A 57,345-nucleotide genomic window follows, 5' to 3' on the forward strand; every position below is an offset into this window, starting at 1 on the left:
CTCAGATGCAGAAGCAACGGTAACGCCGTCCGCGGTCGCTAGTGCGCCTATCCGCACGGTTCCGCCCGCCACAGCTTTGACGACCCCGGCCTGAGAGACCGTTGCGATGGACGGATCACTTGTGGAGTAGGACAGCTCGTCGACGGTACCCGGAGTGCCGACCCAGTTGTACCGCGGGCTGAGGGTCGCGGTCTCGCCAACCTTCATCGATGCCGGGGCACCGCTGAGACTGACTGCGTCAATGCGTGACACGAGCGTCCCTGGGCGCTCGAAACTGACGTCATAGTCGTAGAGCTGGATCTCGTAGAGCGTGCTACTGGTCACGTTCGCCCCATCGCCGTGGACGGTGATGCGAACGTATCGAGCCGCTGCATCAGGTGACAGCACGACGACCTGGTCGCCGGAGTCCCCTTTGTACTCGCCCGCGTATCGCTCGGTCCACGTTGCTTTGTCATTGGACGTCGCGAGCTCGAAGACCGTCTTCTTGGCACTGTTAGCTTTCCACGAGAGAACCGCCGACTGCACCGTTCGTGGCTCACCGAGATCCCAACGAGCGTATGCGCTCTTCGCGTTCACGCTCCAAAAGGTCGTTGGATTGCCATCGAATGTGGCCGATCCCCAACCCGACGTGACGACGGGCGCCGACACCCCGATGATCGGGATCTTCGCTCTCTCAATAGCGACGATGTAGACGCTCGGTGACTTGCTCGTCTCGGTGACCGTGATGCGAGCCTCCCCAGGGATCGCGTTCGCCTGCTGGATGGAGACCTGCCCTGTCGCGCTCGACGCGGTGACGACTGGGACCGGGCCGGATGCCGCCGATTGAACGGTGTACGAAGCCTGGTCAGGCCGGAACCCTGGCACGGGCGCGCCATTGACCGCTATCCCGCTGACGCGGCTGGACTGATCGGACGCTGACCAGTCATCGAGCGCCGAGAGCTCGACCAATCCAGGCGCGGACTCGATCGTCATGCCATGCAGAAGCGGCGTGAGCTGGACGGCCAGGGTCGTCGATCCGTCGGTGCTACCGAGGACCGCAAGCTTGCGCACTTTATCGTTCGATTCCTGATCAGGATGCGGAGAGGTGGGCAGAGGTGCCGCGTCCATGTCCGAGAAGACCGCTTCGCCGGGAGTAACAAGGCGTGCGAGGAGACGTTCGCCGCTCTGGAAGAGAACGGCGGATCTCCCGTCGGCAGCGATAGAGATCGAAGCGCCAGTGTTCATCGACCACAGATAGTCCACGCTTCCTGGCGCGCTGATCTCGTCCTGAATGAGTAATTGCCTCCGATTGTCGAACAAACGCACGCCGCGGTGCCAGGAAGTGACTGATTCGGGATACGCGCTGGAGAGGTCCGCGATGGAGAACGATTGATCGAGGTTGCTCCCCTGGCGGAGCAGCGTCGTCGTGTTGGACTTCGACCCGCTGTCGGGGTTGAAGGGGTCGATGGCAAGGGTATTGTGGCCCTCTGCGCGAGTGCGGTAATAAGACCATCGATTCCCGGCACGATCATCGTCGAGAAAGTCGTAGGTTCCGTCATCCATTCCGAGGTCGATTCCCCACTCCTGCCCGAGAGCCTGAAAGTTGAAATCTCCTGCATCAAGATGCTGGTGGCTCTCGGCCGGCTTCGCCCCGAACCGGAAAGCAGCGTACGACGCACGGCCGTCGGTCCGGGATGCCGACATGGTCGCTACTCCGGCGCCCGAGAACGTGTTGTCGAGAGGTGGTGCGCTGTCTTCGCCCCCGGATGCCGCGAGCGTAGGATCGCGCCAGATCAGCTGGTACGGAGCGAACGCATCCGACTTCACGTCGGCCGCAAGGCGGACCAGCGAGGGCTCCTGCAGTGCTGCTCCCAGACCGGCGTAGGCGGCAGCCGGCTGGTACCTGGTCGAGCTGTCCGCGAAGCCGTAGTAGTTGCCGCTCGGTCCGGTAAGAGCTCGCATGAATTGATCGGTCCGCTGGAAGCCCACGCCGTCCGCCACACCGTAGTCCTGGTTCGTCGATGTCCGGAGCGAGAGGATGTAGGCGGAGACGTACCGAGTGGCATAATCCCAGTAAGTCGGGCCTTCAGCGAACCCTCCGTCGTCCTCGTACAGGGCCATTCCGACTTCGATGCTGTCACGGCTCTCCGCGAGCACACGCGCCGGCGCGATCGAGGGGCTCTCTTTTGCTACTGCAAGGGCGCCCATGGCCATCCCGGAGTTCACGACAATATTGATGTTCGTCGCTTGTCGGGCCCAGTTCCCGTTGTTCGAGTAGGGCGTCGTCTTGGATGAAGTCGAGTCGTAAACTCGAATGGCGGGCTCCAGGCCCTTCTCGATGATCGCGGTTCTGATCTTCTCCCGCTCAGCGTTGTCCCAATGCGAGTATCCCCAGTCGTAGGCAATAGCCATTGCGTGCGTCATCTCGGCCGTATCGAGGAAATGCTGCGGATTCCAGTCTGGAAACCCTGCTGCGGCGTCGACGTCCTTCCAGAGCCGATCGATGTAACGGGCGTCACCGCTGACCTCCCAGGCGATCAGTAGGCTGTAGCTCCGGTCGAGAAGGAGACGACTCGTTTCGAGCATTGTGCCGCCATCGACCGCGTCATAGCTGAGCACAGGTTCGGTGAGAGCAGAGTCAGCAGTCTTCAAGACGGTTGTGTAGAGAGATTTCGAAGTCGGATCAGCGTCAATCTGAGAGGGGAGCTGAGCAAAGGTCGACGCAGTTTCCATCAATCTCGGATGGGAGGACACGACGTCCGCCTCGGACGGTCCGTCCGCCGCATGAGCGGGGGGAGCGACGATGGTCGACACTGCAAGGAGGGTAGCCACGCCTATTGCGGTGAATGCGGTCCGAGAGAATCGGATCATCCTGATCTCCTGCACTCGTTGTTTTCGCACAATCTCGGCGACCAGAGGCCCCGCGGGGCAATAGTGCGCCGATTCCTCTCAGGGATTGGGGTTACGCCGAAAGCTCCGCTTCCACGGCACGCGAATGGGGGTCACCGACGTCACTCTTTTCGGGGGTTCTTCGATCGGCGGACATGTGTGGGCTGAGAGTGCTCGGGAGAGAGGCACTAGTCCATGCCCGGGTCGAAGCCGCGCGGGGGTGGAGAAACCACCGGTCAGATGTCGCAGTGGTTGGCGTTCGTCCTCGCCGTCAGTCAGTGCATCAGCCCCGTGGAGATGGGGGGCGGGTGTGTTTCGCCGTCGTAAACGATGCGCCGCGAGGATGCACGCCGCGAACTCGCGTCCGGCCGACCTGTTAGATTCCCTCGTGCAGGCGGACCAGTTGAGGGCCGGGGCATCGGGCGCTTCGGGGCAGCGGCCCGGGATCGTGTCGGGGCCATCGCGGCGGGGGGAGTGCCGGTGCAGGGCGCTGGTCGTAGCCCGCCCCCACCCCTGTTCCCCACGGAGTGAACGAACACCCCAGATCAACGTCGCGGTCGGACGATAGGCAGCGTCGAGAAAATGGAGCCATGTTGAGTACCGCCCTGACAGCTTTTCCGATGCACGGCCAGCACAAGCTCACGAAAGAGGGGTATCGGACAAGAGATGGACACCTGATCGAGTGGTTCGGTCGGCTGCTCGTCGACCGGGGACAAGTCGAAGTCGTCTCACGACCGGAGCCTCACTTACTGTCTGTCTCTCGTCGGGGAGCCGGCGGGCACATCGCTGCCAACACGAGCCCGTTGGACCTGCGAACGTGGCGCATCCCGAACCCGAGGAACCGGCAACGGTGGTGGGTCGACTCTCTCAAGGCCTACAAGTTCGACTTCCGCGGCCCCGCGGTGCCCGTCGTCACCTGGAACCCTTTCCTCGCGTCATCCCGTGCCTGGCCCGCGATCTCAGCCGCGAAGGTTCCGGTCGCCTTCGACCTTCTAGATGACTGGACGATCCACTATGCCTTCGCAGGTATCTCCAGCGAGGTCGATCGCGCGTATCGATCCCTCTTCGACCAGGCGACGGTCGTGACGGCGAATGCGGAGGGAACCGTCGAGCTCGCACATCGCTATGGACGGACAGACGTCGTTCTGCTGCCCAACGGCTGTGACCCGGAGCGCTTCGACACCACGGCGACGGCGTCTGGGCCGCTCACTGTTGGTTACGTCGGCAAGATCGGGAAGCGTCTCGACCTCGGACTTATCGTCGCTGCCGCCGAAGCGCTGCCTTCAGTTGCCTTCGTCTTCGCCGGTCCGGTTCTCGATGCCGAGTACCGGCGTCCACTGGAGGCGCTCCCCAACGTCCGGATGCTTGGCGACGTTTTCTACAACGATGTCCCCGCTCTCCTCAAGACCTTCGACGTCGGCTGGGTTCCGCATCGCGTCGGCGACGGCGAAGTAGGCGGTGACGTGATCAAGACCTACGAGTACAGGGCGGCCGGTTTACCTGTGTTGACTACGCCGGTCGCGGGCGCGAACAGTCGAGGTCTGGATGCGGTGCACGTCATCGACTCTCCTGGGCATGTCGAGTGGTTGCGGGAAGCGCTCGCGAACGGACCCCGCGTTCCTCGGGTAGTGAGCGACCTGCCGCAAGATGTGCGCTGGTCGGGCAAGGCTGCTCGCCTCCTGAAGATGCTCGGCACGGAGGTGAGCACCCTGTGACCGGTGCCCCGAGAGTCCTGCTGCTCGCGCTGCCGCTGATGGCACGCAGCGGCGTGTATCGGTCCACGCACGACCTCGTGCGGGCTGCGCGGGCCGCGGGGCTGCCCTGGTCGGCTGTCGTAGGCGTCAGGCCAACGGCGTCGGGAGAGCCCATCGAGACCGAGGGTGTACGCGAGGTTGCTGTAGCGGCGCACGGCCGTCGGGTCGTCGATGAGATCGAGCAAGTCATCCGGGATGCGGGCGAGGTTAGTGAGGCCGATCTGATCGTCTCGATGATCTCTCAGACGGACATCGCCCTTGCCCGGAGGAAAAGCACTCTCGGTCAGCCCTGGGTGGCTTGGGTGCGCGGAATTCCATGGCCTGACAAGGGTGAGCAGTCGTTTGCCCGGCGCCTTCTGCTCCGAGTCCTGGAGACTCGTGCTCTGCGAGCAGCTGACGAGGTGTGGGCCACTACACCCGTCTTGGCGCAACAGTTCGCCTCAGCGGCGGAGGCGAAGATCGTTCCGGCGGGGATCGCATCGACGGAGAGGATCTCTCACGGCGAGAACGGTCACTCGCCGCTCGTATGGGCTGGGCGGATCGACGTAGACAAGAGGCCGCAGCTTTTTCTTCAGATCGTTGAGTTGCTGCAGACCCGAGCACGCGTCTTCGGAGAAGGACCATTGCTCCGATCGATTGAGGCCGACGCGCCAGACGGAGTCGAATGGCGAGGGTGGGTCGAAGGCGGCAGACTCTGGACCGATGCCTCGCTCTTCGTGGGCACGTCTGCCCGGGAGGCGTTTGGCAGGAGCGCAGTCGAGGCGGCGTGCGCCGGCCTCCCTGTTGTCATCTCATCCGCGTACGGTGCAGCGCCCCTTCTGTTCACCGACCCTGCTCTTAAGGCGGCGTGCGTCATCGACTCCGACGAACCGGGGGTGTGGGCAGCAGCCATCCGGAGGCTGCTGACCGATGTCAGCCTTCGATCGGCCGTATCCGAACACGTCCATCGCAACGCGATGTCTCTCACTATTGAGCGATCTGTTCTCCGGGCGGCTGAAGAAGCAGCGGGAATTCTCGCCGGTAGAGAGGATCGCGCGTGAAGAAGCCTTCGATGCTCGCAGACATCAGGGGAAGGGTCGGCCGCCGAGGCGGAAAGGCCTGGCGTGCCGTTTCTGGCGCATTGACCACCGCGACGCTCTCCCTCCGAGGCGCCAAGACGTCTTGCCCTCTCACCGACCCGTCGAACAACGTCGTCGTCTCTCTCACCTCATACGGCGACCGGCTTCGTTCGGTCAACCTCACGATCGAGTCGATCGGGCGTGGTTCGACCCGCCCCGGTCGTCTCATCCTCTGGACCGACCCGGGCGTCGATGTCGAGTCGCTCCCGTGGCGACTCCTACGCCTTCGACGCAGGGGCCTTGAGGTGCTTCCAAGCCCGGCGAACTTCGGGCCTCATACGAAGTACTACCCGTACGCTCTGACTTTCGCGGGCTCCGCGGCGCCTCTCGTGACTGCTGATGACGACAGCTTGTACCCGCGACGGTGGCTGAGAGGACTCATGATCGCGGCGAGGGAGTCGCCTGAAGGTATCGTGTGCTATCGCGCGCACCGCGTCGCGTTCGACGAAGGCGGGGGATTGGCTCCTTACAACACCTGGACGTCGGTCCGGTCGACCTCTCCATCTCTTCTCCACTTCGCCACCGGCGTTTCGGGTGTCTGGTATCCGCCGGACTTCGTCGTCGAGTTGGCGCGCCGCGGCGACGAGTTCCTGAAGCGAAGCCCGCGAGCGGACGACGTCTGGCTTCATTACGTCGCGGTGACGAGCGGTAGGACCATCCGACAGGTGGGCCTTCGCCCGAAGAAGTTCCCAGAGGCGGCGAGGACGCAGAAGCAAGCGCTTCACCGCAGCAACACGGCCCTGAGTCAGAACGACCTACAGATCGAAGCGACCTACACTGCCGACGTGGTCGCACGCCTTGAGAAGGTAGGACGAGAGTCATGATCGTCCTGCTCTCAGTCCTCGGCGTGTGCGGGCTTTTCGTGCTTGTCTTCCACCGGCGTCCCGCGGTCTGGATCACTATGGGGATCGTGGCGGCAGTCGCGTTCCCGCTGGTTGCGACTCGGTCTTGGTTCGAGTCCGCTGGACCGCTCGGCGAGATCCACCCGGCCACCTGGGTCTTCGCCTTCGGATTCGTCTCGACCTTTTTGGCACCGCCTAGCCGGGAGCGTCTGACGAAGGGTCGGTGGGTAGCCGTTGCCGCCTTCGTGGTCTGGGCGGCCGTCGTCGCGATCGCGGTCTTCCAGCGGTCCGGCACCGACAGCGCGTTCACGTTCGCGCTGCTGTACGTCCTGCCCGGGACGGCTCTTCTCGCAATCGGCGCTATCGTAGCGCGGAACAACCCAGATCGGATCATGAAGGTTATCCCGGTGGTTGTCGCGCTGGGAGTGGCCGAAGCCGCACTCGGCGTCGCTCAATACGCGTCGGGTTCTGCAATCTTCTTCAGTTCTTACTACTCGACTAATTCCTGGTGGGAAACGGATTTGAATCGGGCAGTCGGCACTCTCGACAGTCCGCTCGACCTCGCTGCACTGCTCACCATGACAATGCCGCTCGCCAACTACCTGAAGAACCCGGCGATCAAGTACTCTTCGCTGCTCGTCCTCACGCTCGGGGTTTTCGTCACCGGTTCGCGTACGGGAATTGTCATGGTCGTGGTCATCGTGGTCTGGCTTCTGCTCTTCAACAGCTCGAACGCATTCATTGGTCTCATCTTGTCTCTCTGCACGGTTCTTGTAGCAGTTCTGTTCTTGAGTTCCTCTCTCTCGAGCTTGCTCCTGGATCGCTTCGGTGCTCGAGGAGCGGTGTCGACGGACGCGAGATCGAGCGCCCTCGACGTCGGTCTCGGGCTCATTCCTCGAAACCCCTTCGATGGTCGAGGTATCGGGTTCGCCTATACATTCAGCTCTTCGGAGCTGCGTTCCAGTTTTGAGAACGGCTACCTAGCGACAGCCATCGACCTCGGTCTGATCGCGGCTCTGTCATTGATCCTCATTCAGGTGTGGGCGACCTTCACCACCCGCTCTCGCGGGCTCCTGGCGCGTGCTCCGGGCCTGATCGCCCTAACGTGGGGATTTTCGTACAGCTCGTTCGTCAGTTCGAGCACATTCGGCTTACTGGCGTGGTCCTTCATCGCCATCTCATCGCTCGCGGCGTTCAGGCCGAGTAGTGCGCAGGCCCCATCGGAGCTCCCTGCGGTGCTGGAGAGCCCGCAGCGGGTCGGTCGCGTGAACGGGAGGAGCTATGGCGGCCGGTGACCGTGGCCGCTCGATGTCCTCCGGCGTTCTGATCAACTTCGTCGGGAATGCTGTCGGACCCCTCGCCGGCTTGGCGAGCGCTCCGATCCTCGCCCATTCGCTGGGGGTCGATGGTCGCGGAACGGTTGCCGGTGCAACAGCCCCCTTCCTGCTGATTACGACGATCGCAACCTTTGGGCTACCCGAGGCCATCACATTCTTCGTGGCGCGCTCACCAGGGGCCGTAGAAACGGTGCGGCGTAGGGGTGCCTTCCTCGTGTTCCTAGCCGGGCTCGTCGCTACGGTCGTCTCGCTGAGTGTCGCGCCGCTGCTTGCCGGCGACTCGCCGATCTTGTTGTCATTGATCCTGTTGACGTCTGCAGCGGTCGTCCCCACTGTGCTCGTAGCTGCGCTTCGCGGCGGCGCAGCTGGTGAGGGCCGGTGGAAGTTAGTCGCCCTCGAGCGAGCCGTGGGCCCGATCGTTCGCCTGATCGCGATCGGTTTCCTGGCAATCGTGGGCAGTCTGGATATCACCAGCGCGACGATCGCGATCGCCTTCTCCCCCATTCTTGGCGGCCTTGCATATGTCCGATGGCGAAGGGGCGGGGAGAGGCCCACAGGCGGTGCGGACGAAGCTCCGCGGCTCCGTCATCTCTTCGATTACGGGTACAGGGTCTGGTTTGGCTCGATCGCAGGGGTGTTGCTCATGCGGATCGATCAGGTCGCCATGGTCCCGCTGAGCTCAACCTTCGAGCTGGGCCTCTATGTCGTGGCGGTGACCATCGGAGAACTACCGTTGGTCGTCAATACCGCTGTCCGCGAAGTGGTCTTCGCGTCGGATGCCCGGTCGTCCGAGGACAAGCGGTTGACCAGAGCAGCGCGCATGTCGTTCATTGTCTGCGGCGCGATCGCCGTGGCGCTGGGCGCGACCTGTCCTTGGTGGCTCCCGCTTGCCTTCGGGGAAGGCTTCGAGCCCGCGCTACCGACCGTCCTCGTGCTCCTCCTGGCGGTCGCGCTCGGTATTCCGGGATCGGTTGCCGGTGCCGGCCTGAGCTCACGCGGCTCGCCCCACCTGCGGTCACTGTCCCTCGTGATCGCGTGCGTCGTCAATATCGCGGTTCTCCTTCTGCTGGTCCCCATGCTCGGGGCACTGGGAGCTGCCCTCGCGACACTAATTGGGAATATCGTCTCGAGCAATTTCAACGTGGTTCAGATGAAGCGCAAATTTGGAGTCCCGATGTTGGACTTCTATCTCATACGTTTTTCGGACTTTCGCGCTCTGAGGGATTCGGCGCGATCACTGGTGAGGCGCCGTCATGGGAACCAGGAATGACACCGCCCCCGGGGCCGGTTGAGGGCGAGGGCCCGACACGCAGAGTAATGCTGTCGGGCGCACTTCTTGGAGGGGTGGTCGCAGGCGGAATCGCCTCGGCTATCGACTCGTCATTCCACACCTCAGCGCTTGCGCCGTCGGCCGCCGGCTCACAGCGGGTGGTGGACCTGGGGGAGTTCGGCGCGGTACCAGACGGAGTTACGGATCTGGGCCCGGCAATATCGGAAGCTCTGGACTCGCTTGGCGGCGCGAGTTGCATCTTGTCGCTGCCCGTCGGTTCGCCCACAGCGGGTCGGTACTACTTGGCTACCGACGTCACTCTTGACCGGCCCGGGGTGTCGTTGGATGGCAATGGTATGACTGTCGTGGTGGCGGCCGGCGCGGCGCTCCATGTCGGACGACGCGACGAGCCGATGGTGTGGGGCGGACGCATCTCGGGCATCAATTGGCTGAGAGAGGGTACCTCGGACGGAAGCGCGATCCCAGCAGGCTCGCGGTTCGTGGTCTTTGAGAGAGTACGAAACGCGGTTGTCTCGAACTGTTCCTTCAACGGCTCGGACATCGGAGTCGCTTTTCCCTCGAACCCTTCTGGGGGACAGCACGACACAGCCTTCATTTACATCGTAGGATGCTCCTTCAGCGAAGTGAACTTCGCGGTGAAAGGTGACGTCGATGTCGACGCCCCCGGTCGTTGGGCAGTAGTGGGAGAGGTTTTCGTTCTAGACGCGTTGATCAATCGCGCCTACGTCAGCGGGATTCACTTCGACGGTGTTGACGGTCTCATGATCACTCGGACGGACTTTGTCAATCTCGGCTCCGGAAGTGTGACGCACTCTCGAATCGCAGATAAGCGAAACAATGTCTTCATCGGCCAGTGTGACTGGGTTCAAATCGTAGACAATCAGATGTACGAAGCCGGCCGGGAGGCCGTCCGGGTCGATGCTGCGCGCCAGGTGAAAATTGAAGGCAATATGATCGCCTGGCCGGGGCAACTCGAGCTGTGCGACGCAGTCCGTGTCACGGGATATGCGGATTACGACACTCGGTTGCTTGTCGCCTCGAACATCATTGTCTTTTACACCAAAAGTGCCGTTTCGGTCTCGGGAAAAATGGGATCTGTCGTAGTCGGCCCGAACTCCACTAGCTTCGATGTGAACAATTCGCGCTACATCGGTCCGCGTGTGGGCACGGCTGTCAGTACGCTGTCGAGCGAGTCTCACTACCGCTACGACTTCGGTGCCGTGAGCGGCATCGACGCCTCGGAGTTACAGGTGGTCGGAGAAGCGACATTCCGGTCAGGTGAATTTGACCGGCTCCCGCGGCACTCGTCGACAGTCGCGATCTCGAAGGAGACCTCCTCTGTCGGAAGGTCAGCCGCCATTACGACCGTATATCTCTCCGGACCGATTCCTGTTTTCGATCTCTCCGCGCTGACGGCGGGATCACCTTCCTTCGGCGGACTTGTTCTGATCTCTGTACGATCCGGCTCGACGGGTGGCGGCAGTGGCGCTTTCTACCTCGTCATGCTTGCAGGGTCTCCTGCGGCGTGCACCGTTGTCTCCGAGACCGGAGCAACAGCTGAGGGCGAGCTCGGTATCGATTGGAGTGTCGACGGGAGTTCTCTCGTCGCCATGGCGCGAGGAGGCGTAGCTGGTCCGATCAGCATTTCGGCGCAGTCCATCGGCGATCTAGTGATCGGGTGAGCCGGTCTGGGAGCGGCTGTCTCGTTCGTTGTATCGAGTGACGGCACGAGTTCGGATGACGGAGCGCAGCGCCGAGGGGAGCGAAGCGATCCCGCTACGCAGCCGATGTGCGCGGAGCGAGGCGATTGCGAGCCTGCCCGGCGGGGTGGAGGGATGCTGAGCCCGGAGCTCGTCCTCGGAGGACACTGCCGCGTGCCACAGCACCCGCAGCCTTGCCACACCCTTAACCTCGAACAGACGCGTGATCCAGAGATAGGTCCGCTGCGGCTGAGCAGTCATCGCCATCCAGCGGAAATAGCGAGGATCGCGGCGTGCGTGAAAGAGCTTGTCTTCTGGTGTCTCGAAACCGACTGCCCGCAGGAATGGCTCCAGTGTTGCCAGCGAGCCCGTTTGCTCCGCGATGACCGCCATTTCCTCGATTAGCTCCGACTGATTACGGCTTAGTTCGATCAGACTCGTGAGAGAGGCGCGGTGGCGTTCTTCGAATGGTGTCCGCAGGTCATGGAGAGCGAGGATGAGCGCCGAGGAGCCACGGTCCGGTATCGCAACGGGAGTGTTCGCCAGAATGATCTCCTCCCGGCGCACCCAGAGAACGTCGAAAACGAGGACGTCGTCAGCTATGAAGCCCGGGTAGTGCCGATGCAGGTCGATGTCGCAGGGCCATGTCTGGTTCACTAGAGCGACAGAGTGGGGTGAGATGACACCTTGTTCGAGCGGTTCGAGACGCGCACTCCAGCCGTAGTCATGAAGCGCAGCTCTCATCGCGTCGAAACCCGAAGGCTCCACCAGAATATCCGCATCCGCGTGCGTGCGCGGGGAGCGCAGCCTGTGGTGCTCAGCGCTCGGTCCCTTGATGCTAATCGTACGTACGTTGTTCTCACGCGCGATGTGATGAACAAGGGCATGCGCCAGACGGGTCGCATCTGGCAGTTGCAGGGCTTCGTTAACCACGATCACCGCGACGTGCGCGGACCTCTCATCGTTGCTTGGTTCCTTGACGCTCGACGATCAGCTTTTCGAGCGCGGCCTCGTAGCGCTGATTGACGGAAGCCCAGGAATACTCATTAGCAGCGCGAATCCTCGCCGCCGAGACAAGGCGTTCTTGCTGCGACTCGTCGCGCATGAGGCCGTCGATCGTTCGCTCGATCGCTATAGGTGTAGGTGGTGTGAACAGCGCTGCATCGGCCAGTACCTCGCGGTTGTAGACAGTGTCGCGGGCCACCGTCGGCGCCCCTGCTGCCATGGCCTGTACGAGAGCAGGGTTTGTTCCCCCGACGCTGTGTCCATGGAAATAGACGCCGGCATGCTGCCAGAGCGAAAGGAGTCTTTTGTCATTACTGACATGCCCCAGCCACTGTACGTTCGCAGACTGTCGAGCAAGCTCATCCGCCCTCTGGTCGAACTCCCCGCCATAGCCAGTGGAGCCGACGATCACGATCGGCCACTTCTTGCTGAGTGTTTCAGCTGCAGTGAGGAATTCGTCGATGGAATTTTCGGGCACGAATCGCGCGACGACGAGGACGTAACCGCGGTGCGACAGGCCTGGCTCGACGGGAAGATCTTCGGGAATGTCTCCGCCGTAGGGTACGAAGACGCCGTCGCGCCCGAAATCCCTCTGCCACCGAGTGCGGATCGCCTCCGAGTCATAGAGTAACTCATTGCCCCAGAGCGCCGTCGCTTTGGCGCCCGCGCGGAACATCGCCTTTGCCGCGCGACCCCACTTGGCGCGATCCCATTCGATTCCGTCGACGTTGACGAGCGTAGGAATCTGACGGGCGCGGAGGACCGGGAGCCAGAAGCCGTTCGCGACGTTCATCACTAGAGCGACATCGGGCTTCCGGACGGCGCTGTCGAGGCAGGATGTGAGGCCGTAGGAGAGAGTACTCAGAGACTTGGACTCAATGCCGCGAGTAAGCCTGCTTGTCACCCGATTGTCTCGGTCGACGTCATCTGGTTTGGTCGCGCCGGCGCGGCCATAGACCGTGACGTCCCATCCGTTCTCGGCGAGATACGGAGCGAGTTTCCGGACGGCTGTTTCGAAGCCACCGTAGAAACTCGGATAGCCGCGGGTCCCGATTATGGCCACTGATCGACTCACGATGATCCTTCCGGCGAATATTCTTTAGTAGATGAAGCGTTGACGTTCGCATCGAGCAATTGGGATCTTTCTACGACGTGCCAGGCCAATTGCCGTTCTTCGAGATCGTGGAGAAATGGTCCGATTGATGTCGCGGCCTGTTCGCTGCTAATGCCGAACGCTTCGGCGGTGGCTTCCACCAAGTCCGCGAAGGTCAGATCCTCGCTGAGGAGCCGCCACAGGAAAGCTGAGACGTCTCGTAGAACGATCGGGCTCTCGGAAGGGGGAGACATCCGCAGAAGAATGACGTGGTCGTTCTCGTCGATTTGAGCGACCTGGCGAGACTGTTGCCAGACCCAGTTCTTGTAACCAGCGGAAGCCGAGTCAAGAGCGAGCGGATCGTTGTCCTCGGTCCCGTTCACGCGGTCTGCGCCGCGTACTTCGCCTCGGTCGCCGCCTTCTGCGGGCGCCACCAGGCCTCGTTCTCGCGGTACCACTGCACGGTCGCGGCGAGCCCCGACTCGAAGTCGGTGTAGCGGGGCTCCCAGCCGAGCTCGGTGCGCAGGCGCGTCGAGTCGATGGCGTACCGCAGGTCGTGGCCGGGACGGTCGGTCACGTGGTCGAACGCCGTCTCGGGCAGGCCGAACTCGTCGAGGATCAGCTTCACGACCTCGAGGTTGTTCTTCTCGCCATTCGCGCCGATGAGGTAGGTCTCACCGATCTCGCCGCGGTCGATGATCGCCCAGACGCCGCTGTTGTGGTCGTCGACGTGGATCCAGTCGCGGACGTTCTCTCCGGCTCCGTAGAGCTTGGGGCGGATGCCGTCGATGACGTTGGTGATCTGGCGCGGGATGAACTTCTCGACGTGCTGGTACGGGCCGTAGTTGTTCGAGCAGTTCGAGATCGTGGCCTTCACGCCGAAGGAGCGGACCCAGGCCCGCACGAGCAGGTCGCTGCCCGCCTTCGTCGACGAGTACGGGCTCGACGGGTTGTACGGGGTCTGCTCGGTGAACTTGGCCGGGTCGTCGAGCTCGAGGTCGCCGTAGACCTCGTCGGTCGAGATGTGGTGGTAGCGCACGTCGTGCTTCCGGACGGCCTGAAGCAGCGTGTAGGTCCCGATGATGTTGGTCTCGAGGAACGGGCTCGGATCGTTGAGCGAGTTGTCGTTGTGCGACTCCGCGGCGAAGTGCACGACCAGGTCGGAGTCGGCGACGAGGCGGTCGACGAGCTCGGCCTCCGAGATGTCGCCTTCGACGAGCGAGATGCGGTCGGCGACGGGGGCGAGCGAGTCGCGGTTGCCCGCGTAGGTGAGCTTGTCGAGCACCGTGATCTGCGACTCGGGGCGCTCGCGCAGCGTCAGGTGGACGAAGTTGCTGCCGATGAAGCCGGCGCCGCCGGTGACGAGGATTCGCACGTGCACTCCTGCTGGTTCGGGGGAGAAGAAGGGGAAGAAGAGGGGAGGCGAAGGCTCTCAGGTTCGACGGTATCGCACGCCCGATGCGGACCCGTTCGTTGTCACCGAACGGGGGAGGAACCGCCGAGTTCGAGGAGTCGGTTGAGGTAGGCGCCGTAGCCGCTCTTGACCAGCGGTGCCGCGAGGGTCGAGAGCTGGGTGTCGTCGATCCAGCCGTGGCGCCAGGCGATCTCCTCGATGCAGCCGATCTTGAACCCCTGACGCTGCTCGATCACCCGTACGAACTCCGTCGCCTCGATCATCGAGTCGAACGTGCCCGTGTCCAGCCACGCCGTGCCCCGATCCAGGACCTGCACGTTCAAGGTGCCCGCCTCGAGGTACCGCTCGTTGACGGTCGAGATCTCCAGCTCACCCCGCGCGGAGGGCTGGATGGTCTTCGCGATCGCCACGATGTCGTTGTCGTAGAAGTAGAGCCCCGGTACCGCGTAGTTCGACTTGGGCCTCTCGGGCTTCTCCTCGATCGACAGCGCGTGGAAGTCCGCATCGAACTCGACCACCCCGTAGGCCCGCGGATCCGCGACCTGGTACGCGAAGATCACCGCACCCTTCACATCGGTGTTCGCCGCGAGAGCGGTGCCCAACGCGGTCCCGTGGAAGATGTTGTCGCCCAGCACCAGCGCGACCGAGTCGCCGCCGATGAAGTCCTCACCGATCAGGAACGCCTGCGCCAACCCGTCCGGCGACTCCTGCACCGCATACGAGATCGACATGCCCAGCGCCGACCCGTCACCCAGCAGGGCGCGGAACTGGTCGTTGTACTCCGGGGTCGTGATCACGAGCACCTCATCGATCCCGGCCATCATCAGCGTCGACAGCGGGTAGTAGATCATCGGCTTGTCGTAGATCGGCATCAACTGCTTCGAGATGCCCTTCGTGATCGGCCACAACCGCGACCCCGAACCACCCGCCAGGATGATCCCCTTCACGACTGCGACCCGGTCGATCCGGCCGGCTGGCAGGTGGACGTCGGGCGCTGAGAGGCGGTTGGCGCGAATGGGGGGAGGTTCACGGTCGACGACCCTATGCGGTCCGTGTTTCCGTCCGGTTGCGGCGGGCGCGAAGAGAACGCTTTCCTGGCGCTGATCGTGGCCCCAGTTCGGAAGGCACCGGGGGCCTCCAACTCTCGCGGCGCCCCCGCCGGTATCATTGCCGCGTTATGGCTCGCATCTACGACTGCTCCGTCGACACCGACCTCCTCACCGGCACCCGTCTCGCTCGGACGGCGATCGGCCGTGGCGAGCTCGTCGTGATCCCCACCGACACCGTCTACGGCGTGGCGGCGAACGCGTTCGACGCGGCCGCCGTCCAGCGCCTGCTCGACGCGAAGGGACGGACCAGGCAGTCGCCGCCTCCCGTGCTGATCGGCGATCTCGCGGCGCTCGACGCGCTCGCCGAGAACGTTCCCGAGCCCGTCCGCGAGCTGGCGAAGGCCTTCTGGCCCGGCGGGCTCACGATCGTGCTGCACGCGCAGCCGTCGCTGGTCTGGGACCTGGGGGAGACCCGCGGGACCGTCGCCTTGCGCATGCCCGACAACCCCGTCACGATCGAGCTGCTCGCCGAGACCGGCCCGCTCGCGGTGTCGTCGGCGAACAAGACCGGGCAGTCCTCCGCCACCACGGCCCAGGAGGCGTTCGACCAGCTCGGCGACGCGGTCGACGTCTACCTCGACGCGGGAGCGGCCGGCACGCGCTACGCGGATCGCCCGACGGGCGCCAGCGAGTCCTCCACCATCGTCGACGCCACGGCGCTGAGCTTCGAGGGCGGCACGCTGCGCATCCTCCGCCAGGGCGTCGTCTCGGCCGAGCAGATCCGCGAGGTCATCGGCGACCTGCTGCCGGATCCCGACAGTGACGCCTCCGCAGTGCCGTCCTACGACGCGTCGACCGACACCTCTCTTCCCGACGCGGAGGCGGACGAGCCCGCAGTGTCGAACGAGCCTGCAGCATCGGATGAGCCCGCACCGTCGGACCAGCCCGCGCCGAGCGCGCGCCCCGACTGGGCGTCCGGCGCCCGCCTGCAGGACGAGCCGGCGGCGAGCGGACGCGCGCGCCCCGACTCCGCTCCGGGTGAGTAGCCGATGATCACCTTCGCCCTCGTCTCGCTCGCTGTCGCGATCGTGACCGGCGCCCTGTCCTTCGTGATCTGGAAGCTGAGCCTGAAGTACCGGCTCTACCCCAAGATCCGGGTCAGGGACATGCACACGCGGCCGACGCCCCGACTCGGCGGCATCGCGATGTTCCTCGGGATCGTGGTCGGCTTCGCGATCGCCTCGCAGCTGCCCTACTTCCGGCTGGTGTTCTCGAATCCGGAGCCGATCCTCGCGATCCTCGGCGCGAGCCTCCTCATCGTGCTCATCGGCGTGGCCGACGACATCTGGGACCTCGACTGGACGACGAAGCTGGCGGGCCAGCTGATCGCGGCCGGCCTGATCGCGTGGAAGGGCGTGCAGATCGTCTCGCTGCCCATCGGCGGGCTCACGGTCGGCTCCCCGTGGATGTCGCTCATCATCACGGTGCTCGCGATCGTCCTCGTGACCAACGCCCTCAACTTCATCGACGGCCTCGACGGCCTCGTCGCCGGCGTCGCTCTCATCTCCAACGGCGTGTTCTTCCTCTACAGCTACCTGCTCGTGCAGCAGACCTCGCCGACGGACTACTTCAACCTCGCCTCGCTGATCGCGGTCGTGCTGGTCGGCGCCTGCGCCGGCTTCCTGCCGATCAACTGGCGGCCGGCGAAGATGTTCATGGGCGACGGGGGAGCGCTGCTCGTCGGAATGCTGATGGCGACCTCGGCCATCGCGGTGACGGGGCAGATCGACCCGGCTCAGCTGGCGGCGAAGGAGCTGCTCCCCGCGTTCATCCCGATCATCCTGCCGTTCGCGATCCTGGTCGTGCCGCTGATGGACTTCGGGCTCGCGGTGTTCAGGAGGCTGCGCGCCGGCAAGTCGCCGTTCAGCGCCGACCGCAAGCACCTCCACCACCGCCTGCTCGACATGGGGCACTCGCACCTGCACGCCGTCCTCATCTTCTACGCGTGGACCGCCGTCATCGCCTTCAGCTGCCTGCTGATGTTCGTCGTCGACGTGCTGTGGGTCCCGCTCGTGTTCCTCGCGGTGGGCCTGCTCGCCTGCACGATCGTGACGCTCGCCCCGCTCAGCCGGCGCAAGCGGCTCGAGGCGGCTGCCCAGCTCGCCGAGGCCTCGCCCGTCCTCGACCCCCTCGACCGCGCCTCCGAGCCCGGTCGTCCGTCCGCCGCGCTCCCGCTCGGTCGTGACACGACAGCGTCGCCCGCGGCGCGGAAAGAAGCATCATGACCGGAGAGAACCCGGCCGCCGTCCGTCAGCAGCCCGCCTCGGTGCCCGTCCTGCGCCGCACCCTCGTCATCGGAGGCGTCTTCGTCCTCGCCCTGGCGGTGATCGGTGCCGTCGTCGGCTTCCTCGCCGCCGGAGCGGAGGGTGCGCTCGGCGCCCTGCTCGGCGCGATCGTCGGGGGAGTGATGGTCGCCCTGACCGCCGCGAGCATCCTCGTCGCCAACCGCCTCGACATCGGCGGCTTCTTCGCTGTCGTCCTCGGCACGTGGCTGGCCAAGTTCGTGCTCTTCATCATCGCGGCCCTGGTGCTGCGCGATCAGCCCTGGCTGAACAGCACGGCGATGTTCGTCACGATCATCGTCGCCGTGCTCGGATCGCTCGTGATCGACGTCCTGGTGGTCTCGCGCTCGCGCATCCCGAACGTCAGCGACATCGCTCGATGAGCGGCAGCCGAGTGCTTTCTGAGAGCCTCGCGATTCGGCTCTCAGGCCGTTCTGTTGCTACAGTAGGGATGAATCCGCAGGCGAACGTGTCCTCAGGTCGTCTCATCGTTGATGTCGGCCGTCGAGTACGAACGCCGACCCAGCGGATGACCCCACCTTTCGTCGTCGCGAGAGCGTTGCGTCCGAATGATTCGATTCGGTCGGCTGCAACGTGCCACGCCCCGAATTCCAGGAGCTAGCGCTGTTTGCTAACGCTGTGACCCTGTTGGTCTCGACCTCGACCGGTGAGAGTGACTTCCACACCCCGTCGATCTCCGAGTTCTTCCCGCCCGGATTCCTCTTCGAGGGATCCCCATTCGAGATCAACCGCGTCATGCTGGTCCGCTTCATCGCGGTCATCGCACTGATGCTGTTCTTCTACTTCGGGACGCGCAGGATGCGCATCGTCCCGGGCCGCTTCCAGAGCATCGTCGAGATGGCCTTCGACTTCGTGCGCGTCACGATCGCCAAGGACATCCTCGGCGAGAAGGACGCCCGTCGCTTCCTCCCCATCCTGGTCACGATCTTCTTCGCGATCCTCTCGATGAACCTGACCGGCATCGTGCCGTTCCTGAACATCGCGGGCACCTCGGTGGTCGGGATGCCGCTGTTCCTCGGCCTGGTCGCGTACGTCACCTTCATCTACGCCGGCATCAAGGACCGCGGGATGGGCTTCTTCAAGAACGCCCTGTTCCCGCCCGGGGCCCCGTTCCTCATCTACTTCATCCTCACGCCGATCGAGCTGCTGCAGACGTTCATCATCCGTCCGCTCTCGCTCGCGCTCCGACTCGTGATGAACATGATCGTCGGGCACCTCCTCCTGGTGCTGTGCTTCTCTGCGACGCAGTTCTTCCTCTTCAGCTCGCAGGTCGACCCGGGCTTCAAGCTCTTCGGCATCCTGACCTTCGGCTTCGGAGGCGCGTTCACGCTCTTCGAGCTCCTGGTCGCCGTCCTGCAGGCCTACATCTTCACGCTCCTCACCGCGGTCTACATCCAGTTGGCCGTCGCCGAGGAGCACTGACCCCTCAACTCACGGGCTCCCGCCCGTTCTCACGATCCCCCCACTGAAAGGACCCACTCGTGGACTCAGTCACCGTTCTCGCCGAACTCACCGGCAACATCGCGACGGTCGGTTACGGCCTCGCAGCGATCGGCCCCGGCATCGGTGTCGGCATCGTCGCGGGCAAGACCGTCGAGGCCATGGCGCGCCAGCCCGAGATGGCCGGCCGCCTCCAGACCACGATGTTCCTGGGCATCGCGTTCACCGAGGTGCTCGCGCTCATCGGCCTCGCCACCTACTTCATCTTCGCGGCGTAGTCGTGATCAGCACCGCTGTGAACATCGCTGCGGGAGAAGGTGACGTTCCCGAGATCATCCTGATCCCGGAGTTCTACGACTTCTTCTGGTCGGGGGTGATCTTCCTCATCCTCCTGTTCTTCTTCTGGAAGCTGGTCCTGCCGCGCCTCCAGAAGCTCCTCGACGACCGCTCCGCGGCCATCGAGGGGAACATCGCGAAGGCGGACGAGGCTCAGCGTCAGGCTGAGGCAGCCCTCGAGAGGTACACCGCTCAGCTGGCCGAGGCTCGCGCCGAGGCCGGAGTGATCCGCGAGAAGGCGAACGCCGACGGCAACGCGATCGTGGCGGCGAAGAAGGAGCAGGCGCAGGTCGAGGCCGAGCGCATCCTCCAGAACGCGCACGCCCAGATCGAGGCCGACCGCCAGGCGGCCGTTGTCGCTCTGCGCTCCGAAGTCGGAACCCTCGCCATCGACCTCGCCTCCGGCGTGATCGGCGAGAGCCTCAACGACGACGCGAAGGCGTCCGCGATCGTGGACCGCTTCCTCGCCGACCTCGAGGCCTCGGAGAAGGCGAGCAGCTGATGGGCAGCGCGTCAAGGCAGGCACTCGCATCGGCGAAGGCGGAGCTCTCCGCCCTCGGCGGTCAGGCGTCCCTCGACACGGCGCAGCAGCTCTTCGAGGCGGCTCGGGTCATCGACGGGCAGGCGCAGCTGCGCTCCGCCCTGTCCGACCCGAGCGCCGAGGCGGACCTCAAGCGTGCGCTCGTCGCCCGCGTGTTCGGTCCGTTCGGCGAGCCGGCCAAGCGCCTGCTCACCGTCGTGGTGGGTCACCGCTGGTCGAGCTCGAGCGACCTCGTCGCCGGGATCGAGGAGGTAGGGGTCCGTGCGATCGCCGCCTCCGCTCCCGCGGACGTCTCGCTCGAGACCGAGCTGCAGGCCTTCGGGGCCGTCGTGTCGTCGGACGCTCAGCTCGAGCTCGCGCTCGGCAGCAAGCTCGCCGCGGCCGACTCGAAGGTGGCGCTCGTGCAGCGGCTCCTCGAGGGCAAGGCCTCGGCCGAGACCCTCGCCATCCTCCGTCAGCTGATCGCGCACCCGCGCGGCCGGCGCATCCCCGAGCTCGTCCGCTTCGCCGCGGGCGTCGTGGCCGACCAGGGCGGATTCACCATCGCCACGGTCTCGGTCGCCGCACCGCTCGCCCCCGGGCAGCTCGACCGGCTCCGCTCGGCGCTCTCGCGTCAGTACAGCCGACCGGTCTCCGTCAACGTGCTGGTCGACCCCTCCCTCCTGGGCGGGATGCGACTGCACGTCGGCGACGAGGTCATCGACGGGACCGTGTCCGCGCGGCTCTCCGACCTGAAGCTCCAGCTCGCGTCCTGACGGGCGCACGTATCCTCAGGGAGCGGCTCGCGCCGCCTCCGACCCCCGCACCATCCAGGTCAGGCCCCGACGACCGCTTCGGCTCGCACGGACCCAACGAATAGGAATTCCCATGGCAGATATCACCATCAGCCCGGATGAGATCCGCGACGCGCTGAAGGACTTCGTCTCGTCGTACGAGCCGGGCAAGGCCTCCACCACCGAGGTCGGCTACGTCATCGACGCCGCCGACGGCATCGCCCACGTCGAGGGCCTCCCCGGCGTCATGGCCAACGAGCTGATCCGCTTCTCGAACGGCGTCCTGGGCCTCGCCCAGAACCTCGACGAGAACGAGATCGGCGTCGTCGTACTCGGAGAGTTCTCCGGCATCGAGGAGGGCATGGAGGTCACCCGCACGGGCGAGGTCCTCTCGGTCCCCGTCGGAGACGGCTACCTCGGCCGCGTCGTCGACCCGCTCGGCAACCCGATCGACGGACTGGGCGACATCGCCTCCGAGGGTCGTCGCGCCCTCGAGCTCCAGGCGCCCGGCGTCATGTCGCGCAAGTCGGTCCACGAGCCGCTGCAGACCGGCATCAAGGCCATCGACGCGATGATCCCCGTCGGCCGCGGCCAGCGTCAGCTGATCATCGGCGACCGCCAGACCGGCAAGACGGCCATCGCGATCGACACGATCATCAACCAGAAGGCCAACTGGGAGTCGGGCGACACCAACAAGCAGGTGCGCTGCATCTACGTCGCCATCGGCCAGAAGGGCTCGACCATCGCCTCGGTGAAGGGCGCGCTCGAGGACGCCGGAGCGATGGAGTACACGACGATCGTCGCGTCCCCCGCCTCCGACCCCGCCGGCTTCAAGTACCTCGCCCCCTACACCGGCTCGGCCATCGGCCAGCACTGGATGTACGGCGGCAAGCACGTCCTGATCATCTTCGACGACCTGTCGAAGCAGGCCGAGGCCTACCGCGCCGTGTCGCTCCTCCTGCGCCGCCCGCCGGGACGCGAGGCGTACCCCGGCGACGTGTTCTACCTGCACTCCCGCCTGCTCGAGCGCTGCGCGAAGCTGTCGGACGAGCTCGGCGCCGGCTCGATGACGGGGCTTCCGATCATCGAGACCAAGGCGAACGACGTCTCGGCCTACATCCCGACCAACGTGATCTCTATCACCGACGGCCAGATCTTCCTCCAGTCCGACCTCTTCAACGCCAACCAGCGTCCGGCGGTCGACGTGGGAATCTCGGTCTCGCGAGTCGGCGGTGACGCCCAGGTCAAGTCGATCAAGAAGGTCTCGGGAACGCTGAAGCTCGAGCTGGCGCAGTACCGCTCGCTCGAGGCGTTCGCGATGTTCGCGTCCGACCTCGACGCCGCCTCGCGCCGTCAGCTCGCCCGCGGCGCCCGCCTGACCGAGCTGCTCAAGCAGCCGCAGTACTCGCCGTACCCCGTCGAGGAGCAGGTCGTCTCGATCTGGGCCGGAACGAACGGCAAGCTCGACGAGGTGCCCGTCTCGGACGTCCTGCGCTTCGAGCGCGAGCTGCTCGACTACCTGGGCCGCAACACCCAGGTTCTGAGCACCCTCCGCGACACCAACGTCCTCTCGGACGACACGGTCGCCGAGCTGAACCGCGCCGTCGACGGCTTCAAGCTCGAGTTCCAGACGGGTGAGGGCAAGCCGCTCGCCTCCGTCGGACGCGAGGAGCACCAGGCGATCTCGGCTGACGAGGTCGGCCAGGAGAAGATCGTGAAGGGCCGCCGCTAAACCAGCGGCACCCCCACGATTCGAGACACAAGGACTACAGGAGACACATGGGAGCGCAACTTCGGGTCTACCGGTCGAAGATCCGTTCGGCCCAGACGACCAAGAAGATCACTCGGGCCATGGAGCTGATCTCGGCCTCGCGCATCCAGAAGGCGCAGAACCGCGTCGCTGCTGCAGCCCCGTACTCGAACGCGATCACGCGGGCCGTGTCGGCCGTCGCGACCTACTCGAACGTCGAGCACCCGCTCACGACCGAGCGCGAGAAGCTCGACACGGCCGCGATCGTGATCTTCACCTCCGACCGCGGACTCGCGGGCGCCTTCTCCTCGAGCGTGCTCAAGGAGGCGGAGGAGCTCGCTGCGCTCCTCCGCAGTGAGGGCAAGCAGGTCGTGTTCTACCTCGTCGGCCGCAAGGCCAACGCGTACTTCTCGTTCCGGAAGCGCCCGAGCGTGCGCGTCTGGACCGGAGGGACCGACCAGCCCGTCTTCGAGACGGCGAAGGAGATCGCGGACGCCGTGGTCGAGGCGTACAACCTCGACGACGAGGAGGGCGGCGTGGACGAGATCCACCTCGTCTACAACCGCTTCGTCAGCATGGTCACCCAGCAGCCGACCGTCGTTCGGCTCCTGCCGCTCGAGGTCGTCGAGGGCGCGGAGGATCAGAACACCGACCTCTACCCGCTGTACGAGTTCGAGCCCGACCCCGAGACGGTCCTCGACCGCCTCCTGCCGGTGTACGTCGAGAGCCGCATCTTCAACGCGATGCTGCAGTCGGCGGCGTCGGAGCACGCGGCACGTCAGAAGGCGATGAAGTCGGCGAGCGACAACGCCGACACGCTCATCAAGACCTACACGCGCCTCGCCAACAACGCGCGCCAGACCGAGATCACGCAGCAGATCGCCGAGATCGTCGGCGGCGCCGACGCCCTGTCGTCCAGCAAGTAGACGGCTCTCCTCCCCAGACATGAAGACTCCGCCCTCCGGGAGCGGTGAGACCCAGAAGGAAGAAGCAATGACACTGACCGCACCTGAGGCGGCGACCGGGACTCCGGGCGGGGCCGTCGGCCGTATCGCCCGCGTCACCGGCCCCGTCGTTGACATCGAGTTCCCCCACGACGCGATCCCCGAGGTCTACAACGCGCTCTACACGCACGTCGAGGTCGAGGGCGTGTCGAGCAAGCTGACCTTCGAGGTCGCGCAGCACCTGGGCGACGACCTCGTCCGCGCCATCTCGCTCAACCCGACCGACGGACTCGTCCGCGGCCAGGAGGTCCACGACACCGGCCTGCCGATCTCGGTCCCGGTCGGCGACGTGACCAAGGGCAAGGTCTTCAACGTGATCGGCGAGGTGCTCAACGCCGACGCCGACGGCAAGATGAACGGCGAGTCGTTCGAGATCACCGAGCGCTGGCCCATCCACCGCAAGCCTCCGGCGTTCGACCAGCTCGAGTCCAAGACCGAGCTCTTCGAGACCGGCATCAAGGTCATCGACCTCCTCACCCCGTATGTGCAGGGCGGCAAGATCGGCCTGTTCGGCGGAGCGGGCGTCGGCAAGACCGTCCTCATCCAGGAGATGATCCAGCGCGTCGCGCAGGACCACGGTGGAGTGTCGGTGTTCGCCGGAGTGGGCGAGCGCACCCGTGAGGGCAACGACCTCATCGCCGAGATGGAGGAGGCGGGCGTCTTCGACAAGACCGCCCTCGTCTTCGGCCAGATGGACGAGCCGCCGGGAACCCGCCTCCGCGTCGCGCTCTCCGCGCTGACGATGGCGGAGTACTTCCGCGACGTGCAGAAGCAGGACGTGCTGCTCTTCATCGACAACATCTTCCGCTTCACGCAGGCCGGCTCGGAGGTGTCGACCCTGCTGGGCCGCATGCCCTCCGCGGTGGGCTACCAGCCGAACCTCGCCGACGAGATGGGTGTGCTCCAGGAGCGCATCACGTCGACCCGCGGACACTCGATCACCTCGCTGCAGGCGATCTACGTCCCCGCGGACGACTACACCGACCCGGCGCCGGCGACCACGTTCGCGCACCTCGATGCGACCACCGAGCTCTCCCGTGAGATCGCGTCGAAGGGCCTCTACCCGGCCGTCGACCCGCTGACCTCGACCTCGCGCATCCTCGACCCCCGCTACCTGGGCGCCGACCACTACCGCGTGGCCACGAACGTCAAGCAGATCCTCCAGAAGAACAAGGAGCTGCAGGAGATCATCGCGATCCTCGGTGTCGACGAGCTCTCGGAGGAGGACAAGATCACGGTGTCGCGTGCGCGCCGGATCCAGCAGTTCCTCTCGCAGAACACCTACATGGCGAAGAAGTTCACCGGTGTCGAGGGCTCGACCGTCCCGCTGAAGGCCACGATCGAGTCGTTCGACGCGATCAGCAAGGGCGAGTTCGACCACGTGGCGGAGCAGGCGTTCTTCAACGTCGGCTCGATCTCGGACGTCGAGGAGAAGTGGGCTCAGATCCAGAAGGACAACGGCTGATCATGGCCGGCACCCTGAAGGTCAGCGTCGTCTCCGCGAACGCGGAGGTGTGGGCCGGTGAGGCTCGTCAGCTCACCGCTCGCACGGTCGAGGGCGAGATCGGCATCCTGGCCGGTCACGAGCCTCTGCTCGCGATCCTCGCGTCCGGCGAGGTCCGGGTGACGACCGTGGACGGCACGCGCATCACCGCGCAGGCCGACGACGGTTTCCTCTCGGTCGAGAACGACGTCGTGACGGTCGTCGCCCGCGAGGCGGCACTCGTCTGAACCATCGCCGCGTTGAGCGGCATCCGGAGGGGCCGGGCGATCATCGCGATCGCCCGGCCCCTCCGTCGTCCGTCCCCACTCGAGAAGGAGTCCCGTGCACGTCCTGCTGCCGCCGTCGGAGACCAAGCGGAGCGGCGGCTCGACGCCGTTCGTGCTCGAGGAGCTGGCGTTCCCGGAGTTGACGGAGCGGCGGGGGCTGCTCCGCGACGCCCTCGTCGAGCTCTCCCGCGACAGGGAGGCGTCGGCGCGCGCCCTCAAGCTCGGGCCGAGGCAGCTCGAGGAGATCGATCGGAACGCGGCGCTGACGGCACCGGTCGGGATGGCGGCGGTCGATCGCTTCGACGGGGTGCTCTTCGACGCGCTCGACGCGGGGTCGCTCGACGCCGAAGCGCGGGAGGCGCTCGGCCGGACCGTCCTCATCCAGTCGGCGCTGTGGGGGCCTGTCGGCGCGCTCGACGAGATCCCCGCGTACCGGCTCTCGCACGACTCGCGGATCCCCGGCTTCCCGCTGAAGCGCTGGTGGTCGCAGCCGGCCGCGGCCGTGCTCGCGGGTCTGGGCGGTCTCGTCCTGGATCTGAGGAGCGAGGCGTACGCCGCGCTCGGGCCGCTCGTCGCCGGGGAGGACCGCCGATTCGTGCGGGTGCGCTCGCGGGATGCTTCGGGGACGCTGCGGAATCTCAATCACTTCAACAAGCAGGGCAAGGGGCGATTCGTGCGAGCGCTCGTCGAGGACGGCGTGCAGACCGACTCGCTCGGGGAGCTCGCGGACTGGGCTCGAGGGCGCGGCTTCGAGCTGGCTCCGAACCGCGAGAGCGGCGAGCTCGACCTGGTGGTGCGCGAGGGCTGACGGCTCACGCCGCTCTGAAGCACCCCGCGAGATGGTCGTCGACGACGCCGGCCGACTGCAGCAGCGCGTACATCGTGGTGGGCCCGACGTAGCGGAAGCCGGCGGCGCGGAGGGCCTTCGACAGTGCCAGCGAGGCCGGGGTCGACGTCGGGATGTCGGCGAATGCCCTCGGCGCGACCGGGGCCGGGTCGTGGAACGACCAGACGAGCCGGTCGATCGCGTCCGCCCCGTCGCGGGCCTCGAGAGCGAGTGCCGCACGCGCGTTGTCGATGGTCGCCAGGATCTTGGCTCGGTTGCGGATGATGCCGGTGTCGTCCATGAGCCGGTCGACGTCCTCGTCGTCCATCTTCGAGACGGCCTCGAGGTCGAAGCCGTGGAACACCTCCCGGAAGCGGGGGCGCTTGCGCAGGATCGTGATCCACGACAGGCCGGACTGGAAGCCCTCGAGGCAGATCTTCTCGAAGAGCGGGCGATCGCCGTGGAGCGGGACGCCCCACTCCTCGTCGTGGTAGCGCCGGTACTCCGGGTCGGCTCCGCTCCAGGCGCACCGGACGCGTCCGTCGTCTCCTGCGACGAGACCGTCAGGCGCCGTCATCGGTGCGCGATCCCCTCGTGATCGAGCAGCCAGGCCTTCGTGGCGATGCCCTCGCCGGCGCTGAAGCCGGTGATCCGGCCGTCGCCCGCCAGCACCCGGTGGCAGCCCACGATGATCGGGATCGGATTCGCTCCGACCGCGCCTCCGATCGGACGCCCCGAGCGGAGCCGCCCGGTCGCCTGGCCGAGTGCTCCGTAAGAGGTGATCTCTCCCCAGGCGATGCGCTGCAGCTCCTCCCAGATCTCGAGCTGGAACGGCGTTCCCCGGAGGACGATCGGCAGATCGAAGCGACGGCGTTCGCCCGCGAAGTACTCGGCGAGCTGGTGTGCGGCCGTCTCGAGGATCGGCGCCTCGCTCTCCGGCAGGTGGTCGTGGGGGAGCACGCCGCCGCTCTCGATGAACAGCGACACGATGGCGTCGCCGTCGCTGCCGATCTCGATGCGGCCGAGCGGGCTGTCGACGCGACGGACGTGGAGGGGAGTCGTTCTCATGCTTCGAGAGTATCGACGGTCCCTCACCCCCTCTCGCGGGAATCGGACATCGGTGCAGAGGCCGGGTGCATTGCGGTCTGGGGAGGAGCGAGGCGTGCGCGCGGTCCGATTCCTCCACAGGGCCGGATCGCTCGATCTCTCTCCCGATAGGAGGGATGACCCCGCGACGCGGTCCGCTTCAGCAGCACGATCTCGGCATGACCCTCACAGCACTCGCACCCCACCGCACCCACCACAGCGTCCTCGCCGCCATCCCGGATCTCGTCGGCTTCGCGCCCCGCGAGAGTCTGGTCCTCGTTCCCTTCCGGGGCGGCAGAGCGACGGGAGCGCTCCGCTTCGACCTCCCCGAGGGCGATGCGACGACCTGCGCTCGGGCGTTCCTCGGTGCGCTCGGCCGCTTCGGTCGTGCGGAGTCCGTCGTCGCCGTCCTCTACCGAGATCGCGTCGCCGCGCCGTCCGACCACGCGTTCGCCGACGCCCTCGCCTCCGCGGCTCGACACGTGCGGATCGACGCGTTCGACGTGGTGATCGTGTCGGGATCGCCCGGTGGTCAGCGCAGTCGACCGCCCGTGCAGGCGGGGCCGCGCGAGGGCACGGAACGACAGCTGCTCCCGGACGTCCCCCGGGACGACGTCCTCGCCGTCGGCGCGCAGGTCGACGCGCTGCTCGACCGGCATCCGCGCGCGGAGCTGCCCGCACCCGTCCGAGCGAGTGTGGACGCGCTGCTCCGACGTGCGGCAGCGGGGAGTCGCGGTGAGCTGCGGCACGCCGCCCTCGCCGCGCTCATCGTCTGCGCGCAGAGGCCCGGATGGTGCCGGCATGCGCTCCGGATCGTCTCCGCCGGCACCCGGACGCCATCCGGCGAGCTGCTGGCGCTCGTCGGTGCCGCCGCGGTGTCAGCACCCGCGACCGAGCGCGTGCCCGTGCTCGTCGTGTTCGCGTCCCTGTCGTGGGCGGCAGGCCGACGCGACGATGCCGTCCGCCTGGCCGCGTGGGCGGCTCGCTCCGATCCGCACGACCCCGATGCCCGAGCACTGGTCTGCGCTCTGCAGCAGTCGGCGGAGGCGCCGTGGCGGAGCAGCGCGGACCGCGCCGCGTGACTCCGCCACGGGCCGTCGCGTCAGAGTCGCGCCCAGGCCTCGGTCAGGACGCCGCGGAGGATCTGCTCGATCTCGTCGAACTCCTTCGGCCCGATCGTGAGCGGAGGCGCGAGCTGCACGACGGGGTCGCCGCGGTCGTCGGCCCGGCAGTAGAGCCCGGCGTCGAACAGTGCCTTCGACATGAATCCGCGGAGCAGGCGCTCGGACTCGTCGTCGTCGAACGTCTCCTTCGTAGCCTTGTCCTTGACGAGCTCGATCCCGAAGAAGTAGCCCGCACCGCGGACGTCGCCGACGATCGGCAGGTCGAGCAGCTTCTCGAGAGTCGAGCGGAAGATCGGCGAGTTCTCGCGGACGCGCTCGTTGAGCTTCTCCTCCTCGAAGATGTCGAGGTTCTCGAGCGCGACCGCCGCCGAGACGGGGTGGCCGCCGAAGGTGTAGCCGTGCGGGAAGGACGCCTGGCCGTGGCGGAACGGCTCGTAGATGCGGTCGCTGATGATCGTGGCGCCGATGGGGGAGTAGCCGCTGGTCATCCCCTTCGCGCAGGTGATCATGTCGGGCACGTAGCCGTACTCGTCGCAGGCGAACATGTGGCCGATGCGCCCGAAGGCGCAGATGACCTCGTCCGAGACGAGCAGGACGTCGTGGCGATTGCAGATCTCGCGGACCCGCTGGAAGTAGCCGGGAGGCGGCGGGAAGCAGCCGCCGGAGTTCTGCACCGGCTCGAGGAACACGGCGGCGACCGTCTCGGGCCCCTCGAACTCGATCATCTCCTCGATGCGGTCGGCAGCCCAGACGCCGAACGCCTCGAGGTCGTCGCCGTGCTCCGGCGCCCGGTAGAAGTTGGTGTTCGGCACGCGGAACCCGCCGGGGACGATGGGCTCGAACATCGCCTTCATCGCCGGGATGCCGGTGATGGCCAGCGCGCCCTGCGGGGTGCCGTGGTAGGCGACGGAGCGGGAGATGACCTTGTGCTTGCCCGGCTTGCCCTGGAGCTTCCAGAAGTGCTTCGCCAGCTTGAAGGCGGTCTCGACCGCCTCGCCTCCGCCGGTGGAGAAGAAGACGCGATTGAGATCGCCGGGCGCGTAGTCGGCGAGACGGTCGGCGAGCTCGATCGCCGAGGGCGTGGCGTACGACCAGAGGGGGAAGAACGAGAGCTCGGCGGCCTGCTTGGCCGCGGCCTCCGCGAGTCGGCGGCGCCCGTGCCCGGCATTCACGACGAAGAGGCCCGAGAGGCCGTCGAAGTACTTGCGCCCGGTGCTGTCCCAGATGTGGTGGCCCTCGCCCTTGGTGATGATCGGCACTCCGGCGCCGGAGTCCATCACCGACTGGCGGGTGAAGTGCATCCAGAGGTGGTCCTTCGCCTTCTGCTGGAGGGCGGAGTCGTCGATGCCCGCGGGTGCCTCGGCGCCGGTCACCGTCTCTCCGGTCTCGAGTCCGGCGGTCGAAAAAGCTGTATCGGTCATTGGTTACCGCGTTCCCCAGTTGTAGAACTGCTTGTGGAGTTTGAGATAGACGAAGGTCTCGGTCGACAGCACGCCCGGCAGCGAGCGGATCTCCTGGTTGAGCAGAGCGATCAGGTCGTCGTCGTTCTCGCAGACGACCTCGGCGAGGATGTCGAACGTGCCGGCGGTGAGGACGACGTAGTCGACAGCCGGGATCGCGGCCAGTCGATCCGCGACGTCCCGGGTGTCGCCCGTGACGCGCACTCCGATCATCGCCTGCCGGTAGAAGCCGAGCTGCATGGGGTCGGTCACCGCGACGATCTGCATGACTCCCGACTCGGTGAGCTTCTGCACGCGCTGGCGCACCGCGGCCTCGCTGAGGCCGACCGCCTTCCCGATCTCGGCGTACGAACGGCGTCCATCGGCCTGCAGCTGCTCGATGATCGCCTTCGACACGTCGTCGAGCTGGATCGGGCGCTGAGAAGGAGGGCGGGAGGGGGTCATGCGAGGATTCTGACAGTCCCACAGGGGCTGGGCAAGTGAATCCGTACACTCCGGGGTCGCGCGGAGCTGTATTCCACCGTCACGAGACGGGCGGGCCGAGGCGGGCCTCCTCGGGGCGGACGCCGCTCGAGGCGACCGCGTGTCCCGTCGGCCGGGCGCGGTCGCCGAGCCGTTACCATCGGAAGGTTCGTCCGGCCCCGAGGTGCGGAGCCGAGGTGAGGCGAGGAGTCGCGATGACGCAGATCGGCCGCAGCCGCGCCTCCGTCACCGTGCCGGTCTCGGCCTGGAGCTCGGACTCGCCGTCAGCCGAGGTGCGCCTCGGCTGGGCCGCTCGCACGGACACCGGACTCGTCCGCAGCGCCAACGAGGACAGCTACCTCGCGAAGTCCCCCCTCTTCGCCGTGGCGGACGGGATGGGCGGGCACGCGGCGGGAGAGGTCGCCAGCGACGCCGTCGTCTCGAGCCTCTCCCGCGCGGCGACCGGTGCGACTGTCGGCACCGAGGAGATCGACCGCGCTCTGAGGGACGCCGTCGACGACATCGCGCGTCACGCCGGCGACGCCGACGGCGGGACCGGCACGACCGTCACCGGAGCGGCGCTCACGGCGGTGGGCGGCGAGCCCTATTGGTCGATCTTCAACATCGGCGACTCCCGGGTCTACCTCTGGATCCCGGGCTCCCTCGTGCAGCTGACCGTCGACCACTCGATCGTGCAGGAGCTCGTCGACGCCGGGCTCATCACTCGCGACGAAGCCGACGTCCACCCGCACGGCAACGTGATCACGCGCGCGGTCGGCTTCCACGAGGCCCCCGTCCCCGACTACCGACTCGTGCCCGTGATCGCGCCCTCCCGATTGCTGATCTGCTCCGACGGACTCACCAAGGAGCTGACCGACGCCGGGCTCGAGCACCTGCTCTCGAGCACGGCGAGTGCGCTGGAGGCGGCGGACGCGCTGGTCGAGGCCGCCCTCGAGAACGGCGGCCGCGACAACATCACGGTCGTCGTCGTCGATGTCCTCGCGGTGACGGGGGACCCGGGCTGATCCCCGTCATCAGGGAGGACACCCACCGCCCCTGGCTACGATGGGGAGAGGAAGGGCGTTCTCGGTGATCTGCAGCACGTGTGGCTCCAACCTCGCCCCCGGGGCGATCCTCTGCGGTGAGTGCGGATCCTCGGTGGCGTCGCACGCGACGCCCGGGGCGTCGCGACCGACGTCCGTCGGCGACACGACGGTGCTCGATCCCTCGCGCCGCGCCTGGCTCCCGGGTCTCGCGCCGGGCCGCCACCGCCGTCCTGCGCCCGGCGCACCGATGGCGCCTCCGGCGCAGGGACTCGTCCGGCTCAGCTTCGCGTCGGGACAGCACGCGATCGTGACCGGCAACGGGCTCGTCGGCAGGGAGCCGCTCCCCGACCCCGGCGAGACCTTCCGGCACATTCTGGCGATCCCCGACGTCTCGCGCTCGCTCTCGAAGACGCACCTCGAGTTCGGCTTCGACGAGGGCGGCCTCTGGGTGCGCGACCGCTGGTCGGCCAACGGCTCCGTGCTGGTGACGACCACGCAGGCTCCGCTGCCCCTCGAGGCGGGGCGTCGCTACCGCGCCAAGATCGGGAGCCGCGTCCTGCTGTCGACCGTCGAGATGGGGATCGAGCGCGTCGACGGCTCCTCCACAGGCTCCGGCCGTCCACCGATCACCCGCTGAGCCCCCGCGGCGCGCTCGCCTCCGGTGAGCTTGACGCCATGACGATCCGAACCGCCACCGCTCCACCGAGTGCGCCCGCTCCTCCCGCGGCACCGACCCGGGCGTCCTTCCCGTGGATCGCGGCGCTGGCGCCCGTCCTCACCTCGCTCGTGCTCTACGCGCTCACCTCCTCGCCCTACACGCTCGCGCTCGCCGCGCTCGGGCCGATCGTCGCCGTCGCCTCGTACCTCGACGGGGCGCGGCAGCGACGGCGCTCGGCGCGCATCGAGACGGAGCGCTACCGCCGATCGCTCCTCGAGTACGAGGCCGCCCTGGTCGAGACCCGCGAGAGCGAGCTCGCGGCGCTGCGTCTCGCCGCCCCGGGCGCGCTCGCGGTCCTCGAGGGCGCGCTGCCGGTGGACACCCGCTGGCGCCGATCCGCCGCCTCGCTCGAGCTCGTGCTCGGAACGGGTGAGCGCGTCGCCGCGGCGCCCGGGCGGACGCCGGGGCCGACCCTCCCCGACGCGCCGCTGACCGCTGCTCTCTCGGCCGGCATCGGCGTCGTCGGACCTCCTGTGCTCGTCCGGGCATTCGCGCGGGCCCTGATCGTGCAGTGCGCAGAGCTCGTCGCGCCGGCCGATCTCTCGATCGTGCTGCCGTCCGGGTCGGAGTGGGCCGGGTCGCGGGCGCTGCCCCACGCGCGGACGGCCGCTGCCCCGGTCGTGCTCAGGGTCGTGGAGCAGGGCTCGGACGACGAGCCGGTGCCCGACGGGAGGCTGATCGTCCTCACCGACGACCCGTCGCGCCTGCCCACGGCCTGCCGCGTCGTCGTCGTGCTCGGCGGGCGGGAGGGCGACCTCGTGGTGGGGCGGCTGCTGCCCGGGGTGACGGAGCACCTGCGCGTCGACTACGTCTCCCAGGCGCAGGCGCAGGCCTACGCGGTCGAGCTCGCCGGCGCGTCCGGCGGCTCCGGGGGTCGCGACCTTCCCGCCCGGGTGCTTCTCACCGAGCTCGGCGCGCTGCGCCGCGGCGGGGGAGAACCGGGGCTCCGCGCGGTCGTCGGCGCGGTCGAGGACGGTCCGTTCGAGATCGACCTCGTGCGGGACGGTCCGCACGCGATCATCGGCGGGACGACGGGCAGCGGCAAGAGCGAGCTGCTCATCGCGTGGATCACGGCGCTCGCGGCGCGCCACGATCCGGCTGCGCTGACCTTCCTCCTCGCGGACTTCAAGGGCGGCGCGGGCTTCGCCGCGCTGGCCGGGCTCCCGCACGTGACCGGAGTGATCACGGACCTCGATCCGGGCGGCGCCGCCCGGGCCTTCGCCAGCGTCGCCGCCGAGCTGCGACGTCGGGAGGTCGTCCTGGCGCAGCACAGCGTGCCGGACATCGCGAGGCTCGCGCCCGGCACTCTGGCGAGGCTCGTGATCGTCGTCGACGAGTGCGCGGTGGTGCTCGAGCGCTCGCCCGAGCTGCACCGGGCGTTCGCGGACATCACGGCGCGCGGGCGCTCGCTCGGCGTCCACCTCGTCCTCTGCACGCAGAGGCCGGTGGGGGTGGTCCGCGATGCGGTCGCGGCCAACTGCGGCCTGCGCATCGCCCTGAGGGTGCAGGACACCGCCGACTCGAGAGCTCTGATCGGCTCGGACGCGGCCGCCCGCCTTCCGCACGGCACTCCCGGCCGGTGCATCGTCTCGGTCGGCGGACGGCAGAGACTCGTGCAGTCTGCGATCGCCCGGAGCGAGGATCTCGCGGCGGCCGTGCAGCCGGGTGACGAGGAGGTCGCGGTGCACCGGCCGTGGCGCGACCCGCTGCCGGCGGTGCTCCCGCTGCCGGGCGGAGGAGACGGGCGCCTCCTCCTCGGGCTGGTGGACCGTCCCGAGGAGCAGAGTCAGGTGGTCGTCGCGCTCGAGCGCCGGTCCGTCCTGGTGCTCGGGGCCTCCGGCTCCGGGCGCTCGGGGGCGCTGCGGACGATCGCGACGCAGCTCAGCCCGGCGCGCCTCGTCGGACCGCACGATGCGGAGGAGGCGTGGGACGCGATCGTCGACGACTCCCCCGGTTCCGGGCCGCTCCTCGTCGACGATCTCGACCTGCTGCTGAGGCGCTGCACCGACGAGGAGCGGCGGCGTCTGCTCGACGCCCTGCAGACCGCGGTCAGAGCGGGGGAGCGCCTGGTCGTCGCCGCCGCGCGCCGCCCCACGGACGGTCTCGCCGCGCTGCGGGACGCCTTCGACGACGTCCTGCTGCTCCGCGCATCGAACCGCCAGGAGCACCAGCTCCTCGCGCTCGCCGGGGAGGTCTTCGATCCCGAGCTCCCACCCGGCGGCGGCTGGTGGCACGGGGAGCGGATCCAGGTCTTCGCGCCCGCCGAGAATGCGTCCGACGTCGCCTCATCGACACCACCCGAGGTGTCGTTCGCTCGGGGCCCGGTCGCCGTCCTGACGAACCGCGCCCGGGCGGTCCGCTCGCGCCTGGAGGCGCTGGGGGTCGCGGTCTCGAGCACGGAGGAGGCGCTCGCCGCAGAGACACCGCGAGGCGCCGTGATCGGCTCTGTCTTCGAGTGGTCCTCCGCCCGCAGCCTCCTCACCGCGGTGCGCCGAGCAGGGACGGTCGTGGTCGATGTCGCGCCGAGCGAGGCGCGACTCGTCCTCGGGGCGCTGGGGCCCCCACCGCTCTGCTCCGGAGACCGCGTCCTGGTCGAGCGCGACGGCACGCTCCACCGAGCGCGCTGGCCGGCGACGGACCGGCCCGAACACAGGGAATCCTCCGTATGACGATGCCTCCAGCACGGAATTCGTGACGATCGTGTTTCCGGATGCGCGATCTCGTCGGTCCGCCGTCGACAGGCGGTGGGGGCTGTGCCAGTATTTCCTCACATTCACGCCGGTCGGCCGGAGCACCGATCCAGACAGGAGTCGCAGCATGACCCGTCCCCTCCCGAGGGATCCCGTCCTCCGCGACGCCATCGCCGTGGCGCGCTCCCGGGATCGCGAGCGCAGGGCCGTCCTCTCGCGACGGGCGGTCCTCGGAGGGCTCGGACTCGGGGCGGGAGCGCTGGCGCTCGCCGCGTGCGCTCCGGTGAGCCGGCCCGCTCCGACGGCCGCGGCGGACGCGTCGGCCTCCGACCCGGCGCTCGTGTGGGACAACTGGCCCGCCTACCTCGACGAGGACGACGACGGGGCCTATCCGACGCTGCTCGCCTTCGAGGAGCAGACCGGCATCTCGGTGACCTACAACGTGGCGGTCGACGACAACAACTCCTACTACGGCAAGGTCAAGGACCAGCTCGCGCTCGGCCAGTACATCGGAGCGGACACGGTCTGCCTGACCGAGTGGATGGTCTCGCGCCTGGCCCGACGCCAGTACATCCAGGAGCTCGACCACGCGAACATCCCGAACATCGCCAATCTGACGCCGTCGCTCGCGAACCCCGACTTCGACCCCGGACGTCATCTCTCGCTGCCGTGGCAGGCGGGCTTCGCCGGCATCTGCTGGAACAAGGAGAAGCTGCCCGGCGGGCTGGAGAGCATCGACGACCTGTGGGACCCCGCGCTGCGCGGGCGCGTCGGGGTGCTCAGCGAGATGCGCGACACGATCGGCCTGATCATGCTCGCCCAGGGCACGGACATCGCGGGGAAGTGGGGCGACGACGAGTTCATGAACGCGATCGACGTCTTCCGCGAGCAGGTGGACGAGGGCCAGATCCGCAACATCAAGGGCAACGCCTATCTGAACGACCTGCAGAACGAGGACACCCTCGCCGCCATCTGCTGGTCGGGCGACATCACCCTGATCAACGCGGAGGCCGGCGACAAGTGGGAGTTCGCCCTCCCCGACTCCGGTGGCACCCTCTGGAACGACACCTTCGTCGTGCCGATGGGCTCGCAGCGCAAGGCCAACGCCGAAGCCCTCATGAACTACTACTACGAACCCGAGGTGGCCGCCCAGGTCGCCGCGTGGGTCAACTACATCACCCCCGTCGACGGAGCGAAGGAAGCCATGGAGAGCATCGATCCGGATCTGGCCGAGAACCAGCTGATCTTCCCCGACGAGGAGACGCTGTCGCAGGCCCACGTCTTCCGGACGCTCACGGCGGACGAAGAGAAGGACTACCAGGCCGAGTTCCAGAAAGTGCTGCTGGGCATCTGATGGCCGCCGGAACCTTCGCCGAGAGCGGCGCCGACCTCGAACTGGTCGGGATCAGCAAGCAGTACCCGGGCTTCACCGCCATCGACTCCCTCGACCTCACCATCCCCGCGGGATCCTTCTTCGCGCTGCTGGGCCCCTCGGGCTGCGGCAAGACGACGACGCTGCGCCTCGTCGCAGGCCTCGAGGAGCCCTCCGGCGGCCGCATCCTCATCGGCGGCAAGGACGTCACGGCGACGAAGACGTACCAGCGCCCCGTCAACACGGTCTTCCAGTCGTACGCGCTGTTCCCGCACATGTCGATCCTCGAGAACGTCGCCTTCGGCCTGAAGCGCCGGAAGATCGACGACCCGGTCGGGAAGGCGCACGAGGCCCTCCGCCTGGTCGAGCTCGACCACCTCGCCCAGCGACGCCCCGCGCAGCTCTCCGGTGGGCAGCAGCAGCGGGTGGCCCTCGCACGCGCCATCGTCAACCGTCCGGCACTCCTGCTCCTCGACGAGCCGCTCGGCGCACTCGACCTCAAGCTGCGCCGGCAGATGCAGCTCGAGCTGAAGTCGATCCAGGAGGAGGTCGGCCTCACCTTCCTGCACGTCACCCACGACCAGGAGGAGGCCATGACCATGGCCGACACGGTCGCGGTGATGAACAAGGGGCGCATCGAGCAGATGGGCGCCCCCGAGGAGCTCTACGAGCTGCCGCGCACCGCCTTCGTCGCCAACTTCCTCGGGCAGTCGAACCTCTTCACGGGGGAGGTCGTCGGCTCGAGCTCCACGGCGCTCACCGTCGAGGCGGGCGGCAACCGGATCGTGGTGCCGACCGCGAGGTCGGCGCGCGAGTCGGGGGAGATGACCATCGGGGTGCGCCCCGAGAAGCTGCTCCTCCTGACCGAGGCTCCCGCCGACGCTCCCGATCGCAACGTGCTCGGCCCGGGCCGCGTGGTCGACGTCTCGTTCAGCGGGGTCAGCACGCAGTACACGATCGAGTTCCCGAGCGTCGGACCCGTCGTCGTCTTCGCGCAGAACATGGTCTTCGGGCCGGTCGTCGGCGAAGGTGCAGAGGTCTGGGTCAGCTGGAGCATCGAGCACGGCTTCGGCCTCGCCGACGAGCCGGGCACCGTCCCGCGCTTCGACCCAGACGACTCCACGCGGGCGATCGCACTGCAGAAGCGCGGGCTCCTCGCCGGGCGAGCCGGAGGGTCGTAGGCATGGCCTTCGCCGCCTTCGCGTCCGGCACCGCGGATCCGCTCGACGCGCCCGTCCGGAAGCGGTCGACCATCGCGCTGGTCCTGCTCCTGCCGGGCATCGCCTACATGCTGCTGTTCTTCCTCACGCCGCTCGTCTCGCTGGTGCTGACCTCGTTCCAGGTCGAGATCCCGGACGGCGACATCGGCGAGTACGCGCCCGGCTTCGCCTGGCAGAACTACCTCGTCGTGATGGCGGACTACTGGCCGCACGCGCTCCGCTCGTTCGGCTACGCCCTGATCGCGACGGTGCTGGCGCTGGTCATCAGCTACCCGCTGGCGTACTTCATCGGCGTGAAGGCGCGGCCGTGGCCGCTGCTGCAGAACCTGCTGCTCACTCTCGTCATCGCGCCGTTCTTCATCAGCTTCCTGCTGCGCACCCTGGCCTGGAAGCAGATCATGTCGGACGAGAGCCCGCTGGTGCAGACGCTGAAGGCGATCGCGATCCTCCCGAGCGACGGCCACCTCACGGGGACCCCGTTCGCGGTGATCTTCGGCATCACCTACAACTTCATCCCGTTCATGACGCTGCCGCTCTACACGACCCTCGAGCGACTCGACACGAGGTTCCTCGAGGCGGGATCGGATCTCTACGCGCATCCCGCGTCGGTCTTCTGGAAGGTGACGGTGCCGCTGTCGATGCCCGGCATCGTGTCGGGGACCCTGCTCACCTTCATCCCGGCGGCGGGCGACTACATCAACGCGAGCCGCGACTTCCTCGGCTCCTCGCAGACCTCGATGGTCGGCAACGCGATCGAGGCGAACTTCCTGACCCTCGAGAACTACCCCGCGGCGGCGGCGCTGTCCATCGTCCTGATGGCCGTCATCCTCGTCATCGTCGGCTTCTACGTGAAGCGCAGTGGAACGGAGGACCTCCTGTGACCGCCACCGCCGATCGCCCCGTCGCGAGCGCCCAGGAGATCCTCGGCGCCCCGGCCCCCGCTCCCGTCAGGGGACCGCGCCGGTTCAAGGGTCTCGGGCTCGGTGTCTACACCGCGCTCGCGCTGATCTTCCTGCTCATCCCCATCGGATACACCTTCGTGTTCTCGTTCAACGACTCGGGCAAGAGCAACCTCGCCTGGCGCGGCTTCACCTTCGACAAGTGGGTGTCGGCCTGGACGAGCCCCGAGGTCATGAGGGCGTTCGGGAACAGCCTCCTGGTCGGCGCCGTCGCGACCGTGCTCGCCACCGCGCTCGGCACGATGATCGCGATCGCGCTCGTGCGCTTCCGCTTCCGGTTCCGGTCGGCGATCAGCCTGCTGCTGTTCCTCCCGATGGCGACCCCCGAGGTCGTGCTCGGAGCCGGTCTCGCGGCGCAGTTCCTGGCGGTGGGGGCCGAGAAGGGGCTCGTCACGATCATCCTGGCGCACACGATGTTCTGCATCAGCTTCGTGGTGGTGACGGTGAAGGCCCGCGTCGCGAGCCTCGATCCGCGCCTGGAGGAGGCCGGCCGCGACCTCTACGCCTCGCCCGCTCAGGTCTTCTGGCGCATCACCTTCCCACTGCTGCTGCCGGGGATCCTCGCCGCCGCGCTGCTCTCGTTCGCGCTGAGCTTCGACGACTTCATCATCACGAACTTCAACTCCGGCTCGGTGACGACGTTCCCGAAGTACATCTACATCGCGGCCGCCCGCGGCATCCCCGCCGAGGCGAACGTGATCGCGTCGGCCGTCTTCCTCCTGGCGATCGTGATCGTCGTCGTCACGCAGGTGTCGTCGGCGGCCCGGGCGAAGAGGATCGCGCAGAGCCAGTGAGCCCGGCGGCCCCTATCGGGGCGCGGTCTCAGACGTAGGAGGCGCGGATGGCGCCGACCGGGCGCCCGCCGCCCGAGACCACCGGGTTGAGCTTCACCAGGACGTCGTTGGCGGCGGCCCGGTCGACCGCGCCGATCTCGACGAGCAGCTTCAGGGCGACGACCGTCGCGGCCCGGAGGCTGCCGTCGAGGATCTTCAGCGCGACGGTCGTCCCGTCGGGGGACGCCATCACCAGCACGCCCTCGGCACCCAGCTTGGCGACGAGGCCCAGGCGCTCGATGACGACGGTGTTGTCGCGACCTGGTCCGTCGATCGCCCAGGCGTTCTCGAGGATCGCGTTCGTCAGGACGCCGGCCTGGCGGTAGAGGCCGAAGGGCGACGCCGCGGAGGAGGAGACGATCCGCGAGATGCCCTTGGCCAGGGCGGTCAACGGCAGTGCGTGCACCGGCGCTCCGCAGCCGTCGATCCCGGAGGCGACGACGCGCTCGCCGGTCAGGCGCTCGATCGTGTCGACGATGTGCTGCTGCAGCGGGTGCGAGCGCTCGAGGTAGTCCTCGGTGCTCCAGCCGTTCTGCACGCAGGCCAGCAGCATCGCCGCGTGCTTGCCCGAGCAGTTCATGTACAGCGGGTCCTGGGTCGCGCCGGCGCGCATGAGCTGTGCGCGCGTCGTGGAGTCGCCGGGCCAGTCGGCCGGGCACTGCAGCGCCGTGTGGTCGAGGCCGGCTCGGAAGAGCAGGTTCTGCACCAGGGCGACGTGCTGCGGGATGCCGGCGTGGCTCGCGGTCGCGATGACCGCCTCCGCCCCCGTGAGATCGACGCCCGCCGTCATCACCGCGAGGGCCTGGAACGGCTTGAGGCAGGATCGCGGGAAGACGGGCGCGGTCGGCGTGCCGAGGCTCCGGGCGACGCGGCCGTCGGAGTCGAGGACGACGGCGGAGCCGGCGTGACGCGACTCGACGAAGCCGGATCGCTCGACGACGGCCAGTTCGACGGACTCTGCGACGGTGAAGGTTCCTTCGGGCATCCCTCCATCTTGCCCGACGCCCGGACGGCTCCCGTCCGCTCAGGCCGCGAGACGACCCCGGGGCTCCCTCAGCGCCGCGCGCCGGGAGCCCGCGGAGTCGACCGCGATCGTCGTCAGAGCGTCGCGAAGGCCTCGGCGAGGACGGACACGGCGTCGTCGAGCAGCTCGTCGGTGAGGGCGAGGCTCGGCAGGAACCGGACGACGTTGCCGTAGGTGCCGGCGCTCAGGACCAGGACGCCGTGCGCTGCCGCGTAGTCGATGATCGCCGTGACGGCAGCGGTGTTCGGCGTCTTCGTCGTGGCGGCCGTACCCGGCTGAACGAGCTCGATCGCCATCATCGCGCCGATGCCGCGGACGTCTCCGATGATGTCGTACTGCTCCTGCAGAGCCCGGAGGGCCGCGCCGAGGCGGGCGCCGATGCGGTCGGCCTCGGCCAGCAGGCCGTCCTGCTCGATGCGCTCGAAGACGGCGACGGCGGCGGCCGCGGCGACCGGATTGCCGCCGAAGGTGCCGCCGAGCCCGCCGGCCTGCGCCGAGTCCATGATCTCGGCCCGGCCCGTGACGCCCGCGAGCGGCAGACCGCCGGCGATGCCCTTGGCCGAGAGGACCAGGTCCGGGACCAGCCCGAAGTGCTCGCTCGCGAAGTACGCGCCGGTGCGCGCCATGCCCGACTGGATCTCGTCGGCGACGAAGACGATGCCGTTCGCCGTGCACCACTCCTGCAGCGCGGGCAGGTAGCCCTGCGCGGGGACCATGAAGCCGCCCTCGCCCTGCACCGGCTCGACGACCAGGCAGGCCAGCGCGGAGGCGCCGACCGTCTTCTCGAGGTACGAGATCGTGCGCTCGGCCGCCTCGGCACCCGAGAGGCCGTCGTGGTAGGGGTAGGAGCTCGGCGCGCGGTGCACGTCGCTCGCGAACGGGCCGAAGCCGAGCCCGTAGGGCAGGGCCTTGAAGTTCATCGCCATGGTGAGGTTGGTGCGGCCGTGGTACGCGTGGTCGAGCACCGCGACTCCGGGACGACCCGTGTGCTTGCGGGCGATCTTGACGGCGTTCTCGACCGCCTCCGCACCGGAGTTGACGAGCACCGTCTTCTTCGCGAAGTCGCCGGGGGTGTGCTCGGCGAGCAGCTCCGCCACGCGGATGTAGGGCTCGTAGGGCGTCACCGTGAAGAGGGTGTGCGTCAGGCGGCCGAGCTGCGCGGTCGCGGCGGCGACCACCGCGTCGTCGGTGTGGCCGATGGTCGTGACGCCGATGCCCGCGCCGAGGTCGATGAACTGGTTGCCGTCGACGTCGACGAGGATCGCCCCGTGCGCGCGGTCGATGTAGACGGGCAGCGCCGTGCCGACTCCCGACGGGACGACGGCGAGGCGCCGCTCGTGCAGTGCTCGCGATCGCGGCCCCGGGATCTCGGTCGCGAGGCGCCGCTCCTGGGGGACTGCCGACGTGGGAACCTGGGGGGCGAGCGTGTCTGTCATGGTCCGTCGAGTCTATCCGCGGGCCGTCGGAGCTCAGGGGTCCAGACTGTCGAGACCGGCCTGATCCACCGGCGAGAAGGGGCATTCCGATGAAGTCAGCGCACGATTACGCGGTTTCCGTCGTCTGGGAGGGCGATCGCGGAACGGGCACCAGCGGGTACCGGGAGTACGGGCGGCAGAATCTGGTCCGCGCGGAGGGACCCGCGCCGATCCTCGGCTCGGCCGACAAGCCCTTCCGCGGCGACCCCGACCGGTGGAACCCGGAGCAGCTGCTGCTCGCCTCCCTGGCGCAGTGCCACCTGCTCTCGTACCTGCACGTCGCCGTGAAGAACGGAGTCGTCGTCACGGGCTACGCGGACGACGCGATCGGCCGGATGGTGCAGGAGGGCGAGGGCGGCCGGTTCGAGTCGGTGACCCTCCGGCCACACGTGCGCGTGGCCGACGAGTCGATGATCGAGCTCGCGCAGACACTGCACGCCGAGGCGTCGCGGCTGTGCTTCATCGCCAACTCGGTGAACTTCCCGGTGGGACACGAGCCGACGACCGAGGCGGGGCCGAGCTCCGCGAGCTGAACGGCTCAGCGCCGTTCGTGCGGCAGGGCCCTCTTGAGGCGCTCGACCGCGCTCGCCGGCGGCGACTCGTTGTAGACGCCCGCGAGCTCCTGACCCGACAGGGCGTGGATCGCCGCCATCACCTCGTCGGTCGCGTGGCGCCTCGCGCGCCCGGAGTCTGCGGAACCGTGCGGGGACAGGTCGAGCGGGTCGCCGAAGCGGACGGTGATGCGGTGCAGTCGCGGGATGCTCGACCCGACCGGCTGCAGCTCCTGGGTGCCGATCAGCCCGACCGGGACGACCGGGGCGCCCGTGGTGAGGGCGAGCCACGCGACTCCGGTGCGGCCCCGGTAGAGGCGGCCGTCGCGCGACCGGGTGCCCTCGGGGTACACAGCGAACGCCTCGTCGCGCTCGAGGATCGCGCGACCGAGGTCGAGCGCCTCCTGCGCCGCCTGACCCGCCCCGCGCTCGACCGCGACGGCTCCGACGGCCGTGAAGAACGAGCGGGAGAGCGCACCGCGCACGCCCGGCCCGGTGAAGTAGTCGGCCTTCGCGAGGAACTGCACGGGCCTCGGCGCCAGCAGCGTCAGCACGGGGGAGTCGATGAACGAGAGGTGGTTGCTGGCGAGGATCACGCGACCGGAGGAGGGGACGTTGTCGCGCCCCTCGACGATCGGCCGGTAGATCAGCCGTCCGGCGCCGCCCATGGTGAGGCGCGCCAGACGCGCCGAGAGACCGATCCCGGGTGGGGTCGGCCTCTCGTGATCGTCGTCGGTCCGCATTCGGACGAGGCTACCGGCGGGTGCATGCCGCCGGAGTCATGCGGTCAGCTCAGCGTCGCGAGCGCCTCCTCGATGACGCTCGCGGCGTCGTCGATCAGCTCGTCGCTGATGACGACGCTGGGCATGATGCGCAGGACGCTGTCCCAGCTTCCGGCGTCGAGCACGATGACGCCGTGGGTGGTCGCGTGCTTCAGGATCGCCGCGAGCGCCTCCGGATTCTGGCGCTTCGTGCCGGGGTGCACGAGCTCGACTCCGAACATGGCGCCCTTGCCGCGCACCTCGCCGACGACCGGGAAGCGCTCGGCCCAGTCGCCGATGCGGGCCCAGAGAGCGCGCTCGACGCGCTGCGCCTCGGCGAGGAGCCCCTCGGACTCGATCGCCTCGAACGTGGCGAGGGCCGCGGCGGTCGAGACGGGGTTGCCGCCGAACGTGCCGCCGATGCCGCCGGGCTGCACGGCGTCCATGATCTCGGCGCGGCCGGTGACCGCCGCGAGGGGGAAGCCGCCCGCGATGCCCTTGGCCGTCGTGACGAGGTCGGGGACGACTCCGAAGTGCTCCATCGCGTACCAGGTGCCGGTGCGCGCGATCCCGGCCTGGATCTCGTCGGCGACGAAGACGATGCCGTTCTCGGTGCAGAACTCGGAGAGGCGCTCGAAGTAGCCGGGCGCGGGGATGATGATGCCGCCGTCGCCCTGGATCGGCTCGACGAAGAGGGCCGCGAGCTCCTGCGCCCCGATGTGGGTGCGGATGTAGTCGATGGCGCGCTCGGCGGCCTCGGCTCCGGTCATGCCCTCGGGGTCGCGGAACGGGTAGCTCATCGGGAGGCTGTAGATCTCGCCGGGGAACGGGCCCATGCCGGCGCGCTCGGGCCAGGGGCGGTAGGTCATCGCCATGGTCAGGTTGGTGCGGCCGTGGAAGGCGTGGTCGAGGGAGGCGATGGCACGGCGGCCCGTGTGCTTGCGGGCGATCTTGACGGCGTTCTCGACCGCCTCGGCGCCCGAGTTGACGAGGATCGAGTGCTTCTCGAAGTCACCGGGGGTGATCTCGGCGAGCTTCTCGGCGACGCGGACGTAGTTCTCGTAGGGCGTCACCGTGAAGAGGGTGTGGGTCAGCTTGTCGGCCTGGGCGGCGGCGGCCGCAGCGACGGCCGGGTGCGCGTGGCCGATGGTCGTGACTCCGATGCCGCAGCCCAGATCGATGTGGCGGTTGCCGTCGACGTCGACCAGGACGGCGCCCGAGGCGTGGTCCATGTAGATGTTCGCGAGGGTGCCGGCGCCTCGCGAGACGCTCGCGACGCGTCGCTCCTGCAGGGCGACGGAGCGAGGGCCGGGGAGCTCGGTGACGAGCGCGCGGGACTGGGGGACCGAGAATTCACGCATGCCGCCATGGTAGGCGAGCGGTATCGGAGGACCCCGTGCCGACGCTCCGGGGGTCTCCCGCATCCAGGCCCTCCATAGGAGGGTCGCGCAGGATGGTCTCCTCCCCGTACGTGCCGGCTCCGCCGGAGAGGAAAGGTGCGCTGTGCGCAGAACATTCGCGATCGTGGCCGTCGTCGCCGCGACCCTCGGCCTGACCGCCTGCACCGATGCCGCCGAGGAGGCGTCCCCGAGCGCCTCGGCGACTCCGCTCTCGTGCGTCGCGGAGGGAGATGCGACGAGCGCTGTGCAGACCAGTGGCGACTTCGCGACCAAGCCGGTCACCGTGTTCCCGACCCCGATCGAGGTGGACGAGACCGAGCGCTCGATCGCCATCGAGGGCACGGGCGCAGAGGTGGCCGAGGGCGACACCGTCCTCGTCGACTACACCCTCTACAACGGGACGAGCGGAGCCGAGTTCTCGGCCAGCAGCTACGCCTCCGGTGGCCGCGCCGCGTTCGCGGTCGACGTCGACAAGTACCTCGCGGGCCTCGTCAAGGCCGTCAACTGCGCGACCGTGGGATCGCGCGTCGTCGCCGTCGTGCCTCCCGCCGACGCCTTCGGTGATGCCGGCAACACCGACCTCGGCATCGCCGCGACCGACTCGATCGTCATGGTGATCGATGTCGAGGGCATCATCCCGTCGACCGCGACCGGGGAGCCGCAGCCTCCGGTCGACGGCCTGCCGACGGTGGCGCTCGCCGAGGACGGCACGCCGACCGTGACGATCCCGGCGACCGACCCGCCCGCCGACCTGCAGCTCGAGGTGCTGAAGAAGGGCGACGGCCAGGTCGTCGCCGACGGCGACTCGCTCGTGGTCCAGTACCAGGGCGTCGTCTGGGGCACCGGCACGGTCTTCGACCAGAGCTGGGGAACCGGCACTCCCGCGTCGTTCAGCACCGGAGACGTGATCGAGGGCTTCAAGCAGGCGGTGGTCGGTCAGACGGTCGGCTCGCAGGTGCTCGTCGTCATCCCGCCCGCCCAGGGCTACGGCGACGCGGGCAATGCGGATGCGGGCATCAGCGGCACCGACACGCTCGTCTTCGTGATCGACGTCCTCGCCGTCAGCTGACCCGGTCGCGGGCGGGCGCTCCGTGCCAGGATGGGCGGATGCGCAGGGTCATCATCCTCGGCTCGACCGGGTCCATCGGCACGCAGGCCCTCGACGTCATCGCCGCGAACCGCGACCGCTTCGAGGTGGTCGGGCTCTCGGCCGGGACGAACCGCGCCGTCGTCGCCGAGCAGGCCGCGGCCTTCGGTGTCGAGCACACGGCCTTCGGCGAGATCGAGGCCGAGCAGCTGGTGCGCGGCGTGGAGGCGGACGTCGTGCTGAACGGCATCACCGGCTCCGTGGGCCTCGGCCCGACCCTCGCTGCTCTCGAGGAGGGGCGGACGCTCGCGCTCGCCAACAAGGAGTCGCTGATCGTGGGCGGCGAGCTCGTCACCTCGATCGCGGCGCCCGGGCAGATCGTCCCGGTCGACTCCGAGCACTCGGCCATCGCGCAGGCCCTGCTCGCGGGCGAGCACCGCGAGGTGCGCCGGCTCGTGCTGACCGCCTCGGGCGGGCCGTTCCGCGGGCGCGACCGCGCCTCGCTCCGCGACGTGACTCCGGCGCAGGCGCTCGCGCATCCGACCTGGGACATGGGCCTCGTGGTCACGACCAACTCGTCCACCCTCGTCAACAAGGGCCTCGAGGTCATCGAGGCTCACCTGCTCTTCGACGTGGCCTACGACCGGATCGACGTGACGGTGCACCCGCAGTCGGTGATCCACTCGATGGTCGAGTTCGTCGACGGCTCGACCATCGCGCAGGCGTCGCCGCCCGACATGCGGCTCCCCATCTCGCTCGGCCTCGACTGGCCGCACCGCGTCGCCGGCGTCGGCGCGCCGCTCGACTGGACGCGGTCGCACAGCTGGACGTTCGAGCCCCTCGACGAGGAGGCGTTCCCCTCGGTCCGGCTCGCCAAGCGCGTCGGAGTCGCGGGGGCGTCGTTCCCCGCCGTCTTCAACGCGGCGAACGAGCAGGCCGTGCAGGCCTTCCACGCGGGACGGATCGGCTACCTCGGCATCCTCGAGACGGTCGAGGCCGTGGTCGACGCGCACACCGTCGACGGCGCACTGACCCGGGAGTCGCTGGCCGACGCCGAGACGTGGGCGCGCCGCGCGGCGGACGAGCGGATCGCCGCGGCCTGACGTCCCGCGGTCACGGCGCGCACGTCGACAGCGCCGCTACCGCGGAGGAGAGCGTGCCGGTGCCACCGAGGAGCACGAAGCGGTCGATGCCGAGCTGCTGAGCGGCGTCGAGGACGCTCTGGCGGATGCAGTCGCTGTCGGTCAGGTAGATCCGCCGGTGCAGCTCGGATGCCGCCGCGATCGAGCCGAGTGCGTCGGCGAACGAGTCGGCCCGGACGAGGTAGGCGGTGTCGTTCAGCGGGTCACCGTTGCTGCCGCGGTTCACCGCGACGCTGGTGCGGATCCTGTCGCCGCCGGAGACCCTGCGGACGTCGATGTCGGGCAGGGCCGACTCGACGTCCGCCGCGATGCCCGCCGAGATCGCCGACTCGCTCCCGATGATCTGCACGCCCAGCGGTGACCGCGCTCGCAACGCGGCCTCGGTCGGCGCGTCGAGGGCGCTCTGTGCGCCGTCGACGAGCAGCACCGGGTCGCCCGCGTACCCGGCGACCGGGCCCACCGACAGCGCGTCGGGGAAGTTCGTCCCCGTGGCGAGGAACACGGTGTCGGCCTCGAGATCGCCGAACGCGTCCGCCACGACGAGTCGGGACGTCTCGTAGCGGTCCCGACCGCCGATCCTGTCGACCACGGATGAGAGCTCGCGGAGCCGTTCCTCCACCCCGGTGGAGACCGAGAGGGAGGAGCCCACTACGACGATCCGCTCGGGAGCCAGCCGGCGGATCTCCGCGCTGACCACGTCGGGGAGGATCGTCGGATCCGTCAGCAGCAGCGCCCCGCCCTGCAGCGCGGCAGCGGGTCCGGCGCTCAGCGCATCCGGCCAGTTCGCCCCGCTGACGAGATAGAGGACGGGCACCGGGGCGGTGAAGGCGGATCTCGACACAGAGACCGCAGTGTCGTAGCGGTCGGCGCCTGCGACACGGTCCGTGAAGTACTGCCAGGGGCGCAGCCGCAGGTCGATGCCGGTCGTCGTCGAGCCGGCATCGACTCGGACGGTCGTCGCTCCGGCGAGTGTCGGCGAGTCCTTCCAGTACCGATCCGAGAAGAAGCGGCGGCCCTCCCCGTCCGGCTCGCGCTCGGCGCGGACGGCGTACTCACCGGCCGGAAGAGAGTCGAGGGTGTAGCGGCCATCGGCGACGACCGCGTTCGCGTCGCGGCTCATGCTCTCCCAGTCGCCGGTGGCCGGGTCCTGCAGGTACGCGTCGACGCTCGCGTTCGAGCCGACGACTCCGGACACGGTGCCGCCGGGGCGGAGCTCGACGACGAACGTGCGCGTCTCCCCGGCCGCGAGCACCGCGACCTCGGCCGACTCGGCGAACGGCGTCCCGCCGAGCCAGCTGTGCGCCCAGCCGTCCGCCGACGCACGCACTGTCCAGGCGCCCGGCTGGACGGAGAAGCTCGTGGTGCCTCCGAAGACGCTCCCGCTCGAGGCGCCCCCCGGACCTCCCCAGCCGACGCCGTCGGAGTCGCCCGGGGAGAGCTGGAACGTCGTCATGGCGGGGCCCTCGGCGGGGCTGCCGTCCGCGGTCACGTAGTCCGCGGTCACGATGAGAGTGGCAGTGGTCTCCTCCGCGGAGGCGTCGACGGCGATCGAGCCGGAGACGAGGACCAGCGCGGTGATCGCGGCGGTGAGGAGGTGGGGCGTCTTCACGGTCGTCAGCTCCTGCACGGCTGCTGTGCGGGGACCTGAGGACCGAGGGTCCCCTCGCCGCCGACGAGGACGAGGGTGTCCGCTCCGCTCGATCGCGCGCTGGCGGGGATCGCGGTGCGGAGGCAGTCCGATGGGGTGAGGGCGACGTTCGCACCGCCCGCCGCTGCGACCGTGGAGACCGCCAGCGCATCGGCGAAGCCGGCCTCGTTCACGACGTAGACGGACTCGGACGAGGAGGGGAAGCGGCCGTTCAGCGCGAAGCTTGTCTCGGAGCGGTCCCGACCGGCGATGCGCTCGACGGTCCACGGACCGCCCGAGAGGGAGTCGAGGATCGTCTGGCGGATCGACGGGTCGGCGCCGAGCGCGATCACCTTCCCCGGGGCGAGACGGTCGAGCAGCGATCTCGTCGACGTATCGGCGGACTGCCGCGCGCCGTCCACCAGCAGCACCGCCTCGTGACGGCGGCCGGCGATCGGGCCGACGCTCAGCGCGTCGGGGTAGGAGTTGCCGGTGGCGAGGAAGACCTGAGCGGTGCGATCGCGGTCGAAGACGTCGTCGACGATCAGCCGCGACGTGTCGTAGCGATCCACTCCGCCGATCCGGGTCGTCGGGGCTGCCGAGGCGTCCCGGATCGCGCGCAGGACCTGCTCGCTGACCGTCCGGTCGCTGCCGACGACCACGACGCGCTCCGGTCGGAGACGGCGGAGCTCGGCGGCTACCGTCTCCGGGAGCTCGTCCGGATCGGTCAGAAGGAGCGCCCCGCCGAGCGCCGAGGCGGCCGGTCCGGCGCTCAGCGCGTCCGGCCAGGTCGCACCGCTCGCGACGTACACCACCGGCACCCCCGCACCGAACGTGGAGCGCGTCAGCCGGGTGGCCGTGTCGTAGCGGTCGCCGCCGTCGATCCGCGGCTGGTCCCACACCCACGGCGGGAGCCGGAAGGCGATGCCGGAGACGTCCGCCCCTTCCGATACGTCGATCAGAGTCGCGTCTCCGGAGGCGGCCGCGTCCGACCACCAGCGGTCGCCGTAGCTCGGCTCCGAGAACCACTGCTGCGCTCGGAGGGCGTACCGGCCGGGAGCGAGGTGGTCGATCCGGAAGCCCGGTTCGCTGCCGGTGGAGTAGTCGACCCAGCCCGAGGTGGGGACCCGCTCGAACGACTCCGCCTCCGGGTCCCACAGGTAGGGAGTGATCACGATCTCCGGACGCTGTGCCGGCAGCGGGCCGCCGAACGCCGCGGTCCCGGAGACGGATCCTCCTGCACGCAGGACGATGTCGGCGGTCTCGGTCGATGCCGACACGATGGTGGCGCCGCTGCGCAGTGACGCCTGGCCGTACCACGTGGCCGCCGCGGCGTCCGTCTCGGCCTGGATCAGATAGGAGCCCTCGACGAGCCCGTTGAGGGCGTAGAACGTCTGCCCGTAGGACGAGGCGACGACATCGCCGTGCAGCGTGTACGCCCGGACCGACACCTGCGTCGTCTCGTCGCGAGTCCCGTCCTCACGGAGCAGTGTGATCTCACCCGAGATTCGGATCTCGGCGGGCTCGGCTGCGGAGGCGGTCAGCGGAGCCGCGAGGAGCGCGAGGACGATCGCGCCGGCGGCGGCGAGTGACGGCAGTGTCTTCATGTCGCTCCTTCGAGGAGGGCGACCGTTCGCCCACCGAACTCTAAGCGAGCGCATGGAGGTCGGCTCTCCTGCTCGCTTCCCCCCGTTCGCGCGACTCATCGGCGACGCCCAGCCGCAGCCCAGCGGGATGTCCGACGCCCGGCCTACAGTGACCCAGTGGAATCCGTGCTGCTCTTCGTCCTCGGCGTCGTCATCATCGCCGTCGGCGTCGCGCTCTCGATCGCGCTGCACGAGGTCGGCCACCTCCTGCCCGCCAAGCTCTTCGGCGTCAAGGTCACGCAGTACATGATCGGATTCGGCCCCACGATCTTCTCGAGGCGGCGCGGAGAGACGGAGTACGGGATCAAGGCGATCCCGCTCGGCGGCTACATCGCGATGATCGGCATGTACCCGCCGAAGCACGAGGGCGACCCGCTCACGGAGTCGGCCGTCGGCATGTTCAAGGGCGTCGGCCAGCAGTCCGCCGACATCCGATCCAGCAGCCGCCCCTCGATGATCGACGAGGCGCGAGCCGCGAGCGCGGAGACCATCGGCGAGGGCGAGGAGCACCGCGCCTTCTACCGCCTGCCGGTGTGGAAGCGCGTGATCATCATGTTCGGAGGCCCGTTCATGAACCTCGTGATCGCGACCGTGCTCTTCACCGTGCTGCTCTGCGGCATCGGAGTCGCGCAGAGCACGTCGACCATCGCCACGGTCTCGCAGTGCGTGGTCCCGGCGTCCTCGACAGGTGCCGAGACCTGCTCGCCCGACGACCCGCTCTCGCCGGGCGCCGAGGCCGGCATCCTCCCCGGCGACACCATCGAGTCGATCGACGGAACCGCCGTCTCGTCCTGGGACGACCTCACCCCGATCATCCGCGAGTCGGCGAACACGCCGCTCAGCGTGGTCGTCGACCGCGACGGCCGGGACGTCACCCTGACCATCACCCCCGTCGAGAACGAGGTCGCCGTCACGGACGCGTCCGGAGCCGTCGTGACCGACGCCTCCGGAGACGTCGAGACGCAGACCGTCGGCTTCATCGGCATCTCGCCGACCAGCGCCCTCGCACAGCAGCCGATCACCGCCGTTCCCGAGACGGTGTGGACCAACATCACCAGCGTCGCGAACGTGATCCTCAACCTCCCGCAGCGGCTCTACGACGTCGCGCAGGCCGCCTTCGGCAGCGAGGAGCGCGACGCGAACGGCCCGATCAGCGTGGTCGGCGTGGGCCGCATCGCCGGCGAGATCGCCGCCTCCGACCAGCTGCCGATCGTCTCGAAGGTGCAGACGATGGTGGGCGTGCTCGCCTCGCTGAACGTGGCGCTGCTCGTGTTCAACCTCGTGCCGCTGCTGCCGATGGACGGCGGGCACATCGCCGGCGCGCTCTGGGAGGGCCTGCGCCGCCGCGTCGCCAAGCTCTTCGGCAAGCGCGACCCCGGGCCCTTCGACATCGCCCGGCTGCTGCCGCTGACCTACGTCGTCGTCATCATCCTCGGCGGGATGAGCGCGCTGCTCATCTACGCGGACATCGTGAACCCGATCCGGCTGTTCTAGCTCGCACGCCGGTCCTCGCCCGGCGTGCCGCGGTCGGCTTGTCGAGGTGGTCGCGTGGGTGGAGCGTGGTGCGTTCGGCCAGCGCGAATCGCTGGAACGCGATTCACGCGTTCGCGTGCGAGGTGGTCGCCGGTCTCTGGTACGGAGGTGCGGACGGGTCGGCTTGAGGGATGGGGACCCTCTCGTCATGGCCCGACGCTCGCTGATCGAGTAGCCCGCGGAGCGGGTGTATCGAGATCCACCTCCTTCAGAAGACCCGGTCAGACGCCTCATCTCTTGAAGCCGGTGGGTCTCGATACGCCCCTGAGGGGCTACTCGACCAGCAGGGAGGGTGAGGCGGGTCGCGGCTCCGCTGGCTGACCGGTCGCTGAACGGAGAGAGGGTCCGAGGTGGACGGCGGTGGCGCGCGCGTACGATGGTGGGCGTGCCAGCAGTCAATCTGGGTTTGCCCAAGGTCCCCGAGATCCTCGCTCCCCGTCGCAAGTCCCGTCAGATCAAGGTCGGCAAGGTGCTCGTGGGCGGTGACGCCCAGGTGAGCGTGCAGTCCATGTGCACGACGCCGACGACGAACATCAACGCGACGCTCCAGCAGATCGCCGAGCTCACGGCGTCGGGCTGCGACATCGTCCGCGTGGCGGTGCCGAGCCGCGACGATGCTGAGGCGCTTCCGATCATCGCGAAGAAGAGCCAGATCCCGGTCATCGCCGACATCCACTTCCAGCCCAACTACGTCTACGCGGCGATCGACGCGGGCTGCGCCGCCGTCCGCGTGAACCCGGGCAACATCCGCAAGTTCGACGACCAGGTGGGCAAGATCGCCGCCGCCGCGAAGGCCGCCGGCGTCTCGATCCGCATCGGCGTCAACGCGGGCTCGCTCGAGCCGAGCCTCATGCAGAAGTACGGCAAGGCCACCCCGGAGGCGCTCGTCGAGAGCGCCGTCTGGGAGGCGAGCCTCTTCGAGGAGCACGACTTCCACGACTTCAAGATCTCGGTCAAGCACAACGACCCGGTCATCATGGTCAAGGCGTACCGCCAGCTCGCCGAGCGCGGCGACTGGCCGCTCCACCTCGGTGTGACGGAGGCGGGGCCCGAGTTCCAGGGCACGATCAAGTCGGCGACGGCGTTCGGCATCCTCCTCGGCGAGGGCATCGGCGACACCATCCGCGTGTCGCTGTCGGCCCCGCCCGCGCAGGAGGTCAAGGTCGGCCTTCAGATCCTGCAGTCGCTGAACCTCCGCGAGCGCAAGCTCGAGATCGTCTCGTGCCCGAGCTGCGGCCGCGCGCAGGTCGACGTCTACACGCTCGCGAACGACGTCACCGCCGGTCTCGAGGGCATGACCGTCCCCCTCCGCGTCGCCGTCATGGGCTGCGTCGTCAACGGGCCGGGCGAGGCCCGCGATGCCGACCTCGGTGTCGCCTCCGGCAACGGCAAGGGCCAGATCTTCGTCAAGGGCGAGGTCGTCAAGACCGTCCCCGAGTCCGAGATCGTCGCGACGCTGATCGCGGAGGCCAACCGCCTCGCCGCAGAGATGCCCGCAGACGACACGTCGACCGGTTCCCCGGTCGTCACGGTCGCCAACTGAGCCGCGGCGGGAGCGGGTCGCCCGAGGACTCCGGATAGGATCGTCCCTCGTGGTTACCCGTCTCTCGCACCTGTTCGTCCGCACCCTCCGAGAGGATCCGGCCGACGCCGAGGTCGCGAGCCACCGCCTCCTGGTCCGCGCCGGCTACATCCGGCGCCAGGCGCCCGGTGTCTTCGCCTGGCTGCCCCTCGGGCTGCGCGTGAAGCGCCGCATCGAGCGCATCATCCACGAGGAGATGGAGGCGGCCGGCGCACAGGAGGTCCACTTCCCGGCGCTGCTGCCCCGCGAGCCCTACGAGCTGTCGGGCCGCTGGACCGAGTACGGCGACGGCGTCTTCCGTCTGAAGGACCGCAAGGACGCGGACTACATGCTCGCGCCGACGCACGAGGAGTTCTTCACCCTCCTGGTGAAGGACCTGTACTCGTCGTACAAGGACCTGCCGCTCTCGATCTACCAGATCCAGGACAAGTACCGCGACGAGGCGCGCCCCCGTGCCGGCCTCCTGCGCGGCCGCGAGTTCACGATGAAGGACGCCTACTCCTTCGACTACACCGATGCCGGCCTCGACGCGAGCTACCAGCTGCAGCGCGACGCCTACGAGCGGATCTTCCGTCGCTTCGGCCTCGAGTACGTCATCGTGCAGGCCGACGCCGGCGCGATGGGCGGCTCGCGCAGCGAGGAGTTCCTGCACCCCACCCCTGTCGGCGAGGACACCTTCGTCCGCTCGGCCGGCGGCTACGCGGCCAACGTCGAGGCCTACCGGACTCCGGTGCCCGACGCGCTGCCGATCGAGGGACTCGCCGCGGCGCGCGTCTTCGACTCGCCGGACACCCCGACGATCCAGACCCTCGTCGACCTCGCGAACGCTCAGCAGCCCCGCGAGGACGGGCGTGCCTGGACCGCCGCCGACACCCTCAAGAACGTCGTGCTCGCCCTCACGGCGCTCGACGGCACGCGCGAGCTCGTCATCATCGGGCTGCCCGGCGACCGCGACGTCGACCTCAAGCGCGCCGAGGTCGCCTTCGCGCCCGCCGAGGTCGAGGCGGCGACGGAGGCCGACTTCGCGAAGCACCCCGGTCTCGTGAAGGGCTACATCGGTCCCTGGTCGGCCGACGGAGCGGTGCTCGGCGAGGAGTCCTCGACCGGCATCCGCTACCTGGTCGACCCCCGCGTGGTCGACGGCACTGCGTGGATCACCGGAGCGAACACCTCGGGCCAGCACGTGCTCGATCTCGTCGCCGGTCGCGACTTCACGCCCGACGGAGTGGTCGAGGTCGCGGAGGTGCGCGCCGGCGACCCGGCGCCCGACGGCTCCGGCCCGATCGAGACCGCCCGCGGCATGGAGATCGGCCACGTCTTCCAGCTCGGCCGCAAGTACGCCGACGTGCTCGGCCTGAAGGTGCTCGACGAGAACGGCAAGCTCGTCACCGTCACGATGGGCTCCTACGGCATCGGCGTCACCCGCATCCTCGCGATCATCGCCGAGAGCAACCACGACGACCGCGGCCTGATCTGGCCCGAGAACGTCTCGCCCTTCGACGTCCACGTCATCGCGACGGGCAAGGACCCGTCGGCGCTCGCCCTGGCCGAGTCGGTCGGTGCCGCTCTCGAGGCGGCGGGCCGCGACGTGCTGATCGACGACCGTCCGAAGGTCTCGCCCGGCGTCAAGTTCGGCGACGCCGAGCTGATCGGAGTCCCGGTCATCGTGATCGCGGGCCGCGGCGCTCCCGACGGCATCGTCGAGCTGTGGGACCGCCGCACGGGGGAGCGCGAGCAGCTGCCGTCCGCCGAGGCCCTCGCCCGCCTCGGAGCCTGAGGGCCGGGGAGCCCCCGAGGCGGAGCCGTCGTCGACTCGTTCGGGTAGGATCAATGGTTCCGACGCGCGGGAGCGGCTCCCCCCGAGGCCGCCGCACCGCCTGACGTCGGACCGGACTTCGACGAGGTCGCGCATCCGCGACGCCAAGTTAATAGAGAGAAAGGCCCGCCCGTGGACATCGACCTGAGCGTTCTGCGCCTCCTGGAGCGCGAGCGCGAGATCCCCTTCGAGGAACTCGTGCAGATCATCGAGCAGGCGATCCTCACCGCCTATCTCAAGCACATCGGACAGGCCGACGACGCCGACAAGGCGACCGCGGTCGACGCGCGCGTGCACCTCGACCGCAAGACCGGGCACGTCACGGTCTTCGTCCCCGAGCTCGACGAGGAGGGCGCCGTGATCGGCGAGTCCGAGGACTCGCCGCGCGACTTCGGCCGCATCGCCGCCTTCGCCGCCAAGCAGGTCATCAACCAGCGCCTGCGCGACATCGGCGACGAGAAGGTCCTCGGCGAGTTCAAGGGCCGTGAGGGCGACATCGTCGCCGGAGTCATCCAGCAGGGTCCGAACCCGAAGATGATCCACGTCGACCTCGGCTCGATCGAGGCGATCCTCGCCCCCGAGGAGCAGGTGCCCGGCGAGGACTACAGCCACGGCCGGCGCATCCGCGTGTACGTGACGAGCGTCGGCCGCGGGCCCAAGGGCCCGTCGGTCCAGGTCTCGCGCACCCACCCGTCGCTCGTGCGCAAGCTGTTCGCACTCGAGGTGCCCGAGATCGCCTCCGGAGTCGTCGAGATCGTCTCGCTCGCCCGCGAGGCCGGCCACCGGACCAAGATCGCGGTCCGCGCGACCGAGCCCGGAGTGAACGCGAAGGGCGCCTGCATCGGCGAGCTCGGGCAGCGCGTGCGCGCCGTCACCGCCGAGCTGAACAACGAGAAGATCGACATCGTCGACTACTCCTCCGATCTGCCGACGTTCGTCGCGAGCGCGCTGTCGCCGGCCAAGGTGACCAGTGCCTTCGTGATCGACCAGAGCCTCAAGGCCGTCCGCGCCCTCGTGCCCGACTACCAGCTCTCGCTCGCGATCGGCAAGGAGGGTCAGAACGCCCGACTTGCCGCGAAGCTCACCGGCGCGAAGATCGACATCCAGCCCGATTCGGTGATGGACGGGGAGTGACTCCGGAGCGTCGGCGTCGCGGGGAGGCGCTCCTCGGAACGAGGGAGTAAGGTGGAACCCGTCAGAACGTGCGTCGGCTGCCGTCTGCGCGCCCCCCGATCCTCTCTTCTGAGGATCGTCTCCCATTCCGATGTCCTCGCGGTCGATCCGCGGGCCGTCGCCGTGGGCAGGGGAGCGTGGCTGCATCCGACGAAGGACTGCTACGAACGCGCGGTCAAGCGCCGGGCGTTCAGCAGGGCGTTCCGGACACGCGAGAGCGTGGACGCGAGCGACCTCGAGCAGTACCTCACCCGCGATCCGACCGGCTCGGGCTCCTCATCCGGAGGACCCGACGCAGCGCACGATCACACCATAGAGAACAGGCAGAACGGCCCGTGAACTGATCATGAGCGAAGACTGATGAGCGGCTCGAAATGAGACCCGTCCGTTCGTGACGCCTGCCCCCGTCTTGGGTGCAGGCCCAAGACAGGAGAGAAGTGGCAAAACCACGCGTACACGAGATCGCATCGGAACTCGGTGTCGATAGCAAGGTCGCACTTGCGAAGCTGAAGGAACTGGGCGAGTTCGTCAAGGGACCGTCCTCGAGCATCGAGCCCCCCGTCGCCCGCAAGCTCCGCCAGGCCCTCCAGGGCCAGGCCGGTGCCAGCGCAGGCGGCACGTCGTCGACCCCGGCGGCCACCAGTACTGCGCGCCCCGGCGCCCCGCGCCCCTCGGGTGCACGACCCTCCGCGCCGACTCCCGGCCCGGCGAAGCCGCCCGCTCCGGCGCCGGCTCCTCCGATGTCGGTCGCCGAGCGTCAGCTCGCCGCCCAGGTGAAGTGCAGGAGGCCGGCCGCCCAGCGTGCCCAGGACGCCGCCAGCGCGCGCCTGCCGAGGCTCCGGCCCGGCGGCCTGGCCGCCGCCGCGCCGCCGAGGCTCCTGGCCGCCGAGGCCCCCTCCGCCCCCGCGGCGGGAGAAGCCCGCAGGCGGACCCACCCCCGGTGGGCCGAAGCCGGCGACTCCTCGCCCGGCTCCCGCGGCGAACACCCCCCGCTCCGGCGGCGCGGGCGGCTCCAGCCGACCCGGTGGCGCACCCCGCCCCGGCAACAACCCGTTCGCGAGCAACCAGGGCATGGGCCAGCGTCCCGCTGCTCCCCGCCCCGGCAACAACCCCTTCGCGAGCTCGCAGGGGATGGGCTCGCTCACCCGCAGCATCCCCGCCCTGCCGCACCCCGCCCCTGGCGCCCTGCGCCCCGGTGACCCGGCATGGGCCAGCGTCCCGCAGGCTTCGGCCAGCGTCCCGGCGGTCCTGGTGGCGGCGGAGCTGGTCGTCCTGGCGGCCCGC

Annotated in this window: 50 protein-coding genes and 1 pseudogene (1 of these 51 only partly in view); 35 read left to right on the plus strand and 16 right to left on the minus strand. The window is 68.5% G+C overall.

What is annotated here, in order from left to right; translation table 11 throughout:
* On the minus strand, positions 1-2,793 hold a 2,793-nt coding region (locus GRS92_RS17290), incomplete at its 3' end, for a discoidin domain-containing protein (RefSeq protein WP_159859082.1).
* 665 nt (positions 2,794-3,458) lie between these two features.
* On the opposite strand from GRS92_RS17290, the gene GRS92_RS17295 reads away from it, so the two are divergent.
* From GRS92_RS17295 to GRS92_RS17320, 6 genes are read left to right on the plus strand one after another with little or no spacing between them, the layout of a single operon-like run.
* Positions 3,459-4,583 (plus strand): glycosyltransferase, encoded by a 1,125-nt coding sequence (locus GRS92_RS17295; RefSeq protein ID WP_159859085.1) that lies wholly within the window; start codon positions 3,459-3,461, stop codon positions 4,581-4,583.
* Positions 4,580-5,662, plus strand: a complete 1,083-nt coding sequence (locus GRS92_RS17300; protein WP_159859088.1) for a glycosyltransferase family 4 protein — start codon at positions 4,580-4,582, stop codon at positions 5,660-5,662. Before GRS92_RS17295 ends, GRS92_RS17300 begins: the two co-directional genes overlap by 4 nt.
* Entirely contained in the window at positions 5,659-6,564 is a 906-nt protein-coding gene (locus tag GRS92_RS17305; RefSeq protein ID WP_159859091.1) for a glycosyltransferase family 2 protein, read from the plus strand. Before GRS92_RS17300 ends, GRS92_RS17305 begins: the two co-directional genes overlap by 4 nt.
* Positions 6,561-7,877 carry an O-antigen ligase family protein gene (locus GRS92_RS17310; RefSeq protein WP_159859094.1) on the plus strand — a complete coding sequence of 439 codons (1,317 nt, stop codon included), beginning with the start codon at positions 6,561-6,563 and terminating at the stop codon, positions 7,875-7,877. The genes GRS92_RS17305 and GRS92_RS17310 overlap by 4 nt, the downstream gene beginning before the upstream one ends.
* Complete coding sequence (locus GRS92_RS17315) at positions 7,864-9,189, plus strand: oligosaccharide flippase family protein (protein ID WP_159859096.1); 1,326 nt, start codon at positions 7,864-7,866, stop codon at positions 9,187-9,189. The genes GRS92_RS17310 and GRS92_RS17315 overlap by 14 nt, the downstream gene beginning before the upstream one ends.
* A gap of 47 nt (positions 9,190-9,236) precedes the next feature.
* Positions 9,237-10,892: a hypothetical protein gene (locus GRS92_RS17320; protein ID WP_235022105.1), complete on the plus strand. Its 1,656-nt coding sequence runs from the start codon at positions 9,237-9,239 to the stop codon at positions 10,890-10,892.
* Here the strand turns inward: GRS92_RS17320 and GRS92_RS17325 are convergent.
* The 5 genes from GRS92_RS17325 to rfbA all read right to left on the minus strand — a co-directional run bounded on the left by GRS92_RS17325 (position 10,878) and on the right by rfbA (position 15,369).
* Complete coding sequence (locus GRS92_RS17325; protein WP_159859102.1) at positions 10,878-11,849, minus strand: hypothetical protein; 972 nt, start codon at positions 11,847-11,849, stop codon at positions 10,878-10,880. The genes GRS92_RS17320 and GRS92_RS17325 overlap by 15 nt on opposite strands.
* A gap of 19 nt (positions 11,850-11,868) precedes the next feature.
* The gene (locus GRS92_RS17330; protein WP_159859105.1) at positions 11,869-12,990 is read right to left on the minus strand and encodes a glycosyltransferase; all 1,122 of its coding nucleotides are present in this window, start codon (positions 12,988-12,990) and stop codon (positions 11,869-11,871) included.
* On the minus strand, positions 12,987-13,391 hold the full coding sequence (locus GRS92_RS17335; protein WP_159859108.1) for a PqqD family protein: 405 nt from the start codon (positions 13,389-13,391) through the stop codon (positions 12,987-12,989). The genes GRS92_RS17330 and GRS92_RS17335 overlap by 4 nt, the downstream gene beginning before the upstream one ends.
* On the minus strand, positions 13,388-14,383 hold the full coding sequence (gene rfbB, locus GRS92_RS17340) for a dTDP-glucose 4,6-dehydratase (protein ID WP_159859111.1): 996 nt from the start codon (positions 14,381-14,383) through the stop codon (positions 13,388-13,390). Before rfbB ends, GRS92_RS17335 begins: the two co-directional genes overlap by 4 nt.
* A 101-nt stretch (positions 14,384-14,484) precedes the next feature.
* Positions 14,485-15,369 (minus strand): glucose-1-phosphate thymidylyltransferase RfbA, encoded by an 885-nt coding sequence (gene rfbA / locus GRS92_RS17345; protein ID WP_159859113.1) that lies wholly within the window; start codon positions 15,367-15,369, stop codon positions 14,485-14,487.
* Between the two features lie 230 nt (positions 15,370-15,599).
* On the opposite strand from rfbA, the gene GRS92_RS17350 reads away from it, so the two are divergent.
* From GRS92_RS17350 to GRS92_RS17405, 12 genes are all read left to right on the plus strand, one after another.
* On the plus strand, positions 15,600-16,517 hold the full coding sequence (locus tag GRS92_RS17350) for an L-threonylcarbamoyladenylate synthase (RefSeq protein ID WP_159859116.1): 918 nt from the start codon (positions 15,600-15,602) through the stop codon (positions 16,515-16,517).
* Positions 16,518-16,520: 3 nt separating this feature from the next.
* A complete protein-coding gene (locus GRS92_RS17355; protein ID WP_159859119.1) occupies positions 16,521-17,756 on the plus strand; it encodes an MraY family glycosyltransferase in 1,236 nt (411 codons plus the stop codon).
* Complete coding sequence (locus GRS92_RS17360; protein WP_159859122.1) at positions 17,753-18,196, plus strand: hypothetical protein; 444 nt, start codon at positions 17,753-17,755, stop codon at positions 18,194-18,196. The genes GRS92_RS17355 and GRS92_RS17360 overlap by 4 nt, the downstream gene beginning before the upstream one ends.
* Before the next feature lie 256 nt (positions 18,197-18,452).
* Positions 18,453-19,256 carry a F0F1 ATP synthase subunit A gene (gene atpB, locus GRS92_RS17365; protein WP_159859124.1) on the plus strand — a complete coding sequence of 268 codons (804 nt, stop codon included), beginning with the start codon at positions 18,453-18,455 and terminating at the stop codon, positions 19,254-19,256.
* Between the two features lie 59 nt (positions 19,257-19,315).
* The gene (locus GRS92_RS17370) at positions 19,316-19,552 is read left to right on the plus strand and encodes an ATP synthase F0 subunit C (RefSeq protein ID WP_055794702.1); all 237 of its coding nucleotides are present in this window, start codon (positions 19,316-19,318) and stop codon (positions 19,550-19,552) included.
* Positions 19,553-19,554: 2 nt separating this feature from the next.
* On the plus strand, positions 19,555-20,112 hold the full coding sequence (locus tag GRS92_RS17375; protein ID WP_159859127.1) for a F0F1 ATP synthase subunit B: 558 nt from the start codon (positions 19,555-19,557) through the stop codon (positions 20,110-20,112).
* A complete protein-coding gene (locus tag GRS92_RS17380) occupies positions 20,112-20,906 on the plus strand; it encodes a F0F1 ATP synthase subunit delta (RefSeq protein WP_159859129.1) in 795 nt (264 codons plus the stop codon). The genes GRS92_RS17375 and GRS92_RS17380 overlap by 1 nt, the downstream gene beginning before the upstream one ends.
* Positions 20,907-21,018: 112 nt before the next feature.
* Entirely contained in the window at positions 21,019-22,656 is a 1,638-nt protein-coding gene (atpA, locus tag GRS92_RS17385) for a F0F1 ATP synthase subunit alpha (protein ID WP_159859132.1), read from the plus strand.
* Positions 22,657-22,703: 47 nt separating this feature from the next.
* The gene (locus tag GRS92_RS17390) at positions 22,704-23,600 is read left to right on the plus strand and encodes a F0F1 ATP synthase subunit gamma (RefSeq protein ID WP_159859135.1); all 897 of its coding nucleotides are present in this window, start codon (positions 22,704-22,706) and stop codon (positions 23,598-23,600) included.
* A gap of 67 nt (positions 23,601-23,667) precedes the next feature.
* Positions 23,668-25,143, plus strand: a complete 1,476-nt coding sequence (gene atpD / locus GRS92_RS17395; RefSeq protein WP_159859139.1) for a F0F1 ATP synthase subunit beta — start codon at positions 23,668-23,670, stop codon at positions 25,141-25,143.
* A gap of 2 nt (positions 25,144-25,145) precedes the next feature.
* Entirely contained in the window at positions 25,146-25,409 is a 264-nt protein-coding gene (locus GRS92_RS17400; RefSeq protein WP_159859142.1) for a F0F1 ATP synthase subunit epsilon, read from the plus strand.
* 94 nt (positions 25,410-25,503) lie between these two features.
* A complete protein-coding gene (locus GRS92_RS17405; protein ID WP_159859145.1) occupies positions 25,504-26,256 on the plus strand; it encodes a YaaA family protein in 753 nt (250 codons plus the stop codon).
* 4 nt (positions 26,257-26,260) lie between these two features.
* Here the strand turns inward: GRS92_RS17405 and GRS92_RS17410 are convergent, their stop codons facing one another.
* Both GRS92_RS17410 and GRS92_RS17415 read right to left on the minus strand, forming a co-directional pair.
* On the minus strand, positions 26,261-26,851 hold the full coding sequence (locus GRS92_RS17410) for a DNA-3-methyladenine glycosylase I (RefSeq protein WP_159859148.1): 591 nt from the start codon (positions 26,849-26,851) through the stop codon (positions 26,261-26,263).
* Entirely contained in the window at positions 26,848-27,342 is a 495-nt protein-coding gene (locus GRS92_RS17415; RefSeq protein WP_159859151.1) for a methylated-DNA--[protein]-cysteine S-methyltransferase, read from the minus strand. Before GRS92_RS17415 ends, GRS92_RS17410 begins: the two co-directional genes overlap by 4 nt.
* 197 nt (positions 27,343-27,539) lie before the next feature.
* On the opposite strand from GRS92_RS17415, the gene GRS92_RS17420 reads away from it, so the two are divergent.
* Positions 27,540-28,442, plus strand: a complete 903-nt coding sequence (locus GRS92_RS17420; protein ID WP_159859155.1) for a DUF4192 family protein — start codon at positions 27,540-27,542, stop codon at positions 28,440-28,442.
* Positions 28,443-28,462: 20 nt separating this feature from the next.
* Here the strand turns inward: GRS92_RS17420 and GRS92_RS17425 are convergent, their stop codons facing one another.
* Together GRS92_RS17425 and GRS92_RS17430 are read right to left on the minus strand one after the other, a co-directional pair.
* Positions 28,463-29,905, minus strand: a complete 1,443-nt coding sequence (locus GRS92_RS17425; RefSeq protein ID WP_159859158.1) for an aspartate aminotransferase family protein — start codon at positions 29,903-29,905, stop codon at positions 28,463-28,465.
* A gap of 3 nt (positions 29,906-29,908) precedes the next feature.
* The gene (locus GRS92_RS17430; protein WP_159859161.1) at positions 29,909-30,388 is read right to left on the minus strand and encodes an Lrp/AsnC family transcriptional regulator; all 480 of its coding nucleotides are present in this window, start codon (positions 30,386-30,388) and stop codon (positions 29,909-29,911) included.
* A gap of 233 nt (positions 30,389-30,621) precedes the next feature.
* On the opposite strand from GRS92_RS17430, the gene GRS92_RS17435 reads away from it, so the two are divergent.
* The 7 genes from GRS92_RS17435 (at position 30,622) to GRS92_RS17465 (ending at position 39,205) form a co-directional block, all read left to right on the plus strand.
* Positions 30,622-31,431 (plus strand): PP2C family protein-serine/threonine phosphatase, encoded by an 810-nt coding sequence (locus GRS92_RS17435; protein ID WP_159859164.1) that lies wholly within the window; start codon positions 30,622-30,624, stop codon positions 31,429-31,431.
* 133 nt (positions 31,432-31,564) lie between these two features.
* Positions 31,565-32,089, plus strand: a complete 525-nt coding sequence (locus tag GRS92_RS17440) for a hypothetical protein (RefSeq protein WP_159859167.1) — start codon at positions 31,565-31,567, stop codon at positions 32,087-32,089.
* 38 nt (positions 32,090-32,127) lie between these two features.
* Complete coding sequence (locus tag GRS92_RS17445) at positions 32,128-34,839, plus strand: FtsK/SpoIIIE domain-containing protein (RefSeq protein WP_159859170.1); 2,712 nt, start codon at positions 32,128-32,130, stop codon at positions 34,837-34,839.
* Between the two features lie 148 nt (positions 34,840-34,987).
* A complete protein-coding gene (locus tag GRS92_RS17450) occupies positions 34,988-36,214 on the plus strand; it encodes an ABC transporter substrate-binding protein (RefSeq protein WP_159859173.1) in 1,227 nt (408 codons plus the stop codon).
* Positions 36,214-37,413, plus strand: coding sequence for an ABC transporter ATP-binding protein (locus GRS92_RS17455; protein WP_159859176.1), 1,200 nt, complete (start codon positions 36,214-36,216; stop codon positions 37,411-37,413). Before GRS92_RS17450 ends, GRS92_RS17455 begins: the two co-directional genes overlap by 1 nt.
* Before the next feature lie 2 nt (positions 37,414-37,415).
* A complete protein-coding gene (locus GRS92_RS17460) occupies positions 37,416-38,333 on the plus strand; it encodes an ABC transporter permease (protein ID WP_159859179.1) in 918 nt (305 codons plus the stop codon).
* A gap of 122 nt (positions 38,334-38,455) precedes the next feature.
* The gene (locus GRS92_RS17465; RefSeq protein WP_235022109.1) at positions 38,456-39,205 is read left to right on the plus strand and encodes an ABC transporter permease; all 750 of its coding nucleotides are present in this window, start codon (positions 38,456-38,458) and stop codon (positions 39,203-39,205) included.
* Positions 39,206-39,233: 28 nt separating this feature from the next.
* Here the strand turns inward: GRS92_RS17465 and GRS92_RS17470 are convergent, their stop codons facing one another.
* Positions 39,234-40,229, minus strand: a complete 996-nt coding sequence (locus GRS92_RS17470; RefSeq protein ID WP_159859182.1) for an asparaginase — start codon at positions 40,227-40,229, stop codon at positions 39,234-39,236.
* A 113-nt stretch (positions 40,230-40,342) separates the two neighbouring features.
* On the minus strand, positions 40,343-41,704 hold the full coding sequence (gene gabT / locus GRS92_RS17475; protein ID WP_159859185.1) for a 4-aminobutyrate--2-oxoglutarate transaminase: 1,362 nt from the start codon (positions 41,702-41,704) through the stop codon (positions 40,343-40,345).
* A gap of 89 nt (positions 41,705-41,793) precedes the next feature.
* On the opposite strand from gabT, the gene GRS92_RS17480 reads away from it, so the two are divergent.
* Entirely contained in the window at positions 41,794-42,276 is a 483-nt protein-coding gene (locus GRS92_RS17480; protein WP_159859188.1) for an OsmC family protein, read from the plus strand.
* A gap of 5 nt (positions 42,277-42,281) precedes the next feature.
* Here GRS92_RS17480 and GRS92_RS17485 read toward each other — a convergent pair whose 3' ends face one another.
* Together GRS92_RS17485 and GRS92_RS17490 are read right to left on the minus strand one after the other, a co-directional pair.
* Positions 42,282-43,037, minus strand: a complete 756-nt coding sequence (locus GRS92_RS17485; RefSeq protein ID WP_159859191.1) for a lysophospholipid acyltransferase family protein — start codon at positions 43,035-43,037, stop codon at positions 42,282-42,284.
* Between the two features lie 44 nt (positions 43,038-43,081).
* Positions 43,082-44,416 carry an aminotransferase class III-fold pyridoxal phosphate-dependent enzyme gene (locus GRS92_RS17490; RefSeq protein ID WP_159859194.1) on the minus strand — a complete coding sequence of 445 codons (1,335 nt, stop codon included), beginning with the start codon at positions 44,414-44,416 and terminating at the stop codon, positions 43,082-43,084.
* A gap of 142 nt (positions 44,417-44,558) precedes the next feature.
* Between GRS92_RS17490 and GRS92_RS17495 the strand changes: the two genes are divergently transcribed.
* Complete coding sequence (locus GRS92_RS17495) at positions 44,559-45,524, plus strand: FKBP-type peptidyl-prolyl cis-trans isomerase (RefSeq protein WP_159859197.1); 966 nt, start codon at positions 44,559-44,561, stop codon at positions 45,522-45,524.
* Between the two features lie 38 nt (positions 45,525-45,562).
* Positions 45,563-46,645 (plus strand): 1-deoxy-D-xylulose-5-phosphate reductoisomerase, encoded by a 1,083-nt coding sequence (locus GRS92_RS17500; protein WP_159859200.1) that lies wholly within the window; start codon positions 45,563-45,565, stop codon positions 46,643-46,645.
* A gap of 10 nt (positions 46,646-46,655) precedes the next feature.
* On the opposite strand, the gene GRS92_RS17505 is transcribed toward GRS92_RS17500, so the two are convergent.
* On the minus strand, positions 46,656-48,293 hold the full coding sequence (locus GRS92_RS17505; protein ID WP_159859203.1) for a cell wall-binding repeat-containing protein: 1,638 nt from the start codon (positions 48,291-48,293) through the stop codon (positions 46,656-46,658).
* Positions 48,294-48,298: 5 nt separating this feature from the next.
* The gene (locus GRS92_RS17510) at positions 48,299-49,918 is read right to left on the minus strand and encodes a cell wall-binding repeat-containing protein (RefSeq protein ID WP_159859206.1); all 1,620 of its coding nucleotides are present in this window, start codon (positions 49,916-49,918) and stop codon (positions 48,299-48,301) included.
* Positions 49,919-50,083: 165 nt separating this feature from the next.
* On the opposite strand from GRS92_RS17510, the gene GRS92_RS17515 reads away from it, so the two are divergent.
* From GRS92_RS17515 to infB, 6 genes and pseudogenes are all read left to right on the plus strand, one after another.
* The gene (locus GRS92_RS17515; RefSeq protein ID WP_159859269.1) at positions 50,084-51,451 is read left to right on the plus strand and encodes a site-2 protease family protein; all 1,368 of its coding nucleotides are present in this window, start codon (positions 50,084-50,086) and stop codon (positions 51,449-51,451) included.
* A gap of 424 nt (positions 51,452-51,875) precedes the next feature.
* Positions 51,876-53,033 carry a flavodoxin-dependent (E)-4-hydroxy-3-methylbut-2-enyl-diphosphate synthase gene (ispG, locus tag GRS92_RS17520; protein ID WP_204162089.1) on the plus strand — a complete coding sequence of 386 codons (1,158 nt, stop codon included), beginning with the start codon at positions 51,876-51,878 and terminating at the stop codon, positions 53,031-53,033.
* 49 nt (positions 53,034-53,082) lie between these two features.
* Positions 53,083-54,849 (plus strand): proline--tRNA ligase, encoded by a 1,767-nt coding sequence (locus GRS92_RS17525; RefSeq protein ID WP_159859210.1) that lies wholly within the window; start codon positions 53,083-53,085, stop codon positions 54,847-54,849.
* Between the two features lie 171 nt (positions 54,850-55,020).
* On the plus strand, positions 55,021-56,022 hold the full coding sequence (nusA, locus tag GRS92_RS17530) for a transcription termination factor NusA (protein ID WP_159859213.1): 1,002 nt from the start codon (positions 55,021-55,023) through the stop codon (positions 56,020-56,022).
* A 51-nt stretch (positions 56,023-56,073) separates the two neighbouring features.
* Entirely contained in the window at positions 56,074-56,400 is a 327-nt protein-coding gene (locus tag GRS92_RS17535) for a YlxR family protein (protein WP_159859216.1), read from the plus strand.
* A 98-nt stretch (positions 56,401-56,498) separates the two neighbouring features.
* Positions 56,499-57,345 (plus strand): annotated as a pseudogene (infB, locus tag GRS92_RS17540) (translation initiation factor IF-2) (it continues 2,064 nt past the right edge of the window).

This window comes from Rathayibacter sp. VKM Ac-2754 (assembly GCF_009807095.1).
Classification (GTDB): domain Bacteria; phylum Actinomycetota; class Actinomycetes; order Actinomycetales; family Microbacteriaceae; genus Rathayibacter.

Excerpts from the sequence above, each read along its gene's own strand:
- GRS92_RS17295 (WP_159859085.1), top strand. The coding sequence starts at position 3,459 with ATGTTGAGTACCGCCCTGACAGCTTTTCCGATGCACGGCCAGCACAAG.
- GRS92_RS17310 (WP_159859094.1), top strand. The coding sequence starts at position 6,561 with ATGATCGTCCTGCTCTCAGTCCTCGGCGTGTGCGGGCTTTTCGTGCTT.
- GRS92_RS17315 (WP_159859096.1), top strand. The coding sequence starts at position 7,864 with ATGGCGGCCGGTGACCGTGGCCGCTCGATGTCCTCCGGCGTTCTGATC.
- GRS92_RS17320 (WP_235022105.1), top strand. The coding sequence starts at position 9,237 with ATGCTGTCGGGCGCACTTCTTGGAGGGGTGGTCGCAGGCGGAATCGCC.
- GRS92_RS17350 (WP_159859116.1), top strand. The coding sequence starts at position 15,600 with ATGGCTCGCATCTACGACTGCTCCGTCGACACCGACCTCCTCACCGGC.
- GRS92_RS17355 (WP_159859119.1), top strand. The coding sequence starts at position 16,521 with ATGATCACCTTCGCCCTCGTCTCGCTCGCTGTCGCGATCGTGACCGGC.
- GRS92_RS17360 (WP_159859122.1), top strand. The coding sequence starts at position 17,753 with ATGACCGGAGAGAACCCGGCCGCCGTCCGTCAGCAGCCCGCCTCGGTG.
- GRS92_RS17380 (WP_159859129.1), top strand. The coding sequence starts at position 20,112 with ATGGGCAGCGCGTCAAGGCAGGCACTCGCATCGGCGAAGGCGGAGCTC.
- atpA (WP_159859132.1), top strand. The coding sequence starts at position 21,019 with ATGGCAGATATCACCATCAGCCCGGATGAGATCCGCGACGCGCTGAAG.
- GRS92_RS17390 (WP_159859135.1), top strand. The coding sequence starts at position 22,704 with ATGGGAGCGCAACTTCGGGTCTACCGGTCGAAGATCCGTTCGGCCCAG.
- atpD (WP_159859139.1), top strand. The coding sequence starts at position 23,668 with ATGACACTGACCGCACCTGAGGCGGCGACCGGGACTCCGGGCGGGGCC.
- GRS92_RS17400 (WP_159859142.1), top strand. The coding sequence starts at position 25,146 with ATGGCCGGCACCCTGAAGGTCAGCGTCGTCTCCGCGAACGCGGAGGTG.
- GRS92_RS17410 (WP_159859148.1), bottom strand. The coding sequence starts at position 26,851 with ATGACGGCGCCTGACGGTCTCGTCGCAGGAGACGACGGACGCGTCCGG.
- GRS92_RS17415 (WP_159859151.1), bottom strand. The coding sequence starts at position 27,342 with ATGAGAACGACTCCCCTCCACGTCCGTCGCGTCGACAGCCCGCTCGGC.
- GRS92_RS17420 (WP_159859155.1), top strand. The coding sequence starts at position 27,540 with ATGACCCTCACAGCACTCGCACCCCACCGCACCCACCACAGCGTCCTC.
- GRS92_RS17425 (WP_159859158.1), bottom strand. The coding sequence starts at position 29,905 with ATGACCGATACAGCTTTTTCGACCGCCGGACTCGAGACCGGAGAGACG.
- GRS92_RS17430 (WP_159859161.1), bottom strand. The coding sequence starts at position 30,388 with ATGACCCCCTCCCGCCCTCCTTCTCAGCGCCCGATCCAGCTCGACGAC.
- GRS92_RS17435 (WP_159859164.1), top strand. The coding sequence starts at position 30,622 with ATGACGCAGATCGGCCGCAGCCGCGCCTCCGTCACCGTGCCGGTCTCG.
- GRS92_RS17445 (WP_159859170.1), top strand. The coding sequence starts at position 32,128 with ATGACGATCCGAACCGCCACCGCTCCACCGAGTGCGCCCGCTCCTCCC.
- GRS92_RS17450 (WP_159859173.1), top strand. The coding sequence starts at position 34,988 with ATGACCCGTCCCCTCCCGAGGGATCCCGTCCTCCGCGACGCCATCGCC.
- GRS92_RS17455 (WP_159859176.1), top strand. The coding sequence starts at position 36,214 with ATGGCCGCCGGAACCTTCGCCGAGAGCGGCGCCGACCTCGAACTGGTC.
- GRS92_RS17460 (WP_159859179.1), top strand. The coding sequence starts at position 37,416 with ATGGCCTTCGCCGCCTTCGCGTCCGGCACCGCGGATCCGCTCGACGCG.
- GRS92_RS17470 (WP_159859182.1), bottom strand. The coding sequence starts at position 40,229 with ATGCCCGAAGGAACCTTCACCGTCGCAGAGTCCGTCGAACTGGCCGTC.
- gabT (WP_159859185.1), bottom strand. The coding sequence starts at position 41,704 with ATGACAGACACGCTCGCCCCCCAGGTTCCCACGTCGGCAGTCCCCCAG.
- GRS92_RS17480 (WP_159859188.1), top strand. The coding sequence starts at position 41,794 with ATGAAGTCAGCGCACGATTACGCGGTTTCCGTCGTCTGGGAGGGCGAT.
- GRS92_RS17485 (WP_159859191.1), bottom strand. The coding sequence starts at position 43,037 with ATGCGGACCGACGACGATCACGAGAGGCCGACCCCACCCGGGATCGGT.
- GRS92_RS17490 (WP_159859194.1), bottom strand. The coding sequence starts at position 44,416 with ATGCGTGAATTCTCGGTCCCCCAGTCCCGCGCGCTCGTCACCGAGCTC.
- GRS92_RS17500 (WP_159859200.1), top strand. The coding sequence starts at position 45,563 with ATGCGCAGGGTCATCATCCTCGGCTCGACCGGGTCCATCGGCACGCAG.
- GRS92_RS17510 (WP_159859206.1), bottom strand. The coding sequence starts at position 49,918 with ATGAAGACACTGCCGTCACTCGCCGCCGCCGGCGCGATCGTCCTCGCG.